The 56,564-nt window shown below is 71.9% G+C and carries 50 protein-coding genes and 3 pseudogenes (1 of these 53 only partly in view); 22 read left to right on the top strand and 31 right to left on the bottom strand.

From position 1 onward, the window contains the following. The 5 genes in view from AC5WS8_RS25165 to AC5WS8_RS25145 are tightly spaced (at most 10 nt apart) and all read right to left on the bottom strand, a layout consistent with a single transcriptional unit that may run on beyond the window. Positions 1–259 carry the 5' portion of a type III pantothenate kinase gene (locus AC5WS8_RS25165; protein WP_496105729.1) on the bottom strand. The gene continues 545 nt to the left of window position 1, outside the view, so the window shows 259 of its 804 coding nt (coding positions 1–259); the start codon lies at positions 257–259; its stop codon lies off the left edge, out of view. A gap of 10 nt (positions 260–269) precedes the next feature. Further along, positions 270–1,247: a carboxylating nicotinate-nucleotide diphosphorylase gene (nadC, locus tag AC5WS8_RS25160; protein WP_496105728.1), complete on the bottom strand. Its 978-nt coding sequence runs from the start codon at positions 1,245–1,247 to the stop codon at positions 270–272. Positions 1,248–1,252: 5 nt separating this feature from the next. Continuing rightward, positions 1,253–2,989, bottom strand: a complete 1,737-nt coding sequence (locus AC5WS8_RS25155; RefSeq protein ID WP_496105727.1) for an L-aspartate oxidase — start codon at positions 2,987–2,989, stop codon at positions 1,253–1,255. Beyond that, complete coding sequence (panC, locus tag AC5WS8_RS25150) at positions 2,986–4,005, bottom strand: pantoate--beta-alanine ligase (protein WP_496105726.1); 1,020 nt, start codon at positions 4,003–4,005, stop codon at positions 2,986–2,988. Before panC ends, AC5WS8_RS25155 begins: the two co-directional genes overlap by 4 nt. After that, positions 4,002–4,922, bottom strand: a complete 921-nt coding sequence (locus tag AC5WS8_RS25145; RefSeq protein ID WP_496105725.1) for a Rossmann-like and DUF2520 domain-containing protein — start codon at positions 4,920–4,922, stop codon at positions 4,002–4,004. The genes panC and AC5WS8_RS25145 overlap by 4 nt, the downstream gene beginning before the upstream one ends. A 197-nt stretch (positions 4,923–5,119) precedes the next feature. Here AC5WS8_RS25145 and AC5WS8_RS25140 point away from each other — a divergent pair, with 197 nt between their 5' ends. Next, positions 5,120–6,337, top strand: coding sequence for a threonine aldolase family protein (locus AC5WS8_RS25140; RefSeq protein WP_496105724.1), 1,218 nt, complete (start codon positions 5,120–5,122; stop codon positions 6,335–6,337). A 109-nt stretch (positions 6,338–6,446) separates the two neighbouring features. Further along, positions 6,447–6,722: pseudogene (locus AC5WS8_RS25135) on the top strand (ArsR/SmtB family transcription factor); the annotation flags it as partial. Between the two features lie 22 nt (positions 6,723–6,744). Here the strand turns inward: AC5WS8_RS25135 and AC5WS8_RS25130 are convergent. Both AC5WS8_RS25130 and AC5WS8_RS25125 read right to left on the bottom strand, forming a co-directional pair. Then, positions 6,745–7,416: a response regulator gene (locus AC5WS8_RS25130; RefSeq protein ID WP_496105723.1), complete on the bottom strand. Its 672-nt coding sequence runs from the start codon at positions 7,414–7,416 to the stop codon at positions 6,745–6,747. A 78-nt stretch (positions 7,417–7,494) separates the two neighbouring features. Further along, entirely contained in the window at positions 7,495–8,700 is a 1,206-nt protein-coding gene (locus AC5WS8_RS25125; RefSeq protein ID WP_496105722.1) for a sensor histidine kinase, read from the bottom strand. A 182-nt stretch (positions 8,701–8,882) separates the two neighbouring features. Between AC5WS8_RS25125 and AC5WS8_RS25120 the strand changes: the two genes are divergently transcribed. After that, the gene (locus AC5WS8_RS25120; protein ID WP_496105721.1) at positions 8,883–9,920 is read left to right on the top strand and encodes an SAM-dependent methyltransferase; all 1,038 of its coding nucleotides are present in this window, start codon (positions 8,883–8,885) and stop codon (positions 9,918–9,920) included. Here AC5WS8_RS25120 and AC5WS8_RS25115 read toward each other — a convergent pair. Beyond that, the gene (locus AC5WS8_RS25115; protein WP_496105720.1) at positions 9,885–11,036 is read right to left on the bottom strand and encodes an NADH-quinone oxidoreductase subunit D; all 1,152 of its coding nucleotides are present in this window, start codon (positions 11,034–11,036) and stop codon (positions 9,885–9,887) included. The two genes, AC5WS8_RS25120 and AC5WS8_RS25115, sit on opposite strands and share 36 nt — an antisense overlap. Before the next feature lie 31 nt (positions 11,037–11,067). On the opposite strand from AC5WS8_RS25115, the gene AC5WS8_RS25110 reads away from it, so the two are divergent. Together AC5WS8_RS25110 and AC5WS8_RS25105 are read left to right on the top strand one after the other, a co-directional pair. Then, complete coding sequence (locus AC5WS8_RS25110; RefSeq protein ID WP_496105719.1) at positions 11,068–11,559, top strand: PH domain-containing protein; 492 nt, start codon at positions 11,068–11,070, stop codon at positions 11,557–11,559. Next, positions 11,556–12,887, top strand: a complete 1,332-nt coding sequence (locus AC5WS8_RS25105) for a PH domain-containing protein (protein ID WP_496105718.1) — start codon at positions 11,556–11,558, stop codon at positions 12,885–12,887. Before AC5WS8_RS25110 ends, AC5WS8_RS25105 begins: the two co-directional genes overlap by 4 nt. A gap of 82 nt (positions 12,888–12,969) precedes the next feature. Here AC5WS8_RS25105 and AC5WS8_RS25100 read toward each other — a convergent pair whose 3' ends face one another. Next, the gene (locus tag AC5WS8_RS25100; protein WP_496105717.1) at positions 12,970–14,142 is read right to left on the bottom strand and encodes a hypothetical protein; all 1,173 of its coding nucleotides are present in this window, start codon (positions 14,140–14,142) and stop codon (positions 12,970–12,972) included. Positions 14,143–14,575: 433 nt separating this feature from the next. Then, positions 14,576–15,706 (bottom strand): alpha/beta hydrolase, encoded by a 1,131-nt coding sequence (locus tag AC5WS8_RS25095; protein WP_496105716.1) that lies wholly within the window; start codon positions 15,704–15,706, stop codon positions 14,576–14,578. 210 nt (positions 15,707–15,916) lie between these two features. On the opposite strand from AC5WS8_RS25095, the gene AC5WS8_RS25090 reads away from it, so the two are divergent. From AC5WS8_RS25090 to AC5WS8_RS25065, 6 genes are all read left to right on the top strand, one after another. Continuing rightward, entirely contained in the window at positions 15,917–17,746 is a 1,830-nt protein-coding gene (locus tag AC5WS8_RS25090) for a phosphatidylglycerol lysyltransferase domain-containing protein (RefSeq protein WP_496105715.1), read from the top strand. Between the two features lie 222 nt (positions 17,747–17,968). Beyond that, positions 17,969–18,856, top strand: coding sequence for a dihydropteroate synthase (folP, locus tag AC5WS8_RS25085; RefSeq protein ID WP_496105714.1), 888 nt, complete (start codon positions 17,969–17,971; stop codon positions 18,854–18,856). Beyond that, on the top strand, positions 18,853–19,353 hold the full coding sequence (locus tag AC5WS8_RS25080; RefSeq protein WP_496105713.1) for a nuclear transport factor 2 family protein: 501 nt from the start codon (positions 18,853–18,855) through the stop codon (positions 19,351–19,353). The genes folP and AC5WS8_RS25080 overlap by 4 nt, the downstream gene beginning before the upstream one ends. A 272-nt stretch (positions 19,354–19,625) precedes the next feature. Further along, positions 19,626–19,985, top strand: coding sequence for a dihydroneopterin aldolase (gene folB, locus AC5WS8_RS25075; protein WP_496105712.1), 360 nt, complete (start codon positions 19,626–19,628; stop codon positions 19,983–19,985). Next, positions 19,982–20,593, top strand: coding sequence for a 2-amino-4-hydroxy-6-hydroxymethyldihydropteridine diphosphokinase (gene folK, locus AC5WS8_RS25070; RefSeq protein WP_496105711.1), 612 nt, complete (start codon positions 19,982–19,984; stop codon positions 20,591–20,593). The genes folB and folK overlap by 4 nt, the downstream gene beginning before the upstream one ends. A gap of 76 nt (positions 20,594–20,669) precedes the next feature. After that, the gene (locus AC5WS8_RS25065; protein ID WP_496105710.1) at positions 20,670–21,155 is read left to right on the top strand and encodes a DUF3180 domain-containing protein; all 486 of its coding nucleotides are present in this window, start codon (positions 20,670–20,672) and stop codon (positions 21,153–21,155) included. Positions 21,156–21,179: 24 nt separating this feature from the next. Here AC5WS8_RS25065 and folE read toward each other — a convergent pair whose 3' ends face one another. The 6 genes from folE to dacB all read right to left on the bottom strand — a co-directional run bounded on the left by folE (position 21,180) and on the right by dacB (position 29,098). Next, positions 21,180–21,785 (bottom strand): GTP cyclohydrolase I FolE, encoded by a 606-nt coding sequence (folE, locus tag AC5WS8_RS25060; RefSeq protein WP_496105709.1) that lies wholly within the window; start codon positions 21,783–21,785, stop codon positions 21,180–21,182. 136 nt (positions 21,786–21,921) lie between these two features. Continuing rightward, entirely contained in the window at positions 21,922–23,955 is a 2,034-nt protein-coding gene (gene ftsH, locus AC5WS8_RS25055) for an ATP-dependent zinc metalloprotease FtsH (protein ID WP_496105708.1), read from the bottom strand. Positions 23,956–24,187: 232 nt separating this feature from the next. Then, positions 24,188–24,748, bottom strand: coding sequence for a hypoxanthine phosphoribosyltransferase (hpt, locus tag AC5WS8_RS25050; protein WP_055523757.1), 561 nt, complete (start codon positions 24,746–24,748; stop codon positions 24,188–24,190). A gap of 225 nt (positions 24,749–24,973) precedes the next feature. Then, positions 24,974–26,020, bottom strand: coding sequence for a tRNA lysidine(34) synthetase TilS (tilS, locus tag AC5WS8_RS25045; RefSeq protein ID WP_496105707.1), 1,047 nt, complete (start codon positions 26,018–26,020; stop codon positions 24,974–24,976). A gap of 205 nt (positions 26,021–26,225) precedes the next feature. Continuing rightward, complete coding sequence (locus AC5WS8_RS25040; RefSeq protein ID WP_496105706.1) at positions 26,226–27,359, bottom strand: zinc-dependent metalloprotease; 1,134 nt, start codon at positions 27,357–27,359, stop codon at positions 26,226–26,228. A 92-nt stretch (positions 27,360–27,451) separates the two neighbouring features. Next, a complete protein-coding gene (gene dacB, locus AC5WS8_RS25035; protein ID WP_496105759.1) occupies positions 27,452–29,098 on the bottom strand; it encodes a D-alanyl-D-alanine carboxypeptidase/D-alanyl-D-alanine endopeptidase in 1,647 nt (548 codons plus the stop codon). Positions 29,099–29,174: 76 nt separating this feature from the next. Here dacB and AC5WS8_RS25030 point away from each other — a divergent pair, with 76 nt between their 5' ends. After that, complete coding sequence (locus AC5WS8_RS25030) at positions 29,175–29,666, top strand: inorganic diphosphatase (protein ID WP_496105705.1); 492 nt, start codon at positions 29,175–29,177, stop codon at positions 29,664–29,666. Positions 29,667–29,795: 129 nt separating this feature from the next. Next, positions 29,796–31,565, top strand: a complete 1,770-nt coding sequence (locus tag AC5WS8_RS25025; RefSeq protein WP_496105704.1) for a threonine/serine exporter family protein — start codon at positions 29,796–29,798, stop codon at positions 31,563–31,565. A gap of 39 nt (positions 31,566–31,604) precedes the next feature. On the opposite strand, the gene AC5WS8_RS25020 is transcribed toward AC5WS8_RS25025, so the two are convergent. Further along, the gene (locus tag AC5WS8_RS25020) at positions 31,605–32,549 is read right to left on the bottom strand and encodes a DedA family protein (protein ID WP_496105703.1); all 945 of its coding nucleotides are present in this window, start codon (positions 32,547–32,549) and stop codon (positions 31,605–31,607) included. Positions 32,550–32,728: 179 nt separating this feature from the next. Further along, positions 32,729–33,496: a MerR family transcriptional regulator gene (locus AC5WS8_RS25015; protein ID WP_496105702.1), complete on the bottom strand. Its 768-nt coding sequence runs from the start codon at positions 33,494–33,496 to the stop codon at positions 32,729–32,731. Between the two features lie 164 nt (positions 33,497–33,660). Here AC5WS8_RS25015 and gad point away from each other — a divergent pair, with 164 nt between their 5' ends. Continuing rightward, positions 33,661–35,073 carry a glutamate decarboxylase gene (gene gad / locus AC5WS8_RS25010; RefSeq protein WP_496105701.1) on the top strand — a complete coding sequence of 471 codons (1,413 nt, stop codon included), beginning with the start codon at positions 33,661–33,663 and terminating at the stop codon, positions 35,071–35,073. A 61-nt stretch (positions 35,074–35,134) separates the two neighbouring features. Here gad and AC5WS8_RS25005 read toward each other — a convergent pair whose 3' ends face one another. The 3 genes from AC5WS8_RS25005 to AC5WS8_RS24995 form a co-directional block, all read right to left on the bottom strand. Continuing rightward, complete coding sequence (locus AC5WS8_RS25005) at positions 35,135–35,674, bottom strand: DinB family protein (protein ID WP_496105700.1); 540 nt, start codon at positions 35,672–35,674, stop codon at positions 35,135–35,137. A gap of 116 nt (positions 35,675–35,790) precedes the next feature. Then, positions 35,791–37,254 (bottom strand): aldehyde dehydrogenase family protein, encoded by a 1,464-nt coding sequence (locus tag AC5WS8_RS25000; protein WP_496105699.1) that lies wholly within the window; start codon positions 37,252–37,254, stop codon positions 35,791–35,793. Between the two features lie 135 nt (positions 37,255–37,389). Further along, positions 37,390–38,226 carry a Sco1979 family transcriptional regulator gene (locus AC5WS8_RS24995; protein ID WP_496105758.1) on the bottom strand — a complete coding sequence of 279 codons (837 nt, stop codon included), beginning with the start codon at positions 38,224–38,226 and terminating at the stop codon, positions 37,390–37,392. A 342-nt stretch (positions 38,227–38,568) separates the two neighbouring features. Between AC5WS8_RS24995 and AC5WS8_RS24990 the strand changes: the two genes are divergently transcribed. After that, entirely contained in the window at positions 38,569–39,057 is a 489-nt protein-coding gene (locus AC5WS8_RS24990; RefSeq protein WP_496105698.1) for an ATP-binding protein, read from the top strand. A gap of 179 nt (positions 39,058–39,236) precedes the next feature. On the opposite strand, the gene AC5WS8_RS24985 is transcribed toward AC5WS8_RS24990, so the two are convergent. From AC5WS8_RS24985 to AC5WS8_RS24970, 4 genes are all read right to left on the bottom strand, one after another. Further along, positions 39,237–39,491 (bottom strand): DUF397 domain-containing protein, encoded by a 255-nt coding sequence (locus tag AC5WS8_RS24985; protein ID WP_496105697.1) that lies wholly within the window; start codon positions 39,489–39,491, stop codon positions 39,237–39,239. Between the two features lie 172 nt (positions 39,492–39,663). Continuing rightward, positions 39,664–40,125: an SRPBCC family protein gene (locus tag AC5WS8_RS24980; RefSeq protein WP_496105696.1), complete on the bottom strand. Its 462-nt coding sequence runs from the start codon at positions 40,123–40,125 to the stop codon at positions 39,664–39,666. Beyond that, positions 40,122–40,481, bottom strand: coding sequence for an ArsR/SmtB family transcription factor (locus AC5WS8_RS24975; protein ID WP_496105695.1), 360 nt, complete (start codon positions 40,479–40,481; stop codon positions 40,122–40,124). Before AC5WS8_RS24975 ends, AC5WS8_RS24980 begins: the two co-directional genes overlap by 4 nt. Before the next feature lie 10 nt (positions 40,482–40,491). Next, positions 40,492–40,863 (bottom strand): VOC family protein, encoded by a 372-nt coding sequence (locus tag AC5WS8_RS24970; protein WP_496105694.1) that lies wholly within the window; start codon positions 40,861–40,863, stop codon positions 40,492–40,494. Between the two features lie 209 nt (positions 40,864–41,072). Here AC5WS8_RS24970 and AC5WS8_RS24965 point away from each other — a divergent pair, with 209 nt between their 5' ends. Next, positions 41,073–41,588, top strand: coding sequence for a hypothetical protein (locus AC5WS8_RS24965; RefSeq protein ID WP_496105693.1), 516 nt, complete (start codon positions 41,073–41,075; stop codon positions 41,586–41,588). Positions 41,589–41,775: 187 nt separating this feature from the next. After that, positions 41,776–42,321 (top strand): DUF4232 domain-containing protein, encoded by a 546-nt coding sequence (locus tag AC5WS8_RS24960; protein WP_496105692.1) that lies wholly within the window; start codon positions 41,776–41,778, stop codon positions 42,319–42,321. A gap of 9 nt (positions 42,322–42,330) precedes the next feature. Here the strand turns inward: AC5WS8_RS24960 and AC5WS8_RS24955 are convergent, their stop codons facing one another. Further along, positions 42,331–43,485 (bottom strand): DUF2786 domain-containing protein, encoded by a 1,155-nt coding sequence (locus tag AC5WS8_RS24955; protein ID WP_496105691.1) that lies wholly within the window; start codon positions 43,483–43,485, stop codon positions 42,331–42,333. Positions 43,486–43,614: 129 nt separating this feature from the next. On the opposite strand from AC5WS8_RS24955, the gene AC5WS8_RS24950 reads away from it, so the two are divergent. Together AC5WS8_RS24950 and AC5WS8_RS24945 are read left to right on the top strand one after the other, a co-directional pair. Then, complete coding sequence (locus AC5WS8_RS24950) at positions 43,615–44,358, top strand: Clp protease N-terminal domain-containing protein (protein ID WP_496105690.1); 744 nt, start codon at positions 43,615–43,617, stop codon at positions 44,356–44,358. A 55-nt stretch (positions 44,359–44,413) separates the two neighbouring features. Further along, positions 44,414–46,111 carry a bifunctional 3'-5' exonuclease/DNA polymerase gene (locus AC5WS8_RS24945; RefSeq protein WP_496105689.1) on the top strand — a complete coding sequence of 566 codons (1,698 nt, stop codon included), beginning with the start codon at positions 44,414–44,416 and terminating at the stop codon, positions 46,109–46,111. A 53-nt stretch (positions 46,112–46,164) separates the two neighbouring features. Here AC5WS8_RS24945 and AC5WS8_RS24940 read toward each other — a convergent pair whose 3' ends face one another. Both AC5WS8_RS24940 and AC5WS8_RS24935 read right to left on the bottom strand, forming a co-directional pair. Further along, the gene (locus tag AC5WS8_RS24940) at positions 46,165–49,149 is read right to left on the bottom strand and encodes an AfsR/SARP family transcriptional regulator (RefSeq protein ID WP_496105688.1); all 2,985 of its coding nucleotides are present in this window, start codon (positions 49,147–49,149) and stop codon (positions 46,165–46,167) included. Positions 49,150–49,664: 515 nt separating this feature from the next. Beyond that, positions 49,665–49,772, bottom strand: a pseudogene (locus tag AC5WS8_RS24935) (glycosyltransferase family 2 protein); the annotation flags it as partial. A 396-nt stretch (positions 49,773–50,168) separates the two neighbouring features. On the opposite strand from AC5WS8_RS24935, the gene AC5WS8_RS24930 reads away from it, so the two are divergent. Beyond that, positions 50,169–51,005, top strand: coding sequence for an RNA methyltransferase (locus AC5WS8_RS24930; protein WP_496105687.1), 837 nt, complete (start codon positions 50,169–50,171; stop codon positions 51,003–51,005). On the opposite strand, the gene AC5WS8_RS24925 is transcribed toward AC5WS8_RS24930, so the two are convergent. After that, positions 50,959–51,567, bottom strand: coding sequence for a class I SAM-dependent methyltransferase (locus AC5WS8_RS24925; protein WP_496105686.1), 609 nt, complete (start codon positions 51,565–51,567; stop codon positions 50,959–50,961). The two genes, AC5WS8_RS24930 and AC5WS8_RS24925, sit on opposite strands and share 47 nt — an antisense overlap. Positions 51,568–51,674: 107 nt before the next feature. On the opposite strand from AC5WS8_RS24925, the pseudogene AC5WS8_RS24920 reads away from it, so the two are divergent. Then, a pseudogene (locus AC5WS8_RS24920) lies at positions 51,675–51,870 on the top strand (LuxR C-terminal-related transcriptional regulator); the annotation flags it as partial. Between the two features lie 139 nt (positions 51,871–52,009). Continuing rightward, the gene (locus AC5WS8_RS24915) at positions 52,010–53,863 is read left to right on the top strand and encodes a trypsin-like serine protease (protein ID WP_496105685.1); all 1,854 of its coding nucleotides are present in this window, start codon (positions 52,010–52,012) and stop codon (positions 53,861–53,863) included. Positions 53,864–54,308: 445 nt separating this feature from the next. Here AC5WS8_RS24915 and AC5WS8_RS24910 read toward each other — a convergent pair whose 3' ends face one another. Both AC5WS8_RS24910 and AC5WS8_RS24905 read right to left on the bottom strand, forming a co-directional pair. Next, positions 54,309–54,758 (bottom strand): hypothetical protein, encoded by a 450-nt coding sequence (locus AC5WS8_RS24910; RefSeq protein WP_496105684.1) that lies wholly within the window; start codon positions 54,756–54,758, stop codon positions 54,309–54,311. A gap of 53 nt (positions 54,759–54,811) precedes the next feature. Then, positions 54,812–56,098, bottom strand: coding sequence for a phage baseplate protein (locus AC5WS8_RS24905; RefSeq protein WP_496105683.1), 1,287 nt, complete (start codon positions 56,096–56,098; stop codon positions 54,812–54,814). Between the last annotated feature and the right edge of the window lie 466 nt (positions 56,099–56,564).

The following is a 56,564-nucleotide window of genomic DNA, read 5'->3' as shown; positions in this document are numbered from 1 at the left end:
CGCCGTAGTAGCGGCGGGTGACCTCGCGCAGTTCGTGCAGGACGGACGGGACCGTCGAGCAGATCGCGATGCCGTCGATACCGTCGCCCAGGCCCTCGCCGAGCAGCGGGTGCATGCCCATCAGCCCCTGGAGAAGGACCGCCAGCTCGTCGGCCGTGCGGCGGGCGTCGGTGGAGATGCGCCAGTGCTCCACGATGTCCTCACCGTCGAACAGGCCGAGGACGGTGTGCGTGTTGCCTACGTCGATGGTCAGCAGCATGGGGCTCTACCTACTCCGCCGCTCGCAGGTCCAGGCCGATGTCCAGGATCGGGGAGGAGTGCGTGAGCGCCCCGACCGCCAGGAAGTCGACACCCGTGTCCGCGTACGCCTTGGCGTTCTGCAGGGTCAGACGGCCCGAGGCCTCCAGCAGGGCGCGGCCGCCGACGATCGCCACCGCCTCCTCGCACTCGCCGGGGGTGAAGTTGTCCAGCAGGATCAGGTCCGCTCCCGCGTCGACGACCTCGCGCAGCTGGTGCAGGGTGTCGACCTCGACCTCGATCGGCACGTCCGGGAACATCTCCCGGACCGCACGGAAGGCCTCGGCCACACCTCCGGCCGCCACCACGTGGTTGTCCTTCACCAGGGCCGCGTCCGACAGGGACATGCGGTGGTTGACGCCGCCGCCGCACCGCACCGCGAACTTCTCCAGGGAGCGCAGGCCCGGCGTGGTCTTGCGGGTGTCCCGTACGCGCGTGCCGGTGCCCTCCAGGGCGTCCGCCCACGCACGCGTGGCCGTCGCGATGCCGGACAGGCGGCACAGGATGTTCAGCGCACTGCGCTCGGCGGTGAGCAGGTCGCGGGTGCGGGTGGTGACGGTCAGCAGCTTCTGGCCGGCCTCCACCCGGTCGCCGTCGTCCACGTGCCGCTCGACCTCGAACTCGTCGGTGCAGACGACCGAGATCACGGCCTCGGCGACCCTGAGGCCCACCACGACGCCCGCCTCGCGCGCGGTGAAGTCGCCGGTGGCGACCGCGTCCTCGGGGATCGTCGCGACCGTCGTCACGTCCACGCCGTGGTCCAGGTCCTCCTGGATGGCGACGTTCGCCAGGTCCTCGACCTCCACCGGGTCGAGCCCGGCGTCGGCCAGGAGCTGGGCGAGCGCGGGGTCGAGCCCGCACTCCAGGTATTCCTCGTCGCCGTCGGCGCCGCAGGCGCAGCCGTCGCCGCAGCCGCCGTTCGGGGCGAGGGGAAGGTCGTCGGTGCTCACTTGTGTCACTGCTCCTGAGGCCGGTGCGCTTGCGTGGTCGGGGGGAAGTCTGGGTTGTCGGTGGTGTGCACGGCCAGCGATCGGTCGGGATTCAGCCGTACGACGACGTGGCGCCGCCAGTTCGCGTCGTCCCGGTCGGCCCGGTCCTCGCGCCAGTGGCAACCGCGGGTCTCCTCGCGCAGGAGGGCGGCGGCGACCAGGACACGGGCCACGCACAGGAGGTTGGTGGCCTCCCAGGTGTCGACACCGGGCTCGGCGGTCTTGCCGTTCTCGTGGAGGGCGTCGCGGGCCTCGGTGTGCAGCCGCTGGAGCTGGTCGGCCGCCGTGGCCAGGGATTCGGCGGAGCGCAGGACGCCCGCGCCCTCCGTCATGATCCGCTGGATCGCGAAGCGCGCCTCGGGGGCGAGGAGCGGGTGCGCGGGCTTCTCCGAGTACGGGACGGGCTGCGGAACGCGCGCCTGGAGGCCGTTCTCCGCCTGGTCCCGCGCGATGTCGGCGGCGATGCGCTCGGCGTAGACCAGGCCCTCCAGGAGGGAGTTGGAGGCGAGCCGGTTCGCGCCGTGGACGCCCGTGCAGGCGACCTCACCGCACGCGTACAGGCCCGGCACGGTGGTCCGGCCGTGGGAGTCGGTGCGTACGCCGCCGGAGGCGTAGTGGGCGGCCGGGGCGACCGGGATGGGCTCGGTGACCGGGTCGATGCCGTTGGCGCGACAGGCGGCCAGGATGGTCGGGAAGCGGTGCTCCCACATGTCGGCGCCGAAGTGCCGGGCGTCGAGGAACATGTGCTCGGCGTCCTGCTCCTGCATTCGGCGCGTGATGCCCTTGGCGACGATGTCCCGGGGCGCGAGCTCGGCCAGCTCGTGCTGCCCCACCATGAAGCGCACCCCGTCGGCGTCCACCAGGTGGGCGCCCTCGCCTCGGACCGCCTCGGAGACGAGGGGCTGCTGTCCCTCCGCGTCCGGGCCGAGGAACAGCACGGTCGGGTGGAACTGCACGAACTCCAGGTCGCTGACCTCGGCGCCCGCGCGCAGGGCGAGCGCCACGCCGTCTCCCGTGGACACCGAGGGGTTGGTGGTCGCGGAGAAGACCTGGCCCATGCCGCCGGTCGCGAGGACCACGGCGGGCGCGTGCACGGCGCCCACGCCGTCGTGCTGGCCCTCCCCCATGACGTGCAGGGTCACGCCCGCGGTGCGGCCGTCGGCGTCCGTGAGCAGGTCCAGGACGAGCGCGTTCTCGATCGTGCGCAGTCCACGCGCGCGTACCGCCTCGACGAGCGCCCGGGAGATCTCGGCGCCGGTCGCGTCGCCGCCCGCGTGCGCGATACGGCGCCGGTGGTGGCCGCCCTCGCGGGTGAGCTGGATGCCGCCCTCGTCGTCGGTGTCGAAGTGGGCGCCGGTGGAGATGAGCCGCCGCACCGCGTCGGGGCCCTCGGTGACGAGGATGCGGACGGCCTCGTCGTCGCACAGGCCCGCGCCCGCGACGAGGGTGTCGTCCAGGTGCTGCTCGGGGCTGTCGCCCTCGCCCAGGGCCGCGGCGATGCCGCCCTGCGCCCAGCGGGTGGAGCCGTCGTCGAGGCGTGCCTTGGTGACGACGACCGTGTTCAGGCCGGCGGCGTCGCAGCGCAGCGCCGCGGTGAGGCCGGCCACGCCGGAGCCGACCACCACGACGTCCGCGGAGATGGACCAGCCCGGTGCGGGGGCGTGCAGTCGTATGCCTGTGCTGGTGTGCCTGTGCTGGCTCACGAGGCGGCTCCGTGAGGGTCGACGGGTTCGGGTGCTCCGAAGGAGAGCGGGATGTTGTCGATCAACCGGGTCGTCCCGACCCGGGCGGCGACGGCGAGGACGGCCTCGCCGGTGAAGTCGTCGGGGACCTCGGTGAAGTCCGACGGGTCGACCAGGGCCAGGTAGTCCAGGACCAGCGGAGGGTCCAGCTGGGCGGCCTCGTCCAGGACGAGCCGGGCCGCGGCCCGGACGGCGGCGGGACCGCCGGGCGCGGCCTTGGCGACCGCGTGCGCGTCGGCGGCGGCACGCGACTCGCCTATGGCGCTCAGGGCCTCGGCACGCGCGTGGGTGGCGGGCACCTCCAGGGCACGGGCGCGCAGGGCCTCCTGGGCGGCATGCCGGTCGCGGCCCGCGAACAGGGCGCGGGACAGGGCGAGGGCGGTGCGCCGCTCCTGGGGCGAGAGGTAGCGGTTGCGGCTGGACAGGGCGAGCCCGTCATCCTCGCGCACGGTGGGCACGCCGACGATCTCCACACCGAAGTCCAGGTCCCGCACCATCCGGCGGATGAGAGCGAGCTGCTGGGCGTCCTTCTGCCCGTACAGCGCCACGTCGGGGCGGGTGAGGTGGAGGAGCTTGGCGACGACGGTGAGCATGCCGTCGAAGTGGCCGGGGCGGAACGCGCCCTCCAGGCGCTCCCCCATCGGGCCCGCGGAGATCCGCACCTGGGGCTCGCCGCCCGGGTAGACCTCGTCCGCGGAGGGAGCGAACACCACGTCGGCGCCGGACTGCTCGGCGATCTTCAGGTCGGCGTCCAGGGTGCGCGGATAGCGGTCGAGGTCTTCACCCTTGCCGAACTGCAGCGGGTTGACGAAGACGGTGACGACGACCTCGCCGTCGCCCCCGGCGATCCTGCGCGCCGCGCGGATCAGGGTGGCGTGGCCCTCGTGCAGGGCGCCCATGGTCATCACGACGGCGCGGCGGCCGCGCCTCACACGCGCGTGCAGCTCCTCGGCGGTGCGCAGCAGGGTGGTGGTCATCGGGCGTCCCCTTCGATGCCGTCGGCGAGGACTCCGAGCAGGTCCTCGGCCAGTTCCGGCTTCAGCAGTCCGTGGGCCAGGGCCCGGTCGGCGGTGGCGCGGGCCATCGCCAGATAGCCGGCGACGGCGCCCGGGGCGTGCCTGCGCAGCTCGGAGACGTGCGCGGCGACCGTGCCCGCGTCTCCGCGCGCGACGGGACCGGTCAGCGCGGCGTCGCCGGAGCGCAGCGCGTTGTCGAGGGCGGCGCCGAGCAGCGGGCCGAGCATGCGGTCGGGGGCCCCGACGCCCGCAGCGCGCAGCAGCTCCATGGACTGGGCGACGAGGGTGACCAGATGGTTGGCGCCGAGGGCGAGAGCCGCGTGGTAGAGCGGGCGCATCTCCTCGGCGATCCACTCGGGCTCACCGCCCATCTCGATCACCAGGGCCTCGGCGGCCAGCCGCAGCTCCTCGGGCGCGCTGACCCCGAAGGAGCATCCGGCCAGGCGCTGGACGTCCACGGGGGTGCCGGTGAAGGTCATCGCGGGGTGCAGGGCGAGCGGCAGCGCGCCGGCGCGCAGGGCGGGGTCGAGCACGCGGGTGCCGTACCGCCCGGAGGTGTGCACGAGCAGCTGGCCGGGGCGTACGGCGCCGGTCTCGGCGAGGCCCTCGACGAGCCCCGGCAGGGCGTCGTCCGGGACGGTCAGCAGCACCAGCTCGGCACGCTCCATCACCTCGGAGGGCGGCACGAGCGGCACCTCCGGGAGCATCTGCTCGGCGCGCCGCCTGGAGGCGTCGGACACCCCGGAGACGGCGACCGGGCGGTGCCCGGCGAGCTGGAGCGACGCGGCGAGCGCGGGCCCGACGCGGCCGGCTCCGACCACGCCCACGGTGAGCCGCGCGGGGCGGTCCTTGGGGTCTGGCTGCTGGACTGTACTCACTCGACGGTGGCCTTCCCGTTCCAGTCCGCTCGGGGTACCGGACGATTTCTCGTCATGTTAACGCGATTGGGGGGTGGGGCGGCCGGTTGTCCACAGGCTGTGGGTTTCCGCAGGTCGCCGCCGGTCCGTAAATCGGCGTGCCGCGGGGGCCGGGCGCGGGGGATGATCCCGGGGTGGGAACGAGGGCGGAGGGGGACATGGCGCGAACCGCTGATCAGGGTGCCGAAGAGCCTGCCGGGGAGGGCGGGGAAGGCCCGGTGGAGTCACCCGGAGAGCTGCGACGCGGGCTGCGGGAGCGCCGGAGCGCCGTCCACCGGGGCGCGGAGCGCGTGCTGGCGCGCCCGGGGTTCCTCGGCACGCTCCGGGAGCGGCTGGCGCTGCTGGACGGCGCGGAGCGCCTGTACGACCTGGACGAGTCCGGGGACATGTACGGCACGGGGATCGTCGAGGCGCTGGAGGAGAAGGTCGCCGGACTGCTGGGGAAGGAGGCCGCCGCCTTCTTTCCGACCGGCACCATGGCCCAGCAGGTGGCGCTGCGCAGCTGGGCGGGCCGCGTCGGCGACCCGACGGTGGCCCTGCATGCGCTCGCCCACCCCGAGGTGCACGAGCGGAAGGCGTTCAGCGAGGTCAGCGGGTTGCGCCCGGTGCACGTGACGAGCGAGCCCCGGCTGCCGACCGCCGAGGAGGTGCGTTCCTTCGAGGAGCCCTTCGGGGCGCTGATGCTCGAACTGCCCCTGAGGGACGCCGGTTTCGTCCTGCCCTCCTTCGAGGAGCTCACCGAGGTCGTCGAGGCGGCGCACGAGCGCGACGCGGTGGTGCACTTCGACGGCGCGCGCCTGTGGGAGACCACGGTCCACTTCGGCCGGCCGCTGGAGGAGATCGCGGGCCTCGCGGACAGCGTCTACGTGTCGTTCTACAAGTCCCTCGACGGATACGGCGGCGCGGCGCTCGTGGGCCCCGGCACCCTCGTCGACGAGGCGAGGACCTGGCGGCACCGCTACGGCGGCGCGCTCTTCCAGCAGTTCCCGACGGTGCTGTCGGCCCTGGCCGGGCTGGAGCGGGAGCTGCCCCGGCTGCCGGAGTACGTGCGCCACGCGCGTGTGGTGACCGCCGCACTGCGCGAGGGGTTCGCGGCGGCGGGTCTGCCGTGGGCACGGGTGCACCCCGACCCGCCGCACACCCACGAGTTCCAGGTCTGGCTGCCGTACGAGGCGGACGTCCTCGCGCGGACGGCGATCCGTCAGGGCGAGGAGACCGGCACACTCCTGTTCGCCCACGCCTGGGACCGCGGCGGTCCGGGCCTGGCCTTCACCGAGGTCTCCGTACGTGCCGCCGCCCTGGAGTGGACGGCGGACGACGTGAAGAGGGCGGCGGCGGAGTTCGTGAAGCGGCTGCCGGAGGTCGACCGGGCTTAGACGCCGGGGCGTCGAGCCGTCGGGACGCCGGGGCGTCGAGCCGTCGGGACGCCGGGGCGTCACGCCGTCGGGACGCCGGGGAGGTCGGGGCACCCCGAGGGGCCCGACCTCCCCGTTCTCCCTGGAACGCCTGTCCCTTCAGCCGGCCGCGCCGTCCCGCCCGGCACGGATGCAGATCTGCCGCAGTCCGGCCCGCAGTACGTTCACCACGAGCGAGCCGGCGCAGTCCCACGGTATGAGTCCGCCGGAAGACATCCCGGCACCTGGGCATTGTGAAGAGGGCCCGCCTGATCACCCCCGCCACCGCGGCCGCTACGTCCTCCACCAGATGGACGCCACGGCGGTGGCCCGGCTCGGCAGCGACTTCCTGGAGGGCATCCTCAGGCAGGGGTGGGCCAGTGGTGGACTCAGCCGTGCCCGCCCGCCCGGACGAGCCCCGTCTCGTAGGCGAGGACGACCACCTGCACCCGGTCCCTGAGCCCCAGCTTGGTCAGGATGCGGCCCACATGGGTCTTCACGGTGGCCTCGGACAGCACCAGCCGGGCCGCGATCTCCCCGTTGGACAGCCCCTGGGCCACCAGCACCATGACCTCGCGCTCGCGGTCGGTGAGCCGGTCCAGCTCCTTGTGCCGGGGCCCGGCGCCGGCGCCCGGCAGCATCGGTGCGAACCGGTCGAGCAGACGGCGGGTCGTGGACGGCGCCACCACGGCGTCGCCGCTGTGCACGGCGCGGATGGCGGCGAGCAGCTCTCCGGGCGGTACGTCCTTGAGCATGAAGCCGGAGGCGCCCGCCTTCAGTCCGGAGAACGCGTACTCGTCGAGGTCGAAGGTGGTCAGGATCAGCACCTTCGGCGGGTTCGGGTCCGCGCAGATGCGGCGGGTCGCCTCCACACCGTCCAGCTTCGGCATGCGCACGTCCATCAACACCACGTCGACCTCGGCCGACCGCAGCACCTGAAGGGCCTCGACGCCGTCACCCGCCTCCGCGACGACCTCCATGTCCGGCTGGGCGGCCAGCACCATCCGGAACCCGGTGCGCAGCAGCACCTGGTCGTCGACGAGCATCACGCGGATCGGCATGGCGGGGGTCCTCCGGTCGGTGGGGGTCGGGCGGGCTGGGGCCGGGCACGTGCCGGGTGGGCCGGTCTCGGGGGCGTGTCAGTGGGCCGGTTTCAACGGCAACAGGGCACTGATGCGGAAGCCTCCTCCGGGGCGGGGGCCCGCGTCCAGGGTTCCGCCGACCATGCCGACGCGCTCCCGCATGCCGATCAGACCGTGGCCCCGGCCGTCGAGGCCGCCCTCCTCGTACAGCTCGTGCGGGGCACCCTTGCCGTCGTCCTCGACGAGCAGTCCGAGGCCGTCGTCGAAGTACACCAGGCGCACGCTGGCGCCCGCGTCCGGACCTCCGTGCTTGCGGGTGTTGGTGAGCGCCTCCTGCACGATGCGGTAGGCGGTCAGTTCCACACCGCTGGGCAGCGGGCGCGGGGTCCCCTCCACCTTGAAGTCGACGGGCAGACCCGAGTTGCGGCACTGCTCCACCAGCTCGTCGATCTGTTCGACGTCGGGCTGCGGAACGTACTCGCCCTCCTCCTTGTGCTCGCCGGTGCGCAGCACGCCGAGCAGCCGGCGCATCTCGGCGAGGGCCTGACGGCCGGTGGTGGAGATCGTCTCCAGGGCCTTCTTCGCCTGGTCCGGGGCGGTGTCGAGGACATAGGCGGCGCCGTCGGCCTGCACCACCATCACCGAGACGTTGTGCGCGACCACGTCGTGCAGCTCGCGGGCGATACGGGCGCGTTCGGCGGCGACCGCGACCTTGGCCTGCGCCTCGCGCTCCTTCTCCAGCCGGGCGGCGCGCTCCTCCAGCTGGGCGAAGTAGGCGCGCCGGGTGCGCAGGGAGTCGCCGAGGACCCAGGCGAGTGCGAAGGGCACGGTCTGGAAGACGGCTATCGCGATGTTGCCGAGGGCACCGGAGTGGTGGTCCGGCCAGCGGATCGTGGACAGGGTGCCCGCGCTCAGGCCGCCTGCCAGGCCGATGCGGGAGGCCCAGCGGGCGCCCAGGGCGGCGACCGTGAAGATGATCGCCAGCATGGCGAAGTCGGCGATCATCGCCTGTTCGTCCAGGACCAGCTGGGCCAGGCCCATGCCGGCGGCGACGATCAGCATCTTCTCGGGCATGCGTCGGCGCAGCGCGACGACCAGGCAGAGCACGGCGGAGACGGCGAGTCCGACCGGGAGCGATCCGTGGTGGTCCGGCGCCCCGTTGAGGTTGGTCAGACTCACGCAGGAGAGCCCGAACAGGACGACGGCCCAGAAACTGTCGACCCAGGTGGGATGCCTGCGGAGGAAGTCATAGAGGCGCTGCACGTAACCCAGCGTAGGGAAACGCGCAGGGCGCGGGGGTCAACCGGAGGGCCGATCCGTGACGGGCACACGTACTCCGCAAGGTGGATGCCGGCCGGCACCCCGCGGTCGGAGGTGCCCGTCCGAGGTGCCCGCCCGAGGTGCCCACCCGAGGTGCCCGTCGGAGATGCGCCTAGCCTGACCCGGTGGACCAGCGGGTGAGCGGTGAGTGGCGGGGATGGCGGGCGGCGGCCGAGGAGGCGCTGTACGGGTCGGACGGCTTCTACCGGCGGCCCGAGGGGCCCGCGGCGCACTTCCGTACGTCCGTGCACGCCTCCCCGCTGTTCGCCGTGGCCGTGGCCCGGCTGCTGTGCCTGGTCGACGAGGCGCTGGGCCGGCCGGCGGAGCTGGCGTTCGTGGACATGGCCGCGGGCCGGGGGGAACTGGTCGCCGGGGTCCTGGACGCACTGCCGGAGGATGTGGCCACCCGCACGCGCGCGTGCGCCGTGGAGATCACCGGCCGGCCCCGGGACCTCGATCGCCGGATCGAGTGGCTGGGCGGGCCCCCGGAGGGGATCACCGGGCTGCTGTTCGCGAACGAGTGGCTGGACAACGTGCCGGTCGAGGTGGCCGAGGCGGACGCCGACGGTGTACCCCGGGTGGTCCTCGTCCGGCGGGACGGGACCGAGCGGCTCGGGGATCCGGTCGCGGGAGCAGAGGCCGCGTGGCTGGAGCGCTGGTGGCCGCTGTCCGCCGAGGGGTGCCGGGCCGAGATCGGCCTGCCCCGGGACACCGCGTGGGCCGCCGCGGTCGCCACCGTCGAGCGCGGGCTGGCCGTCGCCGTCGACTACGCGCACCGCGCGGGCGCCCGCCCGCCGTTCGGGACGCTCACCGGGTTCCGCGGGGGCCGGGAGTGCGCTCCCGTGCCGGACGGCTCCTGCGACATCACGGCGCATGTGGCGCTGGACGCGTGCGCCCTGCCGGGGGCACGCCTGCTGACCCAGCGCACGGCGCTGCGCGCGCTCGGGATCACCGGCGGGCGCCCCCCGCTCGCACTCGCCGCCACGGACCCCACCGCGTACGTACGCGCCCTCGCGCACGCCGGAGCCGCCGCCGAACTCACCGCGCCCGGCGGCCTCGGTGACTTCGGCTGGCTCCTCCAGCCGGTGGGCCCGACGGACGCCGCCCTCGAGGAGCTGTCCGAGGGGCTACTTGTCGATGTCGCCGACCACGAAGAACAGTGACCCGAGAATCGCCACCATGTCCGCGACCAGCGTGCCGGGCAGCAGCTCGGTCAGCGCCTGGATGTTGTTGTACGAGGCCGAGCGGAGCTTGAGCCGGTACGGGGTCTTGTCGCCCTTGCTGACCAGGTAGTAGCCGTTGATGCCGAGCGGGTTCTCGGTCCAGGCGTAGGTGTGGCCCTCGGGCGCCTTGAGCACCTTGGGCAGGCGCTGGTTGACCGGCCCGGGCGGCAGCTCCGCCAGCCGGTCCAGGCACGCGTCGGCCAGGTCCAGCGCGTTGTGCGTCTGCTCCAGCAGGCACTCGAAGCGGGCCAGGCAGTCGCCCTCCTGCCGCGTGACGACCCTGAGCGTGTCCCGGAGCTCCCCGTAGGCCAGGTACGGCTCGTCCCGGCGCAGGTCGAAGTCCACGCCGGAGGCGCGCGCGATCGGCCCGCTGACGCCGTACGCGTGCACGGTCTCGGGGGCGAGGACGCCGACACCCCGAGTACGCCCCCGGAAGATCTCGTTGCCGAGCACCAGGTCGTCGAACCGGTCCATGCGCGAGCGCACGTCACGGACGGCGGTACGCGCGCGTGCGGTCCATCCGGCCGGAAGGTCCTCCTTGAGTCCGCCGACCCGGTTGAACATGTAGTGCATGCGGCCGCCGGAGATCTCCTCCATGACGTTCTGCAGCTCCTCGCGCTCCTGGAACGCGTAGAACACCGGCGTGATGCCGCCCAGCTCCAGCGGGTAGGAGCCGAGGAACATCAGGTGGTTGAGGACCCGGTTCAGCTCCGCGAGCAGCGTGCGCATCCACACGGCACGCTCGGGCACCTCCATGCCGAGCATTCGTTCGACGGCGAGGACCACGCCCAGCTCGTTGGAGAAGGCGGAGAGCCAGTCGTGGCGGTTGGCCAGCATGATGATCTGGCGGTAGTCGCGTGCCTCGAACAGCTTCTCGGCCCCGCGGTGCATATAGCCGATGACCGGCTCCGCGCGCCTGATCCGCTCGCCGTCCAGCACCAGCTTCAGTCGCAGCACACCATGCGTGGACGGGTGCTGGGGCCCGATGTTGAGCACCATGTCGGTGCTCTCCGCGGCGCCGCCGATCCCGACCGTGGTCTCCGTCGTAGGAGTCATGGCCCCAGTCTCTCGTACGTACGCTTGCGCCATGGAAACGGGGACGCTGGAGGCGGGCGCGGAGCCCGTCTGGACGGGGCTGCCGCCGGGGCTGCTGAGGATGCGCCGGATGCTGCTGCTGGTGTGGGCCGGGACGGGGACGCTCGCGGTGGCGCTGCTGACGGGCCTGCTGGCCGGGCCGGTGTGGGCGCTGTTCGCACTGCTCCCGCCGGCCGGGCTCGCCTGGGGCTGGGCGCTGCTCGGCCGCAACTGGCGCTCCTGGCGGTACGCCGAGCGCGCCGACGACCTGCTGATCAGCCGGGGCGTGCTGTGGCGGGAGGAGACCGTGGTGCCGTACGGCCGCATGCAGCTCGTGGAGGTGACCTCCGGGCCCGTCGAACGGCACTTCGGACTGGCGAGCGTGCAGCTGCACACGGCCGCCGCCGCGACGGACGCCAGGATCCCCGGGCTGCATCCGGCCGAGGCGGAGCGGCTGCGGGACCGGCTGACCGAGCTGGGCGAGGCCCGATCGGCGGGGCTGTGAGCGGCACCGGAACACAGCCGGACATATCCCAGGGGCAGCGGGGCGCCGAGCGGCGGCTGCATCCGGTCACGCCGCTGCGGCGCGCCTGGGCGCCGGTCGCCGTGGTCGTCGGCTGGGCCGTGCACGACCCGAGCCAGGCCCAGGAGCAGCTGACGAAGCTGACCGCGACCGCGCTCCTCGTCGGGCTCGCGGTCCTGGTGCCGACCGCCGCCCTGTACGGCTTCCTCAGCTGGTGGTGCACGCACTTCTCGGTGACCGACGCCGAACTGCGCATCCGCACGGGCCTGCTGTTCCGCCGTACCGCCCACATCCGACTGGACCGGCTGCAGGCCGTCGACGTCACCCAGCCGCTGATGGCCCGGCTCGCGGGCGTCGCCAAGCTGAAGCTGGACGTCATCGGCACCCACAAGAAGGACGAACTGGCCTATCTCGGCCAGGGGGAGGCGCGGGCGCTGCGGGCCGAGCTCCTCGCCCGCGCGGCCGGGTTCACCCCCGAGACGGCGCACGAGGTCGGCGAGGCGCCGGTACGACGGCTGCTGCACGTGCCGCCGGGCGACCTGGCCGTCTCGCTCCTCCTCATCGGCGCCACCTGGGGCTCGCTGCTCGGCGCCCTGGTCGTGCCGGCGCTGGTGTGGCTCGGCACCCACAGTGTGGGAGCGGTGCTGGCCGCCGGGTTGCCCCTGATCGGCGGCGCAGCCACCCGGTCGGCGGGGCGTTTCGTACGCGAGTACGACTGGACGGTGGGCGACTCTCCGGACGGGCTCCGCATCGACCACGGGCTGCTGGACCGGGCGCACGAGACGGTGCCGCCGGGGCGTGTGCAGAGCGTACGGATCGTGGAGCCGCTGCTGTGGCGGCGGCGGGGCTGGGTGCGGGTGGAACTCGACGTGGCGGGCTCCTCCAACTCGGTGCTGGTGCCGGTCGCCCCGCGCGCGGCCGCCGAGTCGTTGATCGCCCGGGTGCTGCCGGGGGTGGCCGTGCCGACGTCCCCCTCCCGGCCGCCGCGGCGCGCGGCCCGGTGCCTGCCGGTGTGGTGGCGCGGCCAGGGGCTCGCCGTCACCGAGGCGGTGTTCGCCGCCCGGCACGGCCTGCTGCGCCGCACCCTGTCCCTCGTCCCGCACGCCAAGGTGCAGAGCGCACGGCTGAGGCAGGGGCCGTGGCAGCGGTTGTGGCGGGTCGCCGACGTGCACCTGGACACCGGCGCGAACAAGACGGTCACGGCGCGCCTGAGGGATGCCGAGGAGGCGGCGGCGCTGCTGTACGCGCAGGCGGACCGGTCGCGCACGGGTCGGCGGGACGCCCGACCGGACCGGTGGATGGCCTCGTAGACGTCCTGGCCACCGAAGCCCGACGACGTGAGGGGCGGCGGCACCCGGCGTGCCGTCGCCCCTCGTTCACGTCCTGGCGGGTTCAGGAGGCCGCGGTGCGCAGCCCCTGGACATCGATCCGCTCCGTCTCGTCGTGCGCCGTCAGGTCGATGACCTGGCCGACGGCCCGCTCCCCGGGGCCCGCGGACTTGAAGCCGGCCTCGGACTCCGCCTTGTGCACCGCGAGCACCTCCTGGCCGACGACGTCCGCGAGGTCCTCGTTCTGCACGGCCTCCAGGCTCTGCCCCGACTTGGTGCCGAAGAAGTCGAAGCCGCCCTCGACGGCCGGGCGCGGGCGCGGGGCCGACGGTACGACGGCCACGGCGGTCGGCACCGTGAAGTGGCCGGTGGTGCGTGCCGGCTCCGCGGCGGGAGGCTGGGTCTGCTGTTCCTTCGAAGCGGCCGGGTGCTCCTGCGCGGGGGCCCGGTCGCCCTCGGCCTCGGCCGCGGGAGTGCCGGTCTCCGGGGCGTCGGGGTCGGCGGGGGCACGCTCGCCGCCGTCGTCGTCCGGGCCGCCCTTCGTGGGCGAGTCCTGCTCGCTCGCCGTCCCGGTGCCGGTGCCGGTCCCCGCGGCCGGCTCGTCGGCCGCGCCCGCGGCCTCGCCCCGGGCGAGCCGTGCCAGCGCCTCGCCCGCCGCCGCGAAGAGCGCCGAACCCCCGGCGGAGAACGCCCGGGGGGTGGGCGGCACCGGCCCGGCATCCTTCTCCGGCCCGGCGGCAGGCGCCTCGGCGGCCGACGCGGGCGGCTCCGGGGAAGCCGGCGCCGCCTCGATGGCCAGCAGGCGGCGGCCCTCCAGGGCACTCGCGCGCTCCGTCTCCGCCGTCGCGTACCGCCGCAGCAGGGCGGCGTGTTCGTTGCGCAGATTGGCCAGTTCCGTGCGCTTGGCGCGGAGCCTCTGCTCCAGCTTGGCGCGCAGTTCGCGCGACTCCTCGAGGTCGGTCTCCAGTTCGGCGACCCGCTCCTCGTGGCGCCACTCGTCGCTCGCCCGCGCGCGCGTGAGGTCGGCGACGCGTTTGCCCGCGGCCATGTCCCAGCGACGCATGACGACCGAGCCCACGATCGTCGTGACCGCGGCACCCGCGGCCAGCCCACGGAGCACCAGCGGCTCCGTGAACAACCAGGGCCCCACGGCGCAGACGACCGAGACGCCTGCGATCACCGAAGGAGGCAACAGCCTGTGCAAGGGTGGGGAATGACGGTGACGTCCACGTGGCATGGCCAGAAACTTACCGCGCGTACGCGAATGATGGTGCCCCGCCCGGTAAAAACACGGCCACACCGCAGCGTTCCCACAGTCCCGGGGGCACCGGAATGGGGAACATCCCCCGCCACCCGAATCCGGGAGATTCCCTTGGGACACGGATCGGACTCGGATCGAAGACGAATCGAAGACGGATCGGACTCGGGCCGGACTCGGATCGGATGCGGGTCGCCATCTGCCCCCAGAAGGGCGCACCGGCCGCTCTGCCAGCCCGTTTCGGCGCTCCACGGGCCCCTTCCGGGTCGCCGGAACAGACCTTCAAGATCGTTTATCGCGCGCAGCCGGAAGCCCGATACCCCGACCCGGCTCCCCCTTGCCGAAAGGGAACGGGGAGCCGACCGCCTCCGGATTGCATGAATTCCCCTGGAGATACCGGGCATTCACCCGCTCAGCGGTCGCTGAGCCGCCCGCTCAGCCACTGCAGCGAGCTCGGGATCTCCCGCAGCCAGGTGTTGAAGTTGTGGCCGCCGCTGTCGAGGATGAGTGACGAGATACGGGTCACCTTGTTGGCCCGCACCTGCTGAATGAACTTGAGCGTGGCCTTGTAGTGGAACTCGCCGTGCTTGCTGCTCGTGACGAGCAGTGAGGTGTTGGGCGCCGGCATGTGCTTGAGGTACCACATGAGGTCGGCACGGTTCTGCAGATTCTTCTTACCGTGGAAGAGATCGCCCGTGGTCGGGTCGATCGGCGCCTTGAAGTAGGGCGACAGACCCACCGCGGCGGCATAGACGTCCGGGTGGTGCATCGCGAACTTCAGCGCGCAGTAGCCGCCCGTGGAGTCGCCGATGATGCCCCAGCCGGCGGGCCTGACGCCCACCCTCCTGTAGTGGGACTTGATCGAGTCGGGGAGGTCCTTCGCGAAGAATGTCTCGACCTGCGGCCCGCCCGGGATGTCCACGCACTCCGTGTCGCGCGGCGGCACGACGGTAGGCCGCAGCATCACCAGGATCATCGGCTGCATCTTTCCGTCCTTGGCCAGGCCGTGCGCCGTCTGCGGGTACTTCAGCCCCTTGATGAGCGCCTCCGCCGTACCCGGGTAACCGGTGAGGACGACGCCCACCGGGAACGACCGCGTGCGGAACTGCGGCTGGAAGTACTCCGGTGGCAGGTAGACGTACGCCGGTGTGGCGATATGGGTCGTGGCGCCGAATATGGTGATTCTCTGGATCTGTCCGCCGATCTGCGGCTGCCCGCCGCCCGCCACGTTCACCGTCTGCGTGCCGACCAACTGGACGGCTCCGCCGCTCGCTCCCGCGGCACCGTTGTCGACGACCACGCCCTGCCCCGTGTCCTGGCCCAACAGGTCGGACCAGCTGGCGTAGAAGCCGAAGGACTGGTTGGCGAAGAGCCCGAGGGACGCGAAGATCGACAATTGGGTGGCGAAGAGCAGCCCGACCCGTCCACTGACGGCCCGCCAGTTCCGTCGTGCGAGCCGCGGCCAGCACCACACCGTACCGACGAACAGCAGCACGGCGAACATGATCGCCAGCGCCAGCACCTTGTTGCTCGTGAGACCCATGGGCTCTTTCCTGCCTGCGCTTTCCATACGACCGCGGGGCCCGCCCCCGCGGTTTCGCCAGTTCTTGCCCCGGACTTTCCGTCGGCTTTGAACCGGCTTTGTGATGGGGAGTGAACCTCTCTCCCCGAGACACCGTCCTAGAGGGCGCAATGTCGCCGGATGCCCCGAACGGCACCGGGCTCAAGGTCTCTCGCAGAACTACGGGATGCGATGTCTGTCAGGATAGATGGGGAAAAGTCGGGTGAGGTTCCGGGGCGATCACGTGTGGTGCGTCGCATACTCCGCGGTCCGCGTCCGGAGACCGTCCCCGCGCTGATCGCCAGGGCCTGCACCCTCGTGGGAGTCCTGGACATCGCCGCGGGTGTGTTCCCGCGCTTCCGGCACAGCCGTATGCACCGCATGGTCGAGGTGCTGCCCGGCTCGTTCGGGCCCTTCGCCGCGGCCCTGTCCCTGAGCGCGGGCGTCCTGTTGCTGCTCCTCGCCCACGGGCTGCGCCGGCGCAAGCGGCGGGCCTGGCGCGCCGCGGTGCTCCTGCTCCCGGCGGGCGCCGTGTCGGAGTACGTCTACCGCCACTCCCCCGTCGGTGTACTCATCGCGGTGGCGCTGCTGGTGCCGCTGCTGCGCCACCGGGACGAGTTCGCGGCCCTGCCAGACCCGCGCAGCCGCTGGCGGGCCCTGGCCAACTTCATCCTCATGGGCGCCGGTTCGGTGGGTCTGGGCCTGGTCATCGTCAGCGTCCACCCGCACCGTGTGGTCGGCGACCCGAGCCTGTCCGACCGCCTGGAGCACGTCCTGTACGGCCTGTTCGGCTTCGAGGGCCCGGTCGACTACACCGGCAACACCTCCTGGACGGTGGGCTTCTCGCTCGGCGCGCTCGGTCTGCTCACCGCGGTCACCACCATCTACCTGGCGTTCCGTCCCGAACACCCGGCGGCGCAGCTCACCGAGGAGGACGAGGCGCGGCTGCGCACCCTGCTGGAGAAGCACGGCGGCCGTGACTCCCTCGGCCACTTCGCGCTCCGCCGCGACAAGGCGGTCGTCTTCTCGCCGAGCGGCAAGGCGGCGGTGACGTACCGGGTCGTGTCGGGCGTGATGCTGGCGAGCGGCGACCCGATCGGCGACGTGGAGGCCTGGCCGGGCGCCATCGAGCGGTTCATGGACGAGGCCAGGGCGCACTCCTGGACGCCCGCGGTCGTCGGTTGCTCGGAGACGGGCGGCGAGGTGTGGACCCGCGAGACCGGCCTGGACGCCCTGGAGCTGGGTGACGAGGCGGTGGTGGACGTCAAGGATTTCTCCCTCTCCGGGCGCGCGATGCGGAACGTGCGCCAGATGGTGAAGCGCATCGAGCGCGCGGGTTACGAGACCCGGGTACGGCGCATCGGTGACCTCGGCGAGGGCGAGCTGGAGCGCATACGGCGGGCGGCCGAGGACTGGCGCGGTACGGACACCGAGCGCGGCTTCTCCATGGCGCTCGGCCGCGTCGGGGACCCGTCCGACGGGGACTGCCTGATCGCCACGGCCCACAAGGCAGACGCGGACGCGGGACCGTACGGCGACCTGAAGGCCATCCTGCACTTCGTCCCCTGGGGCACGGACGGGGCCTCCCTCGACCTGATGCGCCGGGACCGCTCGGCCGACCCGGGTATGAACGAGCTGCTCATCGTGGCCGCGCTGCAGGCCGCCCCGAAGTTCGGCATCGAGCGGGTCTCGCTGAACTTCGCGATGTTCCGCTCGGCGCTGGCCCGCGGCGAGAAGATCGGTGCGGGACCCGTGCTGCGGGCGTGGCGAGGGCTGCTGGTCTTCCTCTCCCGGTGGTTCCAGATCGAGTCTCTCTACAAGTTCAACGCCAAGTTCCAGCCGCGCTGGGAGCCGCGCTTCATGGTGTACGCCTCCACCCGCGACCTCCCGCGCATCGGCCTCGCGGTCATGCAGGCCGAGGGCTTCGTGAACCTGGCCCTCCCCCGCCTCCTGCGCCGCAGGCCCGCGGCCCCGCGCCCGTGTGCGCACAACCTGGCGGAACGCGGGGTACGAGCCGCCTAGCCGACCGACACCCCTCGACGGGCCCGGCCGACGCCTCTGTTCCTCTCCTCTTCCTCCGCCGGGCACCTCCCGGGCCGGTCCCGGAGGCCGGGCGGCAGTCACCCACAGCCGGGGGCGATCCGGCCGGGCCGGGGCCCGGCGGCATGGGCACAGCCGACCCGCCGTGGCGGTGAGCCGCCCCGGGAGCCGGGTACGGAGCCCTCGAAGGCCTACGCTGAACGTATGAGCACGAAGAGTGGGCGGGGCCGCGTGGCCGGTCTTCCGGTGTGGGACCGCTGTGCGGTCATGGGGGTCGTCAACGTCACCCCCGACTCGTTCTCCGACGGCGGCCGCTGGTTCGACACCACCGCCGCCGTCAAGCACGGCCTCGACCTGGTCTCCGAGGGCGCCGACCTCGTCGACGTCGGCGGGGAGTCCACCCGTCCCGGTGCCACCCGGGTCGACGAGGACGAGGAGCTGAGGCGGGTCGTCCCCGTCGTGCGCGGCCTCGCCTCCGAGGGCGTCACCGTCTCCGTCGACACCATGCGCGCCCGCGTCGCCGAGCAGGCCCTCGCCGCCGGCGCCGCGCTGGTCAACGACGTCAGCGGGGGCCTCGCCGACCCGGCGATGATCCCGGTCGTCGCGGCCTCGGGCGCGCCGTTCGTGGTCATGCACTGGCGCGGCTTCCTCGAGGGCGGCAACGTCAGGGGCGTCTACGAGGACGTCGTCACCGAGGTCGTGGACGAGCTCCACGCGCGCGTGGAGGCCGTTCTCGAAGGAGGTGTCGCCCAGGACCGCATCGTCGTCGATCCCGGTCTCGGCTTCTCCAAGGACGCCGAGCACGACCTGGCCCTGCTCGCCCACCTCGACCGTCTGCTCGACCTCGAGCACCCCCTCCTGGTGGCCGCCTCGCGCAAACGGTTCCTCGGCCGCGTCCTGGCCGGCCCCGAGGGCGCGCCCCCGCCCGCGCGGGAGCGCGACGCCGCCACGGCCGCCGTCTCCGCACTCGCCGCGCACGCCGGCGCGTGGGCCGTGCGCGTGCACGAGGTGCGCGCGACGGCGGACGCGGTACGCGTCGCCCACGCCCTGGAGGACGCACGTTCGACCGGAACCCCCGAAGGAGCCCGGTGAGCACCGCCCACACGGACGTCGAACAGGTGGAACTGGCCAACACGGCCTTCTACGAGGCGATGGAGCGGGGTGACTTCGAGGAGTTGTCCTCGCTCTGGCTGGCCCCCACCGACCTGGGCGTCGACGAGGAGTACCACGACCCGGCCGACACCGGTGTGGTCTCCTGCGTCCACCCCGGCTGGCCCGTGCTGACCGGACGCGGCGAGGTCCTCAGGTCGTACGCGCTGATCATGGCGAACACCGACTACATCCAGTTCTTCCTCACCGACGTCCATGTCTCCGTGACCGGTGACACCGCTCTCGTGACCTGCACCGAGAACATCCTCAGCGGTGGCCCGTCGCCCGACGGCGGTGACGGGCCGGGCCCGCTCGTCGGCCAGCTGGTGGTCGCCACGAACGTGTTCCGCCGCACCTCCGACGGCTGGAAGCTCTGGTCGCACCACGCCTCGCCCGTGCTGACCGAAACCGGTGACGACGAGGAGGACGACTCCGTCTGAGATGTGTCCCTCCGAGGGGAGGACAACCCCGTGCGAGTGGGTAGGCGGCGGGAGTGGTTGGAATCACCTACTCCTGGGTAGGGGCGGCTACCAACCCATGAGCCACCGTGTTCCCCAGGGGAAACGCCCGATGAACCCTGCTACCCGTGCCGTCGGCGCGCGCCCCCGTGGGCCGGTTCTGTCGGTGCCCGCAGGTAGATTCGTTCCGGGCCGGTGCACCGACCGCACCCGGTGAGGATCGGCCGCTACCGACGATTGCAGGAGTGATTCGCGTGGATCGTGTCGCGCTGCGCGGCCTGAAGGCCCGCGGGCACCACGGCGTGTTCCCCAAGGAGCGCGAGGAGGGCCAGACCTTCATCGTCGATCTCGTCCTGGGCGTGGACACCCGGCCGGCCGCGGCCGACGACGAGCTCTCGAAGACGGTGCACTACGGCATCGTGGCGGAGGAGGTCGTCGCCCTGGTCGAGGGGGAACCCGTGAACCTCATCGAGACGCTCGCGGAGCGCATCGCGCACTCCTGTCTCGAGCACGCCCCGGTCCAGGAGGTCGAGGTCTGCGTCCACAAGCCGGACGCCCCGATCACGGTCCCCTTCGACGACGTGACCGTCACCATCACCCGGAGCCGAGTATGAGCGCCTTCTTCGCCGGAGGTCAGAGCGACCCGACCGTCCAGCCGGTGCCCGCCTCCGTCGTGCAGAAAGTGGACGCCGCCGACACCACCCTGCAGAACCCGAAACGGGCGGTGATCTCCATCGGCTCGAACCTGGGCAACCGCCTGGAGAACCTCCAGGGCGCGATAGACGCTCTGGAGGACACGCCTGGCGTCCGCGTCAAGGCGGTCTCACCGGTGTACGAGACCGAGCCGTGGGGCGTGGCGCCGGGCAGCCAGCCGACGTACTTCAACGCGGTGGTCGTCGTGAAGACCACCCTGCCCCCCTCCTCCCTGCTGGAGCGGGCGCACGCCGTGGAGGAGGCCTTCCACCGGGTGCGCGACGAGCGCTGGGGGGCGCGCACGCTCGACGTGGACATCGTCGCGTACGCCGACGTCGTCTCCGCGGACCCGGTGCTGACGCTGCCCCACCCGCGCGCCCACGAACGGGCCTTCGTCCTCGCGCCCTGGCACGACCTGGACCCGGAGGCACAGCTGCCCGGCCGCGGCCCGGTGGCACACCTGCTCGACACCGTCACCCGCCACGGGGTCACGCCCCGCGCCGACCTGGAACTCCGGCTGCCCGAGTAGTCGTTAAGGTCTACCGGGCCGGGGCTTGACGGTCACCGCCCCGTGCGACCGACGCCCGGGCCGACGAAGGGACATCGTGAAAGAGCTGCGCATCAGGACGCTGGCGGCGGTGTTCGTGGTGGCCGGAGTGCTGTCCTGGGCGGGCGCCCGCCTGTGGGACGCGGTGGGCACGCTGCCCCGGGTCCCCCTGGCCGCCCCCGTCGTCCTCGCCCTGATCGCCGTGGTCCTGCTGGCCACGGCACTCTCCCTGCGCTCCCGTCTCAATGCCCAGCGGGAGCGCCAGCAGGACGCGAAGGGCGTCGACCCGCTGATGGCGGCCCGTGCGGTCGTCTTCGGCCAGGCCAGCGCCCTGGTCGCGGCCCTGGTCGCCGGAATGTACGGAGGCACGGGCGTCTTCCTGCTGGGCTCCCTGGATCTGCCCTCCCGCCGCGACCAGGCGATCTACGCCGGTTTCTCGGTCGTCGCGGGCATCGCGGTCATAGCGGCCGCTCTGTTCCTGGAGCGGGTCTGCAAGCTCCCGGAGGACGACAACAACGACGGTGACGCGGCGCCCGTCTCCTGACGGCACTGCAGCCGCCGACGGCGGTCAGCGCGCCAGTATCAGGCTCATCGCCTCGGCGCGCGTCGTGGCGTCCCGCAGCTGGCCCCGTACGGCCGACGTCGTCGTCTTGGCGCCCGGCTTGCGAATGCCGCGCACGGACATGCACATGTGCTCGGCCTCGATGACCACGATGGCGCCCCGCGCCTCCAGGATGCGCATCAGCGAGTCGGCGATCTGCGTGGTGAGTCGCTCCTGCACCTGCGGCCGGCGGGCGAACACCTCGACGAGACGCGCCAGCTTCGACAGGCCGGTGATCTTCCCGCTCTCGGCCGGGATGTAGCCGACGTGGGCCACCCCGTGGAACGGCAGCAGGTGGTGCTCACACAGGCTCACGATCTCGATGTCCTTGACCAGGACCATCTCGTCGTGGCCGAGATCGAACGTCGTCGTCAGCACGTCCTCGGGCTGCTGGTTGAGCCCCGCCAGGAGCTCCCGGTACGCCCGGGCCACACGCGCCGGTGTCTCGCGCAGCCCCTCGCGGTCCGGGTCCTCTCCGACCGCGATGAGCAGCTCCCTCACGGCGTTCTCCGCACGCTTCTCGTCGAACTCGCCGATCGTGCTCTCGCCGTCCAGCGTCACCGGGTCGGTCATGTGGTGCCTCGCTCCTGCGCCTGTGACGCGCACGGGTCGCGCGTCTCATCCGCGGCCTCATGAAAACCGGCCGCGCCCCCCAAGGCTAGAACCCTGGGGGGCGCGGCCGAAATTCCCGGGGCCCGTGGGCCCCCTGTCAGCTGTCGCGACGGTCGTCGGTGGCCTTCTCCGTCTGGACGGACTGGACGGACTCCGTGGCGTTCGCGATCGCCGGAGCGGCGCCGTTGGCCCCGTTCGTCAGTGCGAGCTCCTTGGGGGAGAGCACCGGCGGGCGGGTGGACGGCGTGCGGCGCGAGGAGCCGGTCCACGCCGGCCGCGGCGGGCGCTTGACCACGGGCGCGAAGATCTCGGCGATCTCCTCCTTGCCCAGGGTCTCCTTCTCCAGCAGGGCCAGGACGAGGTTGTCGAGGACGTCGCGGTTCTCGACCAGGATCTCCCAGGCCTCGTTGTGCGCCGTCTCGATGAGCTTCTTGACTTCCTCGTCCACCAGCGCGGCGACCTCTTCCGAGTAGTCGCGCTGGTGAGACATCTCACGGCCGAGGAACGGCTCGCTGCCGTCGCTGCCGAACTTGATCGCGCCGAGGCGCTCGGTCATGCCGTACTGCGTGACCATCGCGCGGGCCAGGTTGGTGGCCTTCTCGATGTCGTTCGCGGCACCGGTGGTCGGGTCGTGGAAGACGAGCTCCTCGGCCGCGCGACCGCCCAGCATGTAGGCCAGCTGGTCCAGCATCTCGTTGCGGGTCGTGGAGTACTTGTCCTCGTCCGGGAGGACCATCGTGTAGCCGAGGGCGCGGCCGCGGGACAGGATCGTGATCTTGTGGACCGGGTCGGCGTTCGGCGAGGCCGCCGCGACCAGGGCGTGGCCGCCCTCGTGGTACGCGGTGATCTTCTTCTCCTTGTCCGACATGATCCGGGTCCGCTTCTGCGGGCCCGCGACCACGCGGTCGATCGCCTCGTCCAGCATCCGGTTGTCGATCAGCTTCTTGTCGCTGCGGGCCGTCAGCAGCGCGGCCTCGTTCAGGACGTTGGCGAGGTCGGCGCCCGTCATGCCGGGGGTGCGGCGGGCGACGGCCGACAGGTCGACGTCCGGGGCGACCGGCTTGCCCTTCTGGTGGACCTTGAGGATCTCCAGACGGCCCTGCATGTCCGGGCGGTCGACCGCGATCTGGCGGTCGAAGCGGCCGGGACGCAGGAGGGCCGGGTCGAGGATGTCGGGGCGGTTCGTGGCCGCGATGAGGATCACGCCGCCCTTGACGTCGAACCCGTCCATCTCGACGAGCAGCTGGTTCAGGGTCTGCTCGCGCTCGTCGTGACCACCGCCGAGGCCGGCGCCGCGGTGGCGGCCGACCGCGTCGATCTCGTCGACGAAGACGATCGCCGGGGCGTTCGCCTTGGCCTGCTCGAACAGGTCACGGACCCGGGAGGCACCGACACCGACGAACATCTCGACGAAGTCCGAACCCGAGATCGAGTAGAACGGGACGCCCGCCTCGCCGGCGACGGCACGCGCGAGCAGCGTCTTACCGGTTCCGGGCGGGCCGTAGAGCAGGACGCCCTTGGGGATCTTCGCCCCGACCGCCTGGAACTTGGCAGGCTCCTGCAGGAACTCCTTGATCTCCTGGAGCTCCTCGACCGCCTCGTCCGCACCCGCGACGTCCGAGAACGTCGTCTTCGGGGTGTCCTTGGTGATGAGCTTCGCCTTGGACTTGCCGAAGTTCATCACCCGCGAGCCGCCGCCCTGCATCTGGTTCATCAGAAACAGGAAGACGACCACGATCAGGACGAAGGGCAGCAGGGAGAGCAGGATGCCGACGAAGGGGTTCTGCTTGGACGGTGAGACCGTGTAGCCCTTCGGGATCTGCTTGTTCTCGTACTTGTTCTGAAGAGTGGTGGCCAGACTTGCGCCTTGGTCGCCGATGTAGCTCGCCTGGATCTTGTCGCTGTCATCGACCTTGACGCCGTCCTTGAGCGAGACCTTGATGACCTGCTCGTCGCCGGTGGTCAGCTTGGCGGACTCGACCTGGTTGTTATTGATCGCCTGGACGACTTTGCCGGTGTCCACCGTTTTGTAGCCGCCTGAGGAGCCGACGACCTGCATCAACACGACCACGGCAAGGACGGCCAGCACGATCCACATGACCGGCCCACGGAAGTATCGCTTCACGTCCATCCATACGGAGCGGTGCCGCCCCGTCCCTCCTGCCATAGTGAGTTTGATAAAAACAGTTCTTCCGACGGTACCCCAGGATCGCCACCCTCAGCCGCAGGGGACTGCCGGCAATACCGCCCTCGCATCTCCAACGGCGCGAAACCCGTTGTGGTTCCCGAACGTCTTACAAAGACCCTGAAACCGGGAACCGGCCGCCGCGCGGGCGGCCGGTGGCGCCGGGTCGCGGCAGGGATCAGCCGCCGTAGACGTGGGGCGCGAGAGTACCGACGAACGGAAGGTTGCGGTACTTCTCCGCGTAATCGAGGCCGTAGCCCACGACGAACTCGTTCGGGATGTCGAATCCGACCCACTCGACGTCGATGGCGACCTTGGCGGCCTCGGGCTTGCGCAGCAGCGTGCACACCTTCAGGGATGCGGGCTCACGCGAGCCGAGGTTGGAGATCAGCCAGGACAGGGTCAGCCCGGAGTCGATGATGTCCTCGACGATCAGGACGTGCTTGCCCTTGATGTCGGTGTCGAGGTCCTTGAGGATCCGTACGACGCCGGAGGACTGCGTTCCCGCGCCGTAGGAGGACACGGCCATCCAGTCCATGGTGACGGGGGTGGACAGCGCCCGGGCGAGGTCCGCCATCACCATCACCGCGCCCTTGAGCACGCCGACGATCAGCAGGTCCTTGCCCGCGTACTCCGCGTCGATCTTCGCGGCCAGCTCGGCCAGCTTCGCGTCGATCTCTTCCTTCGTGATGAGCACCTGCTTGAGGTCGGCACCCATGTCTTTCGCGTCCACCCGCATCACTTTCGGTCGTCCCGCCGCTTGGATTGCTCGCGCGTCCGGGGCGCCGTGCCGCCGTGGAGGCCGATCGCGGCCGGTCGCCCGCGCGGCGGCAGCCGGATGACGACTACAACCCTCGCGGCGTGCCCGCGCTCTTCCTCGTGACAGCGGCGCACCCCTCGGCCCGCTCGCGTGGCTGACCGGCCCCCCGAGGGGCGGCCGGGCGCCTCCCGCAGGGGGCGTTTCTCAGCCTTGCCGAATCACCAGTCTGCCACCCTGCCGCTGGGCGACCACTTTGCCCGGGAGATTGATGGCTCCCTGGCCCCGCCAGCCGGTGATCAGCCGGTCGACCTCCTCGATGTGCCGGGCGAAGAGGGAACCGGCCGGGGCGCCCGCCTCGATGGCGGCGCGGCGCAGGACACGGCGGCGCACGGCCGGGGGCAGGGCGTAGAGCTTGGCGCACTCCAGGAGCCCGGAGGCGTCGCGGACGGAGGCCTCGGCCTGGCCGGCCCAGGCGTCGAGGGCGTCGGCGTCGTCGCGGGAGAGCTGCGCCGTGCGGGCGAGGGCTTCGACGACGCCCTTGCCGAGCGCCTTCTCCAGGGCGGGCAGGCCCTCGTGGCGGAGCCGGGAGCGGGTGTAGGCGGGGTCCGTGTTGTGCGGGTCGTCCCACACGGGCAGGGACTGGGCCATGCAGGCCTTGCGGGCGGTCTGCCGGTCGATGTGGAGGAAGGGGCGGCGGTAGCGGCCGTCGGCCCCCGAGACGGCGGCCATCCCGGACAGCGAGCGGATGCCGGAGCCGCGGGCCAGGCCCAGCAGGACGGTCTCGGCCTGGTCGTCGCGGGTGTGCCCGAGGAGGATCGCGCAAGCGCCGAGGCGGCCGGCGGCGGCGTCCAGAGCGGCGTAGCGCGCGTCGCGGGCGGCGGCCTCGGGTCCTCCGCCGCGGCCGACGGTGACGGCGACGGACTCGACAGGGTCCAGACCCAGCTCGCGCAGGCGCACGACCACCTCGCCGGCGCGCAGGTCGGATCCGGGCTGCAGGCCGTGGTCGATGGTGATGCCGCCGGCGGTGATGCCGAGCTTGGGGGCTTCGAAGGCGAGGGCGGAGGCGAGCGCCATGGAGTCGGCGCCGCCCGAGCACGCCACGAGCACGAGCGGCGCGGACGGGCGCTCGTGCAGTGGACGGCCGGTGGTCGTGTGCTCTCCCGGCCGCTCGGCGGTCTGCTCGGTGAGGATGTCGTGGAGGACGCGGCGGACCGCCAGGCGTATCGCCGCGACCGCGGGATGGGGACCCATGTCCGGTTCCCTTCATGAAGTTGTGTCGGGGGGTGAGCCCGAAGTCGGTCACTCAGAGTGTGTAGATGGTGACAGAATCGGGCCGTTCCCCGAGCATTGCACGCCTGTGCCAGGCTCACGGTCCCTCGGACGGGTGATTGGCGGAGCGTTCACCTGCCGACGGCCGGATTACTTCACTCCGGATACACGACTCTGCACTCCGGGCTCACGATTCCGCCCTGCGGTGCATCCGTGCGACCCAGTCCGCCGGTTTGGCGATCTCCGCCTTGGTCGGGAGGGTGTTCGGCGAGGTCCACACACGGTTGAAGCCGTCCATGCCGACCTGCTCGACGACCGCTCGCACGAACCGCTCGCCGTCGCGGTACTGCCTGAGCTTGGCGTCCAGACCCAGCAGCTTGCGCAGGGCGAGATCCAGGCGGGAGGCGCCCCGCGCGCGGCGCTGCTGGAACTTCTCGCGGATCTCGGCGACGCTCGGGACGACCTCCGGCCCGACACCGTCCATCACGAAGTCGGCGTGTCCCTCCAGGAGCGACATCACCGCGGTGAGCCGGCCGAGGATCTCCCGCTGGGCGGGCGTCTGCACGAGTTCCACGAGGGAGCGCCCGTCGTCGCCCTCCTCCCCCTCCGGGCGGCCCCCGGCGAGCGACTGGACGGCTTCCCTGATGCGCTCCAGGACGGTCATGGGATCGATGTCGGTCTCCCCCAGGAACGCCTGGATCTCGCCCTCCAGGTGGTCGCGCAGCCAGGGCACCGCGGTGAACTGCGTGCGGTGCGTCTCCTCGTGCAGACAGACCCAGAGGCGGAAGTCGTGCGGATCCACGTCCAGCTCGCGCTCGACGTGCACGATGTTCGGCGCGACCAGCAGCAGGCGGCCACCGCCGTTCTCCCCCGCGGGCAGCTCGCGGGTGGGCGGGGCGAAGGTCTCGTACTGACCGAGGACCCGGCTGGACAGGAACGACAGCAGCATGCCCACTTCCACGCCGGTGACCTTGCCGCCGACGGCACCGAGGACGGCCCCGCCGGGCGTACCGCCGCGCCGCTGCGACATCTTGTCGAGCAGCGGCTTGAGGAGCTCCCGGAACCCGGCGACGTTCGCCCGGACCCAGCCGGGGCGGTCGACCACGAGGACCGGGGTGTCGTGCACACCCTCTTCACCCATACGGGTAAAGCCCCGGACGTGCTCCTCCGAGGCCTTCGCGTGGCGGCGCAGCTCGGCGACGACGGCCCGGGCCTCGTCGCGGCTCACGTCGGGGCCCGGCCGCACGAGCCGGGTCGCGGTCGCCACCGCGAGATTCCAGTCGACCATCCCAGGAGATCCGGCACCACCGATGCTCGTCATGTGTCAACGGTACGTGAGCGCTGCCGCTCAGGGCAGTGTCGACGGAGGCCGGCCGGGGCGAGCCGTGGCCGGGGCACAGCGGTGTGCGGCCGTCAGGTGCAGCCGCAGGACGCCAGTGCCGCCGCCGCGTGGTCCAGGGCCGTTCTCGCCGAGGTGTGATCCATCGACCCTTCCGTGAGGAACGCGAACGCCAGAAGGTGGCCGTCCGCGTCGACCACCGTTCCGGCGAGCGTGTTGACGCCGGTCAGGGACCCCGTCTTGGCGCGTACCAGTCCGACGCCCGAGCGCTCGGCGGCGTCCGCGTACCGGTCGCTCAGCGTGCCCGTGAAACCCGCCACCGGCAGGCCCGTGAGGACGACGCGCAGCTCCGGGTGGGACGGGGAGGCGGCGGTCCCCAGCAGGGACGTCAGAAGATCCGCGGTCAGTCTGTCGTCGCGGTCGAGGCCGCTGCCGTCGTGGAACTGCGCGCCGCCGACCGGCAGACCCAGCTTCTTCACCTGGCCGGCGACCGCGGCCGCGCCTCCGTCGAAGCTCGGCCGGCCGCCGGTGGCGAGGGCGGTCTGGCGGGCGAGGGCCTCGGCGATGTCGTTGTCGCTGTTCGTGAGCATCCGCTCGACGACGGCGGACAGGGGCGGCGACTGCACGGAGGCCAGCGCCTCGGCGCGGGCGGTGGCCGTGGCCGGGCCGGGCTGCGAGGTCCTGATGCCGTGGCCCTGGAGCAGCCGGGCGAACGCCCGGGCCGTGTCGGCCGCCGGGTCCGAGGCGCGCGGGGCCGGCCCGCTGGAGGTGTCGTCCAGGCGGCCCTCGTCGGCCGCGAGGGCGGTGACCGGGGCCAGGTTGTCGTTGACGCCGATGGGGTGCAGGGCCGGGCCGGTGAACAGGGACGTGTCGTACGAGAGGGTCACCGAGGCCAGGTGGCGGCTCTTCAGGGCCGCCGCCGTCTCGTCCGCCAGGGTGCGCAGGCTCGCCCAGCCCCCGGTCTGCTTCCGGGCGGTCAGCGTCGGGTCGCCGCCGCCGACCAGCACCAGGTGGTCGCCGCCGGGCTCCAGCACCGCGCGCGTGGTGAAGCGGTGGTCGGCGCCCACCGCGGAGAGCGCGGCGACGGCGGTGGCGATCTTCGTGGTCGAGGCAGGGGTCAGCGCGTCGTCCGCGCCCTTGGCGTACAGGCGCTTGCCGCTGGTCACGTCGACGACCGCGGCACTGCGCCGGGTGCCGAGGGAGGGGGCGCGCAGGAGCGGGTCGAGTACGGCGGCGAGAGGCTTGCCGTCGGGGGCGGACTTGGTGGTGGCGCCGCCGAGGGCGACGAGCACGGAGGCAGCGCTCGGGGCGGGAGCGGGCGCGGCGGCCGCCGTGCCGGTCCCGTGATCCGTGCCACCCTCGCGGTCCCACGCTGCGGCGCGTTCACGCTCGGCCGTACGCTGGCCGGAGGAGTCCCAGGGACCGGCGGCGGTCACGGCCCCGGCCGCGAGCGCGAGGCCCATGGCGGCGGCGACGGCCGCCAGCTGCGGGTTCGTCAGCCCCCCGGAGGACGGGCGTAGGGCGCGCGTGACCCGCGCGACGTGCGGTTTCACCAGCCGCGTGATTCGCCTCACACCAGGTCGGGCGGCCGCGGTGATCCTCCGGGTATGGGGGTGCACGGTCCGGGCCACGCGTGTGAGGTGCGGTTTCACAGCCTGCGCGACTCGTGCGACACGTGGTCCCGCGGCCCGCCAAGGCCCCAGCTCCGGCACTACGACCAGCCCCTTTCGCGATCACACTCCTGCGTGAGGGACACTTAACCACCAGAACTATGTGCTGATCATGGAGGAGCCACCGGTGGAGTTCGACGTCACGATCGAGATCCCTAAGGGTTCGCGGAACAAGTACGAGGTGGACCACGAGACCGGTCGTATCCGCCTCGACCGTCGACTCTTCACCTCGACCAGCTACCCGGCCGACTACGGCTTCGTGGAGAACACCCTGGGTGAGGACGGCGACCCGCTGGACGCTCTGGTCATCCTGGAGGAGCCGACCTTCCCCGGCTGCCTCATCAAGTGCCGCGCCATCGGCATGTTCCGGATGACGGACGAGGCGGGCGGCGACGACAAGCTGCTGTGCGTGCCGGCGTCCGACCCGCGCGTGGAGCACCTGCGGGACATCCACCACGTCTCCGAGTTCGACCGCCTGGAGATCCAGCACTTCTTCGAGGTCTACAAGGACCTGGAGCCCGGCAAGTCCGTCGAGGGCGCCGACTGGGTGGGCCGCGCGGACGCCGAGGCCGAGATCGAGCGCTCGTACAAGCGTTTCAAGGACCACGGCGGTCACTGACCTCTCCCGACCTCCAGCGGGCCGCGTGAACCCTTCCGGGTGACGCGGCCCGCTGGCGTACGTGCGCATACTGAGGCGCACAGGAGGTACCTACGGGGCACGCGCGCGGGAAAGGGCAGGCAGAAGCAGGTGGCGGAGCCGGACGTGGAGGACCGCAAGCCGCGGTCGGACGAGGCGAGGGGCGCGTTCGCGCCCGACGGGCGAGGCGGGAGCGGGTCCGCCACGGCCCGGGGCTTCGCCGTCCCCGCAAGCGTCCCCACGGGCGTGGGCGCGTCGACGGCGGTCGGCGGGGAGTCCTCCACGACGTCCGAGTTCGCCGTCCCCGAGGGCCTGGAGGTGCCGGCGGCCGGTGCCGACTCCGAGACGACCTCGGAGTTCGCCCTCCCGGAGGGTCTCCAGGTACAGCAGCCGCCCGCCGCCGAGCCGGAGGGTTCCGCGTTCAGCCCGCCGAGCACCTACAGCGCCCGCAGCGCCCCGCCCGCCTTCACACCGCCCTCCGGTATACCGGCGGTGCGGCTCACCATGGAGGCGCCCTGGCAGGACCGCATGCGCGCGATGCTGCGCATGCCGGTGACCGAGCGGCCCGCACCGGAGCCCGTGCAGAAGGTCGGCGAGTCGGGCCCCGCCGTGCCGCGCGTGCTCGACCTGACCCTGCGCATCGGCGAACTGCTGCTGGCGGGCGGCGAGGGCGCCGAGGACGTGGAAGCGGCGATGTTCGCGGTCTGCCGGTCCTACGGCCTCGACCGCTGCGAGCCGAACGTCACCTTCACGCTGCTGTCGATCTCCTACCAGCCGTCCCTGGTGGACGACCCGGTATCGGCCGCGCGGACGGTACGCCGCCGGGGCACCGACTACACCCGCCTGCAGGCCGTGTTCCGGCTGGTGGACGACCTGACCGACCCGGAGACGTCGATCTCCCTGGAGGACGCCTACCGGCGCCTCGCCGAGATCCGCCGCAACCGACACCCCTACCCCGGTTGGGCACTGACCGGGGCGAGCGGACTGCTCGCCGGTGCGGCCTCCGTGCTCGTCGGCGGTGATCTGATCGTGTTCGTCGCGGCAGCGCTGGGCGCGATGCTCGGCGACCGGCTGGCGTGGCTGTGCGCGGGGCGCGGGCTGCCGGAGTTCTACCAGTTCGCGGTGGCCGCGACGCCACCGGCCGCGATCGGGGTCGCGCTGACGCTGGCCCATGTGCCCGTGGCCGCGTCCGCGGTGATCACCGGTGGCCTGTTCGCGCTGCTGCCCGGGCGCGCCCTGGTGGCGGGCGTGCAGGACGGGCTGACCGGCTTCTACATCACCGCCGCGGCGCGCCTGCTGGAGGTCATGTACTTCTTCGTGGGGATCGTCGCCGGCGTCCTGGTGGTCCTCTACTTCGGGGTGAAGCTGGGCGCCGATCTCGACCCGAACGCGGCCCTGCACCTCGCCGAGCGTCCCGTCGTGCAGATCGTGGCGTCGATGCTGCTGTCGCTGACCTTCGCCGTGCTGCTCCAGCAGGAACGGTCCAGCGTGCTGTGGGTGACCCTCAACGGCGGCGTCGCGTGGATCGTGTACGGCGCGCTGCACTACCCGGGCGGGCTGTCGCCGGTCGCCTCCACGGCCGTCGCGGCCGGGCTGGTGGGCCTCTTCGGGCAGCTGCTGTCGCGCTACCGCTTCGCGTCCGCGCTGCCGTACACGACCGCGGCGATCGGGCCGCTGCTGCCGGGCTCCGCCACGTACTTCGGGCTGTTGTCGATCGCCCAGAACAACGTCGACAAGGGACTGGTGTCGCTGGCCAACGCGGTGTCCCTGGCGATGGCCATCGCGATCGGGGTGAACCTGGGTTCGGAGATCTCCCGGCTGTTCCTGCGGTTCGGGTCCGCCGGGGGGCGCCGGGCCGCCAAGCGAACTCGGGGGTTCTGAGCACCGCCGGGCGGTGAGCGTCAGGGGACGCGCGCAGTTCTAGTAGGACTGGTTGTAGGGGTACTGCTGTTGCGGCTGCTGGTACTCCTGGGGAGTCTGCTGCCCGAACTGCTGGGGGTACTGGTCCTGGGCGTACTGGTCCTGGGCGTACTGGTCCCGCGGGTACTGCTGCTGGGCGTACTGCTGCTGGGCGTACTGCTGCTGCGGGTGGTCGTAGCCCTGGTTCCGGCTGCCGTGGTGCTGCGGATAGGGGTGGTCCGCGGGTATCCGGCGCAGCTGGGTCGTCGCGTCGTCCATGACCGGGGGCTGGGACTGCTGCCAGGGCTGGTTCCGGTCCTGCGGCCGGGGCTGCGGCGGGATCTTCTTCGACTGGGCGCGGGCGCGCAGGAACTCGATGCCGATCGGGATCACCGAGACGAGGACGATCAGGACCAGGATCAGGTCGATGTTCTTGTGGACGAACTCCACATTGCCCAGCCAGGAGCCCAGCAGCGTGACCCCCGCGCCCCACAGGACGCCGCCGATGACGTTGAACACCAGGAACGAGCGGTACTTCATGCCGCTGACGCCGGCGATGATCGGCGTGAACGTGCGCACGATGGGCACGAAGCGGGCCAGCACCAGGGACTTGGGGCCGTGCTTCTCGAAGAACTCGTGCGCCTTGGTGACGTTCTCCTGCTTGAACAGGCGGGAGTCCGGGCGCCTGAAGAGCGACGGGCCGACCTTCTTGCCGAACATGTAGCCCGCCTGGTCGCCCAGGATCGCGGCGAGGCAGATCAGGGCGACCGCTCCCCACAGCGGGAACTTCATCGTCCCCGCGGTGATCAGCAGGCCGCAGGTGAACAGCAGCGAGTCACCCGGCAGGAAGAAGCCGATGAGCAGGCCCGACTCGGCGAAGACCACCAGGAGCAGACCCCAGATCCCGAACGAGTTGAGCAGGTGGTTCGGATCCAGCCAGCTCGGTCCGAGGGCAAGCGTCGTCACGGTTCCGGGCTCCTGAGGGGTGAGGGGACGCACGTACGGCGACCTGGGGCGGCCGACACGCAGGCACTGGCCGGACAAAGTTATCAACGCACAGTGTCCCCGGCAGGTTCCCCCGGTGTCCCCGCAGTGCACTGTGCGGGAACGCGGTCACGGCTGTACGCCCCCTCCCCTTCGGCCGTTCACCCCTCGTGGCGGGCCGCGTTCGCCACGATCGCTTCCCTGAGGTGTTCCGCGAGGCCCGGGCGCATGGAGTCGTAGTACGCCTTGAAGCGCTCGTCGGAGACGTACATCTCGGCGAAGCACCGGTGCATCTCGTACGGGACCTCGAAGAACCACCTGTTCATGTGCTGCCGGTGCTCCTCGGCCAGGTCCATCGCCGCCTCGCCGGAGGCCGGCTCACCGGCGGCCACCAGGGCGGTGTACCGCTCCTGCCAGTCGTCGGCCTCGGCCTTGACGCGCTTCCAGTCCTCCTTGGTGTAGCGGGCGGCGCGGCGCCGGGACTCGGCCCACGCCTCCGTGGTGCCCCAGCGCCGGTGCGCCTCCTCGGCGTACCCCTCGTCGAAGGGGTCCTTGTCCCCGAAGACCTCGAACCGCTCCTCGGGTGTGAGGTTGATGCCCATCCTGCGTGCCTCCATGGCGTGTTCCACGGCCGCGGCCATCTTCTGCAGCTTCTCGATCCGGGCGGTCAGCAGTTCGTGCCGGCGGCGCAGGTGCGCGCGCGGGTCCGCGTCCGGGTCGTCGAGCAGGACCGCGACCTCGTCGAGCGGGAAGCCGAGCTCCCGGTAGAACAGGATCTGCTGCAGCCGGTCGAGGTCGGCGTCGCTGTAGCGCCGATGACCGGCGTACGTCCGCTCACTGGGGGTGAGCAGGCCGATCTCGTCGTAGTGGTGCAGCGTGCGCACGGTCACACCGGCGAAGCCGGCCACCTGGCCCACCGAGTAGCTCACTTCCGCTCCCTTCTGGTACGCGCCTCAGCCTCGTCCCTCACGTCGCGTGAGGTGCAAGGGTGCGCCTCGCGCGACGGAACCATGATTCGTTGAACCATCGGTACCGGCAGACAAGGAAACCGACGCATCACCAGCTCCGCCTACGCGATGGGAGACGCCACGCCATGCCGCTCCACACAGGTCCGGGGAAGCCCGACGAGCGCCCGAGGTCGATGAACCCCTTCTACGGGGAGGCCAATCCGGTCGTCGAGATGACCGAGGCACCGCCCAGGCACCGGCTGCCCGCGGCGCCGATGCTGCCCACGACCGCCTACCAACTCGTCCACGACGAACTGATGCTGGACGGCAACTCGCGGCTGAACCTCGCCACCTTCGTCACCACCTGGATGGAGCCCCAGGCCGGCGTGCTGATGAACGAGTGCCGCGACAAGAACATGATCGACAAGGACGAGTACCCGCGCACCGCCGAACTGGAGCGCCGCTGCGTGGCGATGCTCGCCCACCTGTGGAACGCGCCGGACCCGGAGTCGGCCGTGGGCTGTTCGACGACCGGGTCGAGCGAGGGGTGCATGCTCGCCGGGATGGCGCTGAAACGCCGCTGGGCGCGGCGGAACGCGGACCGCTACCCGTCCAGGGAGGCTCGTCCGAACCTGGTGATGGGCGTGAACGTGCAGGTCTGCTGGGAGAAGTTCTGCAACTTCTGGGAGGTCGAAGCGCGCCAGGTGCCCATGGAGGGCGACCGGTTCCACATCGATCCGCAGGCCGCGGCGGACCTGTGCGACGAGAACACGATCGGGGTCGTCGGCATCCTCGGCTCCACCTTCGACGGGTCCTACGAGCCGATCGGGGCGCTGTGCGCGGCCCTCGACGACCTTCAGGAGCGCACCGGGCTGGACATCCCCGTGCACGTGGACGGGGCCTCCGGAGCCATGATCGCGCCGTTCCTCGACGAGGACCTGGTGTGGGACTTCCGGCTGCCGAGGGTCGCGTCGATCAACACCTCCGGGCACAAGTACGGCCTGGTCTACCCGGGCGTGGGCTGGGCCCTGTGGCGGGACGAGGAGGCCCTGCCCGAGGAACTCGTCTTCCGCGTCAACTACCTGGGCGGCGACATGCCGACCTTCGCGCTCAACTTCTCCCGGCCGGGGGCCCAGGTGGCCGCGCAGTACTACACCTTCCTGCGGCTGGGCCGGGAAGGGTACCGGGCGGTCCAGCAGACCACGCGGAACGTGGCGCGGGGCCTCGCCGAGCGGGTGGAGTCGCTCGGCGACTTCCGGCTGCTCACCCGGGGCGACGAACTGCCGGTGTTCGCCTTCACGACGGCTCCGGAGGTGGAGGCCTACGACGTGTTCGACGTCTCGCGGCGGCTGCGCGAGTACGGCTGGCTGGTGCCCGCCTACAGCTTCCCCGCCAACCGGCAGGATCTGTCCGTCCTGCGCGTCGTGTGCCGCAATGGCTTCTCGACGGACCTGGCCGACCTCTTCCTGGAGGACCTGACCCGCCTGCTGCCCGAACTCAGGCACCAGCCGCACCCGCTGACCCGCGACAAGGAGGCGGCCACGAGCTTCCACCACTGAGCGGCTGTGGGTGCCCGTCGGATCCCCGCCGGGCACCCACCACGCACTTCCGCACGGTGGCTCACCCCGCCTGTGCCATGGCCACCAGTTCGAACGCCGTCCTGCCGTCGAGGGACTCCCGGATGATGTCCGCGTGCCCCGCGTGCCGGGCCGTCTCGCGGATCAGCTGGAGCATCAGCCAGCGCATCGAGACCCGCTCGCCCGGCGGGAACCAGGGGTCGTCGGGCAGCGGGAAGGTGTCGTCGAGGCTCGGCACCGCGCGGAGGAACTCCTCCGTCTCGGCCGCGATCTTCTCCCAGCACGCGAGCTGCGAGTCGACCGTCTCGTCACCGATGAGCTGGAAGCACTCGTGCCAGTTCGACTCGTCGCGGCGGACGGCGGGGGGCTCCTGCTTGGCGCGCGCGATCCAGGTCTGCTCGACCTCGGCGACATGCTTCAGCAGGCCGCCCAGGGACAGCTCGCTCGCGCTCGGGCGGCTCCTGGCCTGCTCCTCCGTCAGCCCGAGCACCGCCCGGCGGATCCCGCCGCGCTGCTCCTCCAGGAACGACAGCAGCGCCCCTCGCTCGTCCCCCTGGGCCTCGGCTCGTACGTGCATGACCATGGGTGCCGCCTTTCGTCGGTCCGGTTCTCCCTGACAACGACGACGCTACGGGCCCTTGCGGTCGACTTCTGTCCGCAAGGGCCCGTCGTTGCTTCTTTTGGGGGACGAGAAGGGGGCTAGAAGGGGAACGCGCTGCGCCCGTGCTGGATGGAGATCCACTTCAGCGTGGTGAAGGCGTCCAGCGTCGTCTCGCCGTTCAGACGGCCGATGCCCGAGTGCTTCTCGCCGCCGAACGGGACCAGCGGCTCGTCGTGGACCGTGCCGTCGTTCACATGGAACATCCCCGTGTCGATCTGCTGGGCGAAGGCCACACCGCGCTCGACGTCGGAGGTGTGGACGGCGCCGCTGAGGCCGTACGGGGTGTCGTTGACGAGGCGGACGGCCTCCTCCTCGCCGTCGAAGGGGATGAGGAGCGCGACCGGGCCGAAGATCTCCTGCCGCAGGAGGGGGGAGTCGGCCGGGACGTCCGTGAGGACGGTCGGCTCGACCAGGTTGTCGGTGGTGGCGCCGTGCACCAGCGCCGTGGCGCCCTCGTCGATCGCCTGCTGCACCACGCCCGTGATCGCGTCCGCCTGTGAGGAGTTGATGACCGGGCCGATGACGGTCTCCGCGTCGCGCGGGTCGCCCGCCTTCAGGGACTTCACCTTGGCGACGAACTTCTCGGTGAACTCCGCCAGCAGCGAGCGGTCCACCAGGACGCGGTTGGCGGCCATGCAGACCTGGCCCTGGTGCACGTACCGGCTGAAGACGGCCGCGTCGACCGCGTAGTCGACGTCCGCGTCGTCCAGGACCACCAGGGCGCTGTTGCCGCCGAGTTCCAGGACCGAGCGCTTGAAGTGGGCGGCGCAGACGGTGGCGACATGGCGGCCGACCTTGTCGGAGCCGGTGAAGGAGATGACCTTCGGGACCGGGTGCTCGAGGAACGCGTCGCCTATCTCCGCTATGTCGGTGATCACGACGTTGAGCAGTCCGCCCGGGAGCCCCGCGTCCTCGAAGATCCTGGCGACCAGGGAGCCGCCGACGACCGGTGTGTCCTGGTGCGGCTTGAGGACGACGCCGTTGCCGAGGGCGAGCGCCGGGGCGACCGACTTGATCGACAGCAGGAACGGGAAGTTGAAGGGGCTGATCACGCCGACCACGCCGACGGGCACCCGGTAGAGGCGGTTCTCCTTGCCGTCGGCGGGCGAGGGGAGGATCTTGCCCTCGGGCCGCAGCATCAGCTGCATCGACTCGCGCAGGAACTCCTTGGCGAGGTGCAGCTCGAAGGCGGCCTTCAGCCGTGTGCCGCCCAGCTCGGCGATGATCGCCTCGGTGATCTCGGCCTCGCGCGCGTCCAGGAGCGCCAGCGCCTTCTCGAACACCGTGCGGCGGGCGTAGGGGTTGGTGGCGGCCCACTCCTTCTGCGCGGCCGCGGCGGCGCGGTAGGCCTCGTCGACCTCCTCGACCGTGGCTATCGTGATCGACGCCAGCTTCTCGCCGTCGTACGGGTTGAAGTCGATGATGTCCCAGGAGCCGGTGCCCGGGCGCCACTCACCGCCGATGTACTGCCGAGCCAGATCGGTGAAGTAGGACGACGACATGTGATCCCTCAATCCCTTGGCAGCCGAAGCAGACACCCTTTTCCGCACCCGCGCTCAGGTCACGGCTGATCGGGCGTCATCGTACTTGCGGCAGCGGCGAGTTGGAGGGCTCCTGGGGATACTCCCGGTAGGCTCTCAGGAAAGCTGGAGCAGCCCCCGCAGCAGATCGCGGCTCTCGTCGGGGCCGGGGCTGTCCTGCTGCAGTTCCTTCATCGCGGCCTCGTACTGGGTGACGTCCTCGCGTTTGTCGAGGTAGAGGGCGCTGGTGAGCTGTTCCAGGTAGACCACGTCGGACAGGTCGGACTCGGAGAAGCTGAGGATCGTGAAGGAGCCGCTCTCGCCGGAGTGCCCGCCGAAACTGAACGGCATGACCTGCAGGCGTACGTTGGGACGCTCGGAGATGTCGATCAGATGCTGCAGCTGGCCGCACATCACCCGGCGGTCGCCGTAGGGGCGGCGCAGGGCGGCCTCGTCGAGGACGACGTGGAACTGCGGGGCGTTCTCCGACACGAGGTACTTCTGCCGTTCCAGGCGCAGCGCCACCCGGCGGTCGATGTCCTCGGTGCTCGCGCCCTTCATGCCCCGGGAGACCACGGCGTGCGCGTACGCCTCGGTCTGCAGCAGGCCGTGCACGAACTGGACCTCGTAGGACCGGATCAGATGGGCCGCGCCCTCGAGACCGACGTACGTCGGGAACCAGTTGGGCAGGACGTCGGAGTAACTGTGCCACCACCCCGCGACGTTGGCCTCCTTCGCGAGAGAGAGCAGGGAGGTGCGTTCGACCTCGTCGGTGATCCCGTACAGCGTCAACAGGTCCTCGACATCCCGCGCCTTGAAGCTCACCCGTCCCAACTCCATGCGGCTGATCTTCGACTCGGAGGCGCGGATCGAGTAGCCGGCCTGCTCCCTGCTGATGCCGCGCGCCTCCCGCAGGCGCCGGAGGTGGGATCCCAGCAGAATGCGCCGCACCACCGAACCGCTCGAGTCCCCAGCGCTCACTTCGTCAGCCTCCCCAACGTCCCTCAGACCGCGCAGTCTGCCACTAAAACACTCCGAGCTGTACTCGTGCGGTTACAGAAATGGAAAGGAGTCAATGATGAGACGCAGGGGGAGGTGGGGACAGGCAAGCACGAGGGAAGAAAGTGACCGAAGAAATAAGGGGAAATCAGTACGGGATCGGCCAATTCCGGCGCGTGCACGTGCATCTGCCCTTGCATCTGCTTGGCTCATCCGAAACCATGGTTCCGCGCCACCGCTGCATCGCCACGACCGCGACACCCGGGAGTGCCTCGCATGGGGACGAATGGATCGACCATGCTCGAGCCCTTACGGCAGGGACTTCCGCCGCTCGACCCCGCGGCCGTGTCCAGCGCCGCCTCCTGTGTCCTGCCCGCCCGCCTCGAAGCGGTGCGCGAGGCACGGCGGTTCGCCCGGAGCACCCTCGGGCAGTGGGATGTGGGCGAGCGCTTCGACGACATCTGCCTCGTGGTCTCCGAACTCGTGACCAACGCGCTGCGCCACGGCCTGCCCGTCGCCCACCAGCGCGGTTGCGAACAGGACCCGCCGGTGCGGCTGCACCTGATGCGCTGGAGCACGCGTCTGGTGTGCGCCGTGCGGGACCCCAGTCACGGCAGTCCGGTCCCGGGCGACTCGGAGGACTGTTCGGCCGAGTCGGGCCGCGGGCTGTTCCTCGTCGAGTCGTTCGCCGACAGCTGGGGCTGGCACCCGCTGGCGGGCACGTTGAGCGGCAAGGTGGTCTGGGCGCTGTTCCGGCTGCCGCCGGGGCAGGTGTGTCCGGAGTGACGTCCCCGGGCGCTTTCGGGTGCCCGAGTTCTACGCGTGTTGCAGCCTGCGGCGCCCGAAGCGCGCCGCAGGCTTCGCCTGTTGCGTACGCGCGCGTTCCAGCGCGCCACCGCCCCTGCCCCGCCGTGACGGGAGACGCCGACCGCTGATCCGTCCGAGGTGCACGCCGGTGCGGCGGGTCACGCGATCAGATGGTCGAACTCACCGTCCTTGATGCCCAGCAGCATCGCCTGGATCTCCGCGCGGGTGTAGACCAGCGCGGGCCCGTCGGGGAAGCGCGAGTTGCGCACCGCGACCTCCCCGCCGGGCAGCCGGGCGAACTCCACGCAGGACCCCTGGGAGTTGCTGTGCCGGCTCTTCTGCCAGGCCACCTGCAGCTCCGTCGCAGCCATGCCGTTGTACACGTCGTCCACGTCGCACACGTAGTGGTCCACAGGTCGCTCCCCGGGTGGTGCAGTGGCTGGTATGGCCATTGATGCAGCGGTCAACTGCCCCGGATCATAGCCGCGTTCACGTGCGGATGCAGGAGCAGATGCACGTGCACGGGGGGTGGTCCTGCGGTTACAGCTTTTACAGTTCCTTGACTACGCTCCGACCGCGGTCCGGCTACAACCGGTCAAGCGCCTGCCCCAGAGCTCGCATCACATGCGAACTCCAGCCCCCGTGCATGATTTTCCGCGCCGTCATCTGTGCCGGGTCGTCCGGGTCGAACCCTTCGTGCACTAGGAAGAGACGCGTTCCACGGCCTTCCTGTTCCAACGTCCACGTGATGGTCCAGTCCGCGGGATGGGCCGGGTCGGCGTCGGCCCAGCGGACGCGCAGCATCCGTTCGGGCTCGTAGGCGAGAACCCGCACCTCGACGGTGCCGGAGAAGCGCGCGTTGGGTCGCGGCACCGAGGTCATCGTGTAGCGGTGGCCGACCTCCAGCCGGAAGTCCTCGTCGCCCGGCATCTGCCACTGGGCGAGCAGAGCGGGCTCGGTGAGCGCGCGCCAGACCTTGGCGGGCGGATGCGGCAGGAACTGCTCGACACGGACGGTGGTGAGATCGTCGTCGTCTGCGGTGCTCATGGCCGGCCATCGTCCGGCATGCGGTCGAGCAGATCGCCGAGGTCCTTCAGCGCCTCGCGCCAGAACCGCTCGTACGGATGGAGCCAGTCCTGCACGTCGGCGAGCGGCGCGGCCCGAAGGCGGTAGATGCGCTGCCGGCCGGAGCGCCGCTCGGAGACGAGACCGGCCTCGCGCAGCACCTTCAGATGCTCCGACAGACTCGGGCGGCGCATGGCGAAGTGGTCGGCCAGGGCCTGGACGGGCTGCGGACCCTCCTCCCGCAGCAGATGCAGTACCTGGCGGCGCGTGGCATTGGCGAGCGCGGCGAAGACACGGTCCTCGGCGGCGGCGCCCGCCCCGGCCCCGGTCGTTGTCATGGCCGTCTTCCTATCGGTCAGCCTCCGTCAGCAGCATCAGACCGTTGCCGTCCGGATCCCGGAAGGACGCCATCCGGCCCCAGGGAAGGTCGTCCGGGCCCTGCACGCAGACCCCCGCCCCGGCGAGGCGTGCGCAGTCGGCGTCGACATCGGTCGTGACCAACATGATCCCCCGGGCGGTGCCGGGCTCGAAATCACCCATTCCCGGCCCGGAGAGCGTGAAGACGGTCTGGGCGCCCTTGGGGGCGACCTGGAGCCAGCGGCCCTGCGGCAGGTCCAGGTCCGCGGTGACCTCGAAGCCGAGGACGTCGGTGTAGAAGCGCAGGGCGCGGTCCTGGTCGGTGACGGGGAGGGTGACGAAGGAGGCGTGCGTGATGGTCATGGGCGCACAATAAGTAGGAGTCGTCCTACGCGTCAAACGTAGGTAATCCCCTACCCATGCGCCCGAACGGATCCACGTGCCAACGGGCCCGGCGTCATGGGAGACCGCGTGAGCAAGCGCACGCCGGGCTTGTGCCGGGGATGCGCACGGCGTCCTGGTAGCTTGCCTGCGGCCGTCCCCATGACGTCATCGGCCCCTGGGAGGCTTCAGTGACCACGGCGATCCATGTCACGCGCCGGCAGGCCCGCGTCGTACTCGCGGCCACGGGCTGTGCGGCCGCGCTCGTGCTGACCGGGTGCAGCAGCGGGTCCGGCGACTCGGGCGGCGGCACGTCGGCCACGCCCGACGCGTCCTCGCCGACGGCTTCCGCGGGCAGCGGCGGCAGCTCCGCCTCCCCGGGCGGGAGGGCCGGGAAGCTGGAGGGGAGCTGGCTGGCCACGGCCGGCGGCAAGGCCGTGGCCCTGGTGATCAACGGCAGGCAGGCCGGGCTGTTCGCCACGGGCGGGACCGTGTGCAGCGGGACGGCGGGCGAGGAGGCGGGCATGCAGATGATCCACCTCAAGTGCACCGACGGCAGCAAGAACCGCAGCACCGGCATGGTCGACTCGGTCAACTCCGGCACCATGAAGGTGACCTGGCAGGGCGGCGCCGGTACGGAGACCTACACCAAGGCGGAGGGCGGCAGGTTTCCGAGCGGGTTCCCCACGGCGGGCGCGGGGTCGTGACGCCCCGCCTCCCGCTGCGGCACCGCCCCTTCCCGGCGGGGCCCGTCACGCCGGAATCACGGAGTGGCATACGGGGCGAATCCGACGACCGTGGCCGAAGGACCGCGCGGTGAGCGGAGGGCGCGCGACAGGGGACCGCACGCCTGCGTGATGATCCCTGAGGACCATCACGAATTCGAGGAGCCCGATGCGCGCCCTTCCCGTCCGTCTCGCCGTCACCGCGCTCACCGCGGCCCTGGCGCTGACCGCCTGTGACAGCAGCAGCGAGAGCGGCGGCGCCGACCGCAGCGGCGCCGGCGGCAAGAGCAAGAGCAGGAACACCGCCGAGTGCACCCTCGGCGTCGAGGTCGGCCCGGCCAACGCCGCCACCACCGCCGGCGACACCGGGAACGTCCCGGTCACCCTCACCAACGACGGCAGTCGGCCGTGCGCCTTCGACGGCTTTCCGGGCATCGAGCTGACCGGCGGCGACACCGGCTGGAAGGTGCCCGACCAGGAGGGGGCGAACCCGGAGAAGGTGACGCTGCAGAAGGGCGACACGGCGACCTTCACGATCACCTACGTACGCGGGAAGGCCGGCGGCACGGACAGCGCCGCGGCGAAGAACGTGAGGATCACCGTCCCGGGCGCCGGTGACGCGCGAAGCTACCCGTGGCCGTACGGGGAGGTCGCGCTGAAGGGCGGCAGGATCCCGGAGGCGTCGGTGAGCCCGATCCAGGTCGCCGGCGACTGACGCGACGGTTCAGGGGAGCCGGGGCCGTCCCGTGACCTGGGCGCGGTCGGCGGCCGCGGCCCCCTGCTCCCATCCGGCCGCGTCACTGACGCCGCGCAGCCGGGTGGTGACCGTGTCGGGGAACATCTGCTGCATACGGTCCGCGACGGCGACGTCCCGGGCGGCGAGCACCGGCAGCAACTCGCCCTCACCGTCGGCCACCTGACCCTCCGCGCCCTCGGCCGCGGCGCGGAGCCGGTCGCCGATGCGGTGCGCGTACGCGGCCAGGAACGACTGCCGGAACGTCTTCGTGCGCTTCCGGCCGCCCTTGCGCTGCGCCGCCTCCGCCTTCGTCAGGGCGGTGGTGGCCTGCACCAGCAGCGAGGTGTAGAGGAGTTCGACGGCCTCCAGGTCGGGTTCGAATCCGATGACCGTGGAGAAGCCGAGGGCGTCGTGCCACACGGCCCGGCAGCGGTTCGCGGCGGCCACGGCGTCCAGGAGCACCGCCTTGGCCGTCTCGTACGGCGGATCGACGCCTATGCGGCAGGCGCCGGGCGCGTCCGCGGTGTGCGTACGGGCCGCGAGCAGCGCCTCGTCGATGCTGTGCCGTGCCATCAGCTCCTGTGCCTTGGCGCTGAGCGCCTCGGCCTCCTCCGGGTATCCGGTCGCCTCCGCCTTGGCGAGCAGGGCGCGGATACGGGTGAGCATGCGGGACTCCGGCTGCCGCGGGGTGGCGGAGGGCCGGGGCTCGTCGAGGGGTTCGAGGACGGGCAGGCGGAGCAGCAGGCGGTACAGCTCGAGGACGGCGGTGGCGTGGGAGAAACGGTCGGGGACGCACGGCGCTTCCCCGTCGGGTTCCTCGAGTTCCCTCAACTGGGCGGCCCAGCGCGACGAGGGGGCGGGCCGGTCCCCCGCCTCGCCGAGGATCAGCCGCGACACGAGCCGTAGGTGCGCCCCGCCCAGTTCGCGGCGAACGAAGCGGACCACGTCGGCGGGCTGCCAGCCGCGCCGCCAGGCCGCCGCGACGAACTCCTGCCCGCGCCGCGCGAGTTCGCCGTCGGCCGCCGGGTCTGCGGCGAGCAGGGAGGCGCCGGTGTCGAGGGCGGCGTCGGTGTCGAGGGCGGCGTCGGTGTCGTCGTACAGGGCGGCCCGCAGGGCGCGGTCCACGGTGGTCGTCGTACTCACACGGGCGATCGTGACACGGACGCCGCCCCGGGGGCGTGTCCGGCCCTGACGTCGGCACGGGCGCACCGTTGGCGGGCAACTGTCAACTTCGGGTTGACGCTCCCCCAGGCGTCAACCTAAGGTTGACACATGACGGTGAATCCCTACATCTCAGCGAACCTGCGTCTCGACGACCTCATCGACGCCATCAAGAAGGTCCACAGCGACGCCCTGGAGCAGCTCCAGGACGCCGTGATCGCCGGGGAGCACCTCGGGGACGTGGCCGACCACCTGATCGGCCACTTCGTGGACCAGGCCCGGCGCTCGGGCGCCTCCTGGACCGAGATCGGCAAGAGCATGGGCGTCACCCGGCAGGCGGCCCAGAAGCGCTTCGTGCCCAAGGAGTCCGCGGACCTCGACCCCAGCCAGGGCTTCAGCCGCTACACCCCGCGCGCGCGGAACGTGGTCGTGGCCGCGCACAACGCGGCGAAGGAGGCCGGCAACGCCGAAACCGTCCCCGCCCACCTCGTGCTGGGACTCCTCGGCGAGCCCGAGGCGCTCGCCGCCAAGGCGATCACCGCACAGGGAGTCTCCCTCGACGCGGTCCGCGAGGCGGCCACCGCGGCGCTTCCGGCCCGTGCCGAGGACGTCCCGGAACTCGTCCCGTACGCCCCCGCCGCCAAGAAGGCCCTGGAGCTGACCTTCCGCGAGGCCCTCCGCCTCGGCCACAACTACATCGGCACCGAGCACATCCTCCTCGCGCTTCTCGAGCTGGAGAACGGCGAGGGCCCGCTCAGCGGTCTCGGCCTCGCCAAGGCGACGGCCGAGGAGAACGTCAGGAAGGAGCTGACCGAGATCACCGAGGCCCTCAAGGCCCGCGAGAAGACGGACTGAACGGGCGTTCCGGCAGGTCGGCGCCGTTGTCAGACCCCCCTGCCACACTCGCAGCATGACCGGGCGCTGGGCTCTCGCTCCGGCCGGGGACGGTGGCGTGGAGGTCGCCGCCCTCGGCCCGGACGGGCTGCTCGCCGGGCCCGTGGTCAAGGAGGAGGACCTCGCCCGGGCCGTGCGCACGCGGCCCGAGGTCACCCGGTGGGTGTGGCGGTCCACCGCCGACGTCCAGCCACGTCTGCTCGCCACGGGGGTGCGAGTCGACCGCTGCTACGACGTCGAGGCCGCCGAGGCCCTCCTCCTCGGCCACGAGGGACGCCTCGGCGAGCCCCGGTCGGCCGCCGCCGCCCTGGCCCGGCTGCGCGGCGGCCCCGTACCGCCCGATCCGCCGGCGCGCTCCGCCGAGCCCGGCGCGCAGTCCTCCCTGTTCGAGCCGAGCCCCGTCCACGTCCCCCTCAAGGACCTCGTCGAGGTCTACGCGGACCAGCAGCGACGGCACGAGACCGCCACGCACCCGGACCGCATGCGGCTGCTCACCGCCGCCGAGTCGGCCGGCATGCTGGTGGCCGCCGAGATGCACCACGCCGGCCTGCCGTGGCGCGCGGACGTCCACCGCGAACTGCTGCACGAGCTGCTCGGCGAGCGGTACGCGGGCGGGGGCGAGCCCCGGCGCCTGGCGGAGCTGGCCGAGGAGGTGTCGGCCGCCTTCGGCCGCCGGGTCCGTCCCGACCTGCCCGCCGACGTCGTCAAGGCGTTCGCCCAGGCCGGGATCAAGGTGCGCTCCACCCGCCGCTGGGAGATCCGCTCCGTCGACCACCCCGCGGTCGAGCCGCTCCTGGAGTACAAGAGGCTGTACCGCATCTGGGTCGCCCACGGCTGGTCCTGGCTCCAGGCCTGGGTGCGCGACGGCCGCTTCCGCCCCGAGTACCTGCCGGGCGGCACGGTCACCGGACGCTGGGTCACCAACGGCGGAGGCGCCCTGCAGATCCCCAAGGTCATCCGGCGTGCCGTGGTCGCCGACCCCGGCCGGCGGCTGGTCGTGGCCGACGCCGCCCAGATGGAACCGCGCATCCTGGCCGCGGTCTCCCGGGACCCGGCGTTCATGGAGGTCGCCGGCCGCGACGCCGACCTCTACCAGTCGGTGTCGGACCGGGCGTTCTCCGGCGACCGCGCCCAGGCGAAGCTCGCCGTGCTCGGCGCGATCTACGGCCAGACGTCCGGTGACGGCCTGAAGAACCTCGCCGCGCTGCGCCGCCGCTTCCCGAAGGCCGTCGCCCATGTCGACGACGCCGCCCGCGCCGGCGAGGAGGGCCGGCTGGTGCGCACCTGGCTGGGGCGTACGTCGCCGCCGGCGGCCGGGGCGTCCGACGACGCGGCGGAGGAGGCGGGCATTCCGCAGGAGGACACGGCACCGGCCCCGACCGGGGCGCCCCAGCAGTGGATGCCGGGGTACGCCTCCACCGACTCCCGGGCCCGGGGCCGCTTCGCGCGCAATTTCGTGGTGCAGGGCAGCGCCGCCGACTGGGCGCTGCTGATGCTCGCCGCGCTCCGCCGCGCCTGCGCGGACCTCGCCGCCGAACTGGTCTTCTTCCAGCACGACGAGGTGATCGTGCACTGCCCGGCGAAGGAGGCGGAGGCGGTGGCCGCGGCCATCCAGGAGGCGTCGGACCTGGCGATGCGGCTGACGTTCGGCGAGACACCGGTACGGATCCCGTTCACGACGGCGGTGGTGGAGTGCTACGCGGACGCCAAGTGAGGGCGGTGCCGGACGGGAGGCGGCGGGCGCCGGCAGCCGGCGCCCGTGCGGGCTCATCCCTCCGCCAGCAGTTGCCTCAGCTCCCCCGCCACCGGGCTGTCGGTCCCCTCCAGGGCCGACAGGGCCGTCTCCCACTGCCGCCGCGCCTCCTCGGCGTCGCCCTCGGCCCGGCGCAGCAGGCCCCGCTGGTGGCGGGCGAGCCCTTCGGTGTAGCGGTCGCCGCGCCGGGCTGCCAGGCACAGCAACTCGTCGCACTCGTGCGCGGCCCGCCCCGCGTCCCCCCGTTCCCGCAACGCCTGCACCAGTCCGAGCCGGGTCTGGGACTCGCCCTGCCAGTGGCCGTGCCCGCCGAGGATGCGCAGGCTCTCCTCGAAGTGCGGTGAGGCGGCGTCCGGTTCGCCGAGCGTGAGATGGGCGAAGCCGATGTTGCAGTGCGCGGAGTGACGGACGATCACATGGTCGAGCCGCTCGCCGATCTCCAGGCTGCGGCGGTGGTGACCGATGGCGGCCCGCGGGTCCGTGTGCTCGTACAGGTTCCCGAGGTTGCTGTAGGTGATGGCCTCCTGCATCGGGTCGTCGAGCACACGTGTGTACGCGAGGCACTGCCTGAGCGCCTCACCGGACTCCTCGTACCGCCCGAGGGTCTCCAGCAGCAGCCCCCGGTTGTTCAGGCCCCGGCACAGACAGGAGAGTTCGCCGAGCCGCCGCCAGATCTCCAGCGCCCGGTCCAGCAGGGTGAGCGCGTGGTTGCCACGGCCCTTCAGGAAGTACAGACCCGCCAGGTCCAGCAGCACGTACGCCTCCGCCGGCGCGTCCGTCAGCCGACGGGCACCGCGCAGGGCGGCGCGCACGAGCACCTCCAGCTCCGCGACCCGCCCGCGGCGCTGGAGCGGGGTGGCGACCATCCGGACGAGCAGGGGCACATGGGCGGAGGTGTCCACGTGCCGTTCCACGAGCGCGACGATGTTCTCGAGTTCGAGGACGATCCAGTCGGCGGCGGACTCGGCGGAGCCGAAGGCGGGCACGGACGCCACGTCCGCCGTGTGCGTCGGGGGCTGTGAGGGCGTCGCCTTGAGTCGGTCCGTGCGCTCGGCACCCGGCTCGAGCAACGCCTCCAGGGCGCGCGTGGCCATGGCGGCGTACCAGCGCAGGGCGACTTCGGCGCCGGAGTGCTCCGGCTCCGCGGCCTGTTCGCCGGCCGCGGTCTCCCGGGCGAAGTCCCGGACGAGGTCGTGCGGCGCGTACCGGCCGTAGGCGGTCTCCTCCAGCAGGGCGACGTCGACCAGCCGGTCCAGGGCGGCCTCGGCGCGGAGTTCGTCCGTACCGAGGAGGCGGGCGAGGAGGGACGCGCCGTAGCCGGGCAGGTCCAGCACGCCGATCCGGGCGAGGGCGCGTGCCGCGTCCCGGTCGGCCTCACGGTCGGAGGCGCGCAACGCGTCGAGCGCCACGGCGAGCGACCGGCGCACGCTCAGGTCGTCGTACTCCAGGTGGTGCAGCCGGCTCTCGGTGGCGGCGAGTTGACCGGCCAGGACGTCCGGGGTGAGCGCGCGGCGGGCGGCGAGCCGTGCCGCGACGATGCGCAGGGCGAGCGGGAGCCGCCCGGCGAGTTCGACGAGCGGGTGCCCGGCGTGCAGCCCGTCCCGGCCGGAGACCGCACGCAGCAGGGCCGCGCTGTCCTCGTCGGTGAGCGGTGCGAGCGGAACCCGGTGCGCACCATCGAGGGCGGTGAGCGGGGAGCGGCTGGTCACGATCACCGCGCAGTCCGGGCCGCCGGGCAGCAGCGGGCGCACCTGGGCGGCGTGCGCCGCGTCGTCCAGCACCATCAGGGTGCGGGTGGGGGCGAGCAGGGAGCGGAGCAGGGAGGCGGCCGCGTCGGGCTGTTCGGGGATGCGGTGCGACGCGGCGCCGAGGTCGCGCAGCAGCGCGGCGAGCGCCTGCTCGGGGGTGAGCGGGGCCATCCCGGGGGTGGCGCCGTGCAGATTGACATAGAGCTGACCGTCGGGGAAACGTTCCCGCAGCTCATGTGCCACGTGCAGGGCGAGCGCGCTCTTGCCGACCCCGGCCATACCGCTGACCACGGCGATGCCGGGAGTGTCACCCTGGGCCGCGAGGAAGCGCAGCAGGTCCTCGCGGTCCGCTGCGCGTCCGGTGAAGTGCGCGGGGGCGGGCGGAAGCTGGGCGGGCCTCGGCGCGTTCGCACGGTCGGGTTCCGGGTGGCGGCCGGTGTCCGGGTGGTCCGCCCGCGCACCGTCCGCCTCCGTCCCGTCGCCGCTCCCGGCGAGCCCCTCCCTGAGGATCTCCAGATGGGCCTCGCGCACCGCCGCACCGGGCTCCACGCCGAGTTCCTCGATGAGGCGGGCCCGCAGGTCGCGGTGGACCGCCAGGGCCTCCGCCGGGCGACCGGTGCGGTGCAGGGCCAGCATCAGCAGCCGGTGGAACCCCTCCCGCAGCGGATACTCGGCAACCAGCGCGGCCAGCGCGGGCACGGCACTCCCGAGCCGCGCCCCGCCGAGCTGCAGTTCCGCGTCGTAACGCCACTCCAGGACGAGCAGCCGCACCTCCTGGAGCCGCTGCACCAGCGCATGCGCTCCGGTCTCGGGAGGCAACCCGCTGAGCGGGGTGCCGCGCCACAGCGCGAGCGCGGCGGACGCCTCACGCAGGGCGCGCTCCCAGTCCCGGGCGGCGTGCGCGGCGCGGGCCGCGACCAGGTGCTCCTCGAAGACCCGCACGTCCAACTCGCCCTCGCCCACGCGCAGCAGATAGCCCGGCGGCACGGCACGCAGCCGCTCGGGGCCGTCGTCGCCGAGCAGGCGGCGCAGCCGGGTGACGTGGTTCTGCAGGGACGCCTGTGCGGAGGCCGGCGGAGCCCCGTCCCACAGCGCGTCCTTGAGGGCCTCGACGGAGACCACCCGGCCGGGTTCCAGCAGCAGCGCGACCAGCAGGGCGCGCACCTTGCGGCTGCCGATCGTGCGCACCTCGCCGTCGGCGCCGTACACGACGGGCGGACCCAGCAGCCCGAACCGCAGCCCGTCCCGCATCGCCGCCCCGTCGCCCTTCTCCCCCCAGGCTCCCGGTTCCGCTCGAGCAGGGGGGACCCGCACGGCACGGTCGCCGTGCCTCGCCTCACCGTGCGGCACGACCGCCGCGTACCGCCTGATCGCCCGCTCCGACCGCTGCGTCGCGCCGTCGGATCGCGTCGACGGACGGCGCTTTTTCGTCGGCCCGGTCCACGACTCCTCGGGAAACAGGCCTGATCACGGCTTCCTCGCCAGCCGTTGGCCCCATGTTAGCGATCTGTTGGCGTGGCCTGATGTGATCCCTTCATCGGATCTGGCCCGACGGCGCGCGCGTTCACGCGCAGCTCGGGGGAGTGTCGCCGCCGTGGCCGGATCCGGGATGGCACGGGGGCCCGGTCGGCGGAGGTGAACGACCGGGTCCTTCGTCGTCCCCGCCGACGCCGGGCCGCCTCCATGCAGTGCGCCCGCCCACCACCGCGCCGGCCAACCGTCACCGGTGCCGCGGCGCCCGGGCTCTCGGGCCGCCCCGGGAACCCTCAGACGACCGGCGGCCGGCCGAGTCCGGTGAGCCGCCAGACCGTGCGCCGGCGCATGGGACGCCGTGCGCCGCCGGAGGTGCGCAGCCCTTCCACGAAACCGCCGAAGGTCACGACGGCGACGGCGATCCGGGGCGCCGGCTCCCGCTGCGGCTGCGGCTGCGGCTGCGGCTGCGGCTGCGGCTGCGGCTGCGGCACGACATCCCACCCCATGTCCCACCCCGCCCCGGTCTCCGACTGACCCCGCGATGCCGGCCGTTCACCAGGAGGACGCCCGGTGTCCGCCGGCTCTCCGCCGGTTCTCCCCCACCGGACGGGTCGCCGGGGCGTACGGGGCGACACAGGGCGGACGGCACGCGGCGCCCTGCCCCGGGCCCGCATGTACGCTGGCCGGAGCCGCGCGCAGCCCACACAGCAGCACGAGCGGGACCACGCTGAACACGAGAAGCACGAGAAAGGGGACGGAGGATCGGCGCCCGCCGCGGACCGTGACTCCCACCGCCCATGCCGTCCAACCCCCGGGCCGGGTCGCCCAAGGAGATCTCCAGCCCGAGCAACCCCCACGTCAAGGAGCTCGCCGCCCTCCGCCGCCGGCGCAGCAGGCAGGCCGCCGGAGTGACCCTGGTGGAGGGGTACGAGGAGCTGGACCTCGCGCTGCGGGCCGGCGTGCGCCCCCGTGAGCTGTACTTCTGCCCCGCGCTGACCGGAGGATCGGACCCGCGGGACGTGGTGGCCCGTGCGGCCGAGCGCGGCGCCACCCTGTTCAGCCTCAGCCGGCCGGCCTTCGACAAGGCCGCGTACCGCGAGGGCCCGGACGGCTGGCTCGCCGTCGTCCCGGACATCGAGACCGACCTCACCCGCATCGAGGTCGACGACCGGTCCCTCTTCCTGATCTGCGAGAGCGTCGAGAAGCCCGGCAACCTGGGCTCGATGCTGCGCACCGCCGACGCGGCCGGAGTGACCGCGGTGATCTCCGCCAACCCGGTGACCGACTGGGGCAACCCCAACGTGATCCGGGCCAGCAAGGGTACGGTGTTCGCCGTCCCGATCGCCTCGGCCGACTCCGACCAGGTCATGCGCTGGCTGGCCGACCACGAGGTGGGGGTCGTCGCCGCCACCCCCGACACCGATGTCCTGATGGCGGACGTCGACATGACGGGTCCCACGGCGATCCTCGTCGGCAGCGAGAAGTACGGCCTGTCCGACCGGTGGCTGGCGGGCAGCCACACCAAGGCCAGGATCCCGATGTTCGGGCAGGTGGACTCGCTCAACGTCGGGGTGTCGGCGGCGCTGTTCACCTATGAGGCGGTACGGCAGCGGATGGCGTCGGGACTGCGCTGAGGCGGGGGTCCGTCCCGCCGCCTCCCGTGCCCCGGCCCGTCCGGCAGGGGCGGAAACGGGCCCGGTAGGCGAGGGCGGAGCCGCGGCGGGCGGCCAGGTGGAGGCCGGAGGCGTCGGCGAGACGATGCGACGCCCCGAAGGGGATCCCGTGGCGGTCGAAGCACTCACCGACCACCAGTCGGCCACCGGGGATGGGCACGCGGACCGCCTCGGCCGGCACCGGCACCGGCACCGGCACCGGCTCCGGCTCCGGCTCCGGCTGGGGAATCTCACCCGGCGCGGTCACCAGGAACACGGCGCCGAACATCCCCTCACCGAAGGGAAGTTCCCGTGCGTCCGCCCGGGTCGGCGAGATGTGGGCCCGTCCGCGCCACTGGGCACGACGCATCACGTGGTCGAGCATCTCCTGCTGGACGTCCAGCACGTCCAGCCGCCCGCCCGGGCCGAGTCGGACGACGACGTGCAGCGACTGCAGGCCGGCACCGGGGCCGACCTCCAGGATGCGCTCGCCCGGCGCCGGCCGCAGGACGGAGTCGAGGTCACGCGAGGTCGGGCAGGGCAACTGCAGGTCCAGCAGCCTGCGTTGGCCGTAGGGGTGGGGGGTCTGTCACCGACCCACCAGGCGTCCGTTGCGACGGCGCCGGCGGTGAGTGGCCGGCAGACGCCGGGCTCACCCCGCGCGAACGCGAGGTCCTGGAGCTGATGGCGGGCGGCCGGTCGAACGCCGGAACAGCCGGGCAACTCGTGGTCAGCGAGAGCGCGGGGCAAACACATCAACAGCGTCTTCGCCGAGCTCGACCCGCCGAGGGCGGACGCCGACCACCGCCGGGTCCCCGCGGTGCTGCGCTTCCTGGGAGTGGCCTGACAGCCGGCGCACCCGGTGAAGAAAGTGCAAACTTTGACCTTCTGTGACCTGTGGGGCTGGTGAAGATCAGCGAGTCGGAAGTAGCATCAGCCGCTTGCCTTTCGATGTATGCAGCACCTTCACCCACCAGGAGACCTGAGTGCCTTCTGCCCACAGAGGCGGGAACCACCGTCGCCGGGGCCGGATAGCCGTACGCGCCGCTGCCGCCACGCTGTTCCTCGGCGGTGCCGGTGCGTTTCTCATGGCGCCCGCCCACGCGGCGCCCGTGCCGACGGACATCGGCGTCAAGGGCCACGGCAGCGTCGGCAAGTCCGAGCTGCGCGCCCGCGTGCACGGCGCGCTCACCGCGCCGGCCGCCAACACGCCCGCCAGCCTGCGCCCCGCCGCGAGCGCGGGCACGCCGTCCGGCACCGCCACCAGCACCACCACGAACCCGAAGCCGCAGCCCTCGACTTCGGGCACCGCCAGTCCCCAGATCATCGGCGGCACGACCACCAGCATCTCCACCGCGCCGTGGATGGTGCAGCTGTGGTACTACGACGACAAGGGCACCACCGACACCAGTGACGACGTCGGCTTCTTCTGCGGCGGCACCGTCGTGTCGCCCACGAAGATCCTCACCGCCGCGCACTGCGTCTCGGGCTACGACTGGCACAACAACGGTTCCATCGTCTACGGCACCGACCAGTTGCCGACCACCGACTCGTCCACCAACACCACCGACTTCCACGGCGGCACGGTGGCGGGCGTCTGGCGGCAGTGGAGCAATCCCTCGTTCCAGATCACCTCGCACGGCACCGCCGTCAACGACGTCGCCGTGCTGACGCTGCCCGACCCGATCAGCGCCAAGCCGCTGCCCATCACCACCTCCGACGACACCACGTCGTACGCGGCGGGCACCCAGGCGCAGATCTACGGCTGGGGACGCACCAGCTCCACCAGCCAGGACATCTCGCAGACGCTGCGCAAGGCCACCGTGCCGGTGAACAGCGACTCGACCTGCTCGGCCTACTACGGCAGCGACTTCGTCACGGGCGCCATGACCTGCGTCGGCGCCCCGGCCAGCGGCTCCGACAGCGGAACCGTCGCCACCTGCAACGGCGACTCCGGCGGCCCGCTGGTCGTGAACGGACGCGTCGTCGGCGTCGTGTCCTGGGGCGTGCAGGACTGCGTGGCCCAGGGCTCGTACAGCGTCTTCACCAAGCTGAGCACGTACGTCGGAGCGACCGAACCGCGCATCGACGACACCGACATGAGCGGTGACGGCCGCTCGGACATGTTCGCGATCGCCTCCAACGGCCAGGGCTACGAGTACGACTCGCGCGGCAAGTCCTTCGGTCCGCGGATCTCGCTCGGCGACTGGAGCGGGGTCAACATGGTCCGCCAGGCCGACCTCGACCGCGACGGCTACGCCGACATGCTGGTGCGTACCACCGACGGCACCCTGTACTGGCAGCACTACAACCTGTCCACCGGCAACACCGACGTCACCACCCTCGGGAGCGGCTGGAACAGCATGAAGGTCGTGCTCGTGCCGGGCGACGTCACCGGTGACGGCCTGCAGGACCTGCTGACCATCGACTCCAGCGGCAACTTCTGGCGCTACCCGGGCACCGGTCACGGCAACTTCGGCTCGCGCGTCAAGCTCGGCTACGGCTGGGGGATGTACGGCACCAACGTCTTCGGCAAGGGCGACTTCACCGGCGACGGCAAGCCCGACCTGCTCGCCCAGGACTCCTCCGGGTACCTGTGGCTGTACAAGGGCACCGGCGACCCGTCGCACCCGCTCGCGTCGCGGGTGAAGATCGGCTGGGGCTTCCACTACACCGCGTACGTGATGAACGGGGACATGACCGGCAACGGTCACTCCGACCTGATCGCCCGCGACAGCAGTGGCAACCTGTGGCTGTACGAGGGCACGGGCGACGTCTCGCACCCGCTGGCCTCCCGCATCAAGATCGGATACGGCTACGGCGGCTACCGCCTGAGCTGACCCGCCCCCGGCGGGAGATCGATCCCCCGGACACCGGGTGAGAACGGGCCCGCATACGTCCTACCGAGGGCGTGTGCGGGCCCGTTCGCCGTCGCCGGGCCTCCGCGGCCGGCCCCCGTGCCCCCGTACCCTCCGACCTCCTGATGCCGGACCGGCGGATCATCGAGCCGGTTCGAGCCGCTCGTACACCGTGCCAGGCAGTCGGCGGACCTGCTCGTCCGCGCCCGCTGTGCAGTACTTCTTGCTGTGAAGCACAGGCCCCTCGTATGCCTACTCGTCCAGGTCGAAGGGGGTCACCCACGAGGATGCGGGCGCGGCCGCCGGTGGCGACGCCCTGGCGGTCACCTCGGCCGATGAACGGGTTCCGGCCGGAGCGCACCTGCGCGATGAGGCCACCGAGCCGGAGGCCGCGGTCAGCCGGCGTCCGGAACCCCTGGCGGAGCAGCTAGTGCCAGATCGTCTGGATCGAGTCGAACTGGACCCAGGTGATGGGGTTGCCGCTGTTGGCGCCGTAGACGGTCACGGAGCCCGCGGTGTTCACCTCGAAGCGGCAGGCGTTGATGCCCTGGCTGTTGTTCCGGGGGGTCGTGGCGCGGACATACCAGGTGGGCAGCCCCATGGACGCCGGGAGAGTGGCGATCTTGGTGTCGGCGGTGAGGCTGCAGGTGATCGCGCCGCGGGCCTGGAGGAAGGCGGTGCCGAGGATGGTGACAATGCGGACCTGCGGGGTCGCGCCGGTCTGCGCGGTGATGCCGGGCTCCAGCACCAGATCGGTCCACGCGGTGGCGTCCACGGCGGCGGCAGCCGCGGGAGTGGCGGTGGCGACGCTGCCGACGGCGACAGCGGCGGGCAGGCCGAGAGCGGCACCGAGGATGCCACGGCGGTTGTAGGACATGGTCGTTGGTCTCCTTGACGAGGCCGTGTAGGGAATGGCGGAGGGTGGCGACTTCAGCGCCAGACGGCGCTGAAGTCGTCGAGCTGCGCCCAGGTGATGGCGTTGGTGGAGGTCCCGCCGTACAGGCGCAGCTGGCGGTTGGTGCCGGCCTCGGCCCGGGCGACGCAGTAGCCACCGCTGTTGTTGCGCGGGACGTTGCAACGGGTCTCCATGCTCGGGGAGAGCGTGTCGGGCAGTGTGCCGATGACCGCGTCGGCGTTGAAGGCGCCCTTGACCCCGCCGCTGAGCTGGAGCGTCGTGACGCCGCTGACGCTGATGAGCCGTCCCTTGGGGGCGTTCTGGTCGACGCTGACACCGGAGGCGAGGGGAATCGTCTGCCAGTCGGTGAGCACCTTGACGCCGTCGACCTCGGCTGCCCCGGAGAGCGACACGATGGTGCAGGTGCGCGGCCCGGGGTCCTCGCAGGCGAAACCGAAGTGGAGGTAGGGCACATCGCCCACCACTTCCACGGTCATGCCCTCCGGCTCGCGCCAGTCGAGGCCCGGCGCGGCGGTGATGAACTGCCGGTCCAGGACGTTCCCGGTGGCCCACTCGACAGCGGTGATGTAGGTGTTGCCCGGCGGAGGGTTGTACGGAGTGCTGGGCGGGGTGACGGTGCTGTCGTAGTGCTCCCCGTCGAGCAGGTACAGAACACCGCTGTGGGACGCGTACGACTGGAAGAGGCCCAGACCCGCGGGCTGGGCCAGGCGCTGGAGCGGCGTGAAGACGCCCGCCGCCGCCTGGGTCAGGTCGTACCGCTCGTAGTACATCGTGCCGCCGGTGCTGAACCGGACGATGAGCTCGTTGGCGCTGCGGTCGATGGTGGGGGTCACGGAGCGGGCGTCCGTCGCGGGCGTGTACGGCGTGGTGTGCAGCGAGGACCCGTAGTCCAGGACCGTCCCGGTCTGGAACTCGAAGTTGGTGATGGCGGTGCCGAAGCCCTCGTTGCTGCTGTTGGCCAAGGATGCCGTCTCGGTCCACAGGCGGATGACGCCGCTGCGGTTCTCCACGCCGAGGTTGACGCCGTGGCCGAATCCCCGCAGATACATGTAACCGACGATCGTGCCCGACCGGTTGAGGCGCGTCACGCACATGTCTCCATGGGCGAGCCGGTCAGCGCCGGAGACCGGTCCGGACTCCCCGCTGAGGGTCAGACCGCCCTCCATCACCTGGAGCACGAAGATGTCGCCGGACACCGGGTCGATGCCGAACGACTGCATCACGGTGCTGTTCTTGAGCGGGCGCCGGTGGAGCAGCTTGCCCACCGGTCCCGCGATGTCTATCTGTCCTGCAACGGTCACGCGACGCCGCTCCTTCTGGCACGTTCCTGTGCTGTCATGTTCGGGGCGGCGCAAGTGTCGCACGATCATGGCGCCGAGCACGGAACCCCTCGGTCCGCTCCGCTCACGCACCGCACACACAACCGGCCCCGGACGAGGAGTCCGAGGCCGACCGAGCGCCTCCCCGGGAAGAAGCCCCAGATCAGCGCGGTGTGCACAGAGCCCCCGGTCGGATTCGAACCGACGACCTTCGCTTTGCTCCTGGACCCCGGGGCCGATTCCGGGCCCCACTGAGAACAGAACTGGGCCGAGGACAGCCGTGCGGCACGTCCCCGCCGCCGTCGCCGCATCCGCTGAACGCAAAAACCCCAGCTCAGACACCGTCTGGGCTGGGGTTCGGATGGAGCCGCCTTCGGGATTCGAACCCGAGACCTACGCATTACGAGTTTCCGTGATGAACGGTCGGGACGCGTCGCCGTCGGTCGTA

It is taken from the genome of Streptomyces sp. PTL18 (genome assembly GCF_059510295.1).
This window is presented reverse-complemented; position numbering and strand designations above follow the sequence as displayed.

Excerpts from the sequence above, each read along its gene's own strand:
- AC5WS8_RS25100 (WP_496105717.1), bottom strand. The coding sequence starts at position 14,142 with ATGCCACGTGGACGTCACCGTCATTCCCCACCCTTGCACAGGCTGTTG.
- AC5WS8_RS24950 (WP_496105690.1), top strand. The coding sequence starts at position 43,615 with ATGACGGTGAATCCCTACATCTCAGCGAACCTGCGTCTCGACGACCTC.
- AC5WS8_RS24945 (WP_496105689.1), top strand. The coding sequence starts at position 44,414 with ATGACCGGGCGCTGGGCTCTCGCTCCGGCCGGGGACGGTGGCGTGGAG.
- AC5WS8_RS24980 (WP_496105696.1), bottom strand. The coding sequence starts at position 40,125 with ATGAGCACCGCAGACGACGACGATCTCACCACCGTCCGTGTCGAGCAG.
- AC5WS8_RS24990 (WP_496105698.1), top strand. The coding sequence starts at position 38,569 with ATGCTCGAGCCCTTACGGCAGGGACTTCCGCCGCTCGACCCCGCGGCC.
- panC (WP_496105726.1), bottom strand. The coding sequence starts at position 4,005 with ATGACCACCACCCTGCTGCGCACCGCCGAGGAGCTGCACGCGCGTGTG.
- AC5WS8_RS25000 (WP_496105699.1), bottom strand. The coding sequence starts at position 37,254 with ATGTCGTCGTCCTACTTCACCGATCTGGCTCGGCAGTACATCGGCGGT.
- gad (WP_496105701.1), top strand. The coding sequence starts at position 33,661 with ATGCCGCTCCACACAGGTCCGGGGAAGCCCGACGAGCGCCCGAGGTCG.
- folK (WP_496105711.1), top strand. The coding sequence starts at position 19,982 with ATGAGCGCCTTCTTCGCCGGAGGTCAGAGCGACCCGACCGTCCAGCCG.
- AC5WS8_RS25095 (WP_496105716.1), bottom strand. The coding sequence starts at position 15,706 with ATGGGTCTCACGAGCAACAAGGTGCTGGCGCTGGCGATCATGTTCGCC.
- tilS (WP_496105707.1), bottom strand. The coding sequence starts at position 26,020 with ATGGGTCCCCATCCCGCGGTCGCGGCGATACGCCTGGCGGTCCGCCGC.
- AC5WS8_RS24975 (WP_496105695.1), bottom strand. The coding sequence starts at position 40,481 with ATGACAACGACCGGGGCCGGGGCGGGCGCCGCCGCCGAGGACCGTGTC.
- AC5WS8_RS25110 (WP_496105719.1), top strand. The coding sequence starts at position 11,068 with ATGGAAACGGGGACGCTGGAGGCGGGCGCGGAGCCCGTCTGGACGGGG.
- folP (WP_496105714.1), top strand. The coding sequence starts at position 17,969 with ATGAGCACGAAGAGTGGGCGGGGCCGCGTGGCCGGTCTTCCGGTGTGG.
- AC5WS8_RS24930 (WP_496105687.1), top strand. The coding sequence starts at position 50,169 with ATGCCGTCCAACCCCCGGGCCGGGTCGCCCAAGGAGATCTCCAGCCCG.
- AC5WS8_RS24960 (WP_496105692.1), top strand. The coding sequence starts at position 41,776 with ATGCGCGCCCTTCCCGTCCGTCTCGCCGTCACCGCGCTCACCGCGGCC.
- folE (WP_496105709.1), bottom strand. The coding sequence starts at position 21,785 with ATGACCGACCCGGTGACGCTGGACGGCGAGAGCACGATCGGCGAGTTC.
- AC5WS8_RS24940 (WP_496105688.1), bottom strand. The coding sequence starts at position 49,149 with ATGCGGGACGGGCTGCGGTTCGGGCTGCTGGGTCCGCCCGTCGTGTAC.
- AC5WS8_RS25115 (WP_496105720.1), bottom strand. The coding sequence starts at position 11,036 with ATGACTCCTACGACGGAGACCACGGTCGGGATCGGCGGCGCCGCGGAG.
- AC5WS8_RS25090 (WP_496105715.1), top strand. The coding sequence starts at position 15,917 with ATGTCTGTCAGGATAGATGGGGAAAAGTCGGGTGAGGTTCCGGGGCGA.
- AC5WS8_RS25005 (WP_496105700.1), bottom strand. The coding sequence starts at position 35,674 with ATGGTCATGCACGTACGAGCCGAGGCCCAGGGGGACGAGCGAGGGGCG.
- AC5WS8_RS24970 (WP_496105694.1), bottom strand. The coding sequence starts at position 40,863 with ATGACCATCACGCACGCCTCCTTCGTCACCCTCCCCGTCACCGACCAG.
- hpt (WP_055523757.1), bottom strand. The coding sequence starts at position 24,748 with ATGCGGGTGGACGCGAAAGACATGGGTGCCGACCTCAAGCAGGTGCTC.
- AC5WS8_RS25130 (WP_496105723.1), bottom strand. The coding sequence starts at position 7,416 with ATGCCGATCCGCGTGATGCTCGTCGACGACCAGGTGCTGCTGCGCACC.
- AC5WS8_RS25140 (WP_496105724.1), top strand. The coding sequence starts at position 5,120 with ATGGCGCGAACCGCTGATCAGGGTGCCGAAGAGCCTGCCGGGGAGGGC.
- AC5WS8_RS25040 (WP_496105706.1), bottom strand. The coding sequence starts at position 27,359 with ATGACGAGCATCGGTGGTGCCGGATCTCCTGGGATGGTCGACTGGAAT.
- ftsH (WP_496105708.1), bottom strand. The coding sequence starts at position 23,955 with ATGGACGTGAAGCGATACTTCCGTGGGCCGGTCATGTGGATCGTGCTG.
- AC5WS8_RS24910 (WP_496105684.1), bottom strand. The coding sequence starts at position 54,758 with ATGTCCTACAACCGCCGTGGCATCCTCGGTGCCGCTCTCGGCCTGCCC.